Origin of the sequence: Parasphingorhabdus sp. (genome assembly GCF_036963805.1) — a bacterium.
GTDB lineage: Bacteria > Pseudomonadota > Alphaproteobacteria > Sphingomonadales > Sphingomonadaceae > Parasphingorhabdus.
Window position 1 is genome coordinate 228,956 of record NZ_JBALUN010000001.1, and the last position, 57,671, is coordinate 286,626.

The 57,671-nt window shown below is 53.3% G+C and carries 52 protein-coding genes and 1 riboswitch (2 of these 53 running past the window's edge); of the genes, 45 read left to right on the plus strand and 7 right to left on the minus strand.

Going from position 1 to position 57,671, the window contains the following annotated elements; translation table 11 throughout:
• The 5 genes from V7676_RS01135 to hflK all read right to left on the minus strand — a co-directional run.
• Positions 1–1,315, minus strand: partial view of a helicase HerA-like domain-containing protein gene (locus V7676_RS01135; RefSeq protein WP_335657821.1) — the 5' portion only. 266 nt of this gene lie to the left of the window's left edge; the window shows 1,315 of its 1,581 coding nt (coding positions 1–1,315); the start codon lies at positions 1,313–1,315; its stop codon lies off the left edge, out of view.
• 105 nt (positions 1,316–1,420) lie between these two features.
• Positions 1,421–2,953, minus strand: a complete 1,533-nt coding sequence (locus tag V7676_RS01140; protein WP_335657822.1) for a Do family serine endopeptidase — start codon at positions 2,951–2,953, stop codon at positions 1,421–1,423.
• Between the two features lie 300 nt (positions 2,954–3,253).
• Positions 3,254–3,394, minus strand: a complete 141-nt coding sequence (locus tag V7676_RS01145; protein WP_335657823.1) for a hypothetical protein — start codon at positions 3,392–3,394, stop codon at positions 3,254–3,256.
• 6 nt (positions 3,395–3,400) lie between these two features.
• The gene (gene hflC / locus V7676_RS01150; RefSeq protein ID WP_335657824.1) at positions 3,401–4,255 is read right to left on the minus strand and encodes a protease modulator HflC; all 855 of its coding nucleotides are present in this window, start codon (positions 4,253–4,255) and stop codon (positions 3,401–3,403) included.
• Positions 4,252–5,283 carry an FtsH protease activity modulator HflK gene (gene hflK / locus V7676_RS01155; RefSeq protein ID WP_335657825.1) on the minus strand — a complete coding sequence of 344 codons (1,032 nt, stop codon included), beginning with the start codon at positions 5,281–5,283 and terminating at the stop codon, positions 4,252–4,254. The genes hflC and hflK overlap by 4 nt, the downstream gene beginning before the upstream one ends.
• 131 nt (positions 5,284–5,414) lie before the next feature.
• On the opposite strand from hflK, the gene V7676_RS01160 reads away from it, so the two are divergent.
• The 12 genes from V7676_RS01160 to V7676_RS01215 all read left to right on the plus strand — a co-directional run bounded on the left by V7676_RS01160 (position 5,415) and on the right by V7676_RS01215 (position 16,517).
• Positions 5,415–6,377, plus strand: a complete 963-nt coding sequence (locus V7676_RS01160) for an Mrp/NBP35 family ATP-binding protein (RefSeq protein WP_335657826.1) — start codon at positions 5,415–5,417, stop codon at positions 6,375–6,377.
• Positions 6,378–6,406: 29 nt separating this feature from the next.
• Entirely contained in the window at positions 6,407–6,844 is a 438-nt protein-coding gene (locus V7676_RS01165) for a CoA-binding protein (protein ID WP_335657827.1), read from the plus strand.
• The gene (locus tag V7676_RS01170) at positions 6,834–9,134 is read left to right on the plus strand and encodes a xanthine dehydrogenase family protein molybdopterin-binding subunit (RefSeq protein ID WP_335657828.1); all 2,301 of its coding nucleotides are present in this window, start codon (positions 6,834–6,836) and stop codon (positions 9,132–9,134) included. Before V7676_RS01165 ends, V7676_RS01170 begins: the two co-directional genes overlap by 11 nt.
• 4 nt (positions 9,135–9,138) lie before the next feature.
• The gene (gene hemH, locus V7676_RS01175) at positions 9,139–10,170 is read left to right on the plus strand and encodes a ferrochelatase (protein ID WP_335657829.1); all 1,032 of its coding nucleotides are present in this window, start codon (positions 9,139–9,141) and stop codon (positions 10,168–10,170) included.
• Entirely contained in the window at positions 10,161–10,424 is a 264-nt protein-coding gene (locus tag V7676_RS01180; protein WP_335657830.1) for a ribbon-helix-helix domain-containing protein, read from the plus strand. The genes hemH and V7676_RS01180 overlap by 10 nt, the downstream gene beginning before the upstream one ends.
• Positions 10,425–10,433: 9 nt before the next feature.
• The gene (crcB, locus tag V7676_RS01185) at positions 10,434–10,811 is read left to right on the plus strand and encodes a fluoride efflux transporter CrcB (RefSeq protein WP_335657831.1); all 378 of its coding nucleotides are present in this window, start codon (positions 10,434–10,436) and stop codon (positions 10,809–10,811) included.
• Complete coding sequence (locus V7676_RS01190; protein WP_335657832.1) at positions 10,808–12,091, plus strand: RluA family pseudouridine synthase; 1,284 nt, start codon at positions 10,808–10,810, stop codon at positions 12,089–12,091. Before crcB ends, V7676_RS01190 begins: the two co-directional genes overlap by 4 nt.
• 139 nt (positions 12,092–12,230) lie before the next feature.
• Complete coding sequence (locus V7676_RS01195) at positions 12,231–12,884, plus strand: HAD-IA family hydrolase (protein WP_335657833.1); 654 nt, start codon at positions 12,231–12,233, stop codon at positions 12,882–12,884.
• Complete coding sequence (locus tag V7676_RS01200) at positions 12,881–13,186, plus strand: hypothetical protein (RefSeq protein ID WP_335657834.1); 306 nt, start codon at positions 12,881–12,883, stop codon at positions 13,184–13,186. Before V7676_RS01195 ends, V7676_RS01200 begins: the two co-directional genes overlap by 4 nt.
• On the plus strand, positions 13,170–13,868 hold the full coding sequence (locus V7676_RS01205; protein ID WP_335657835.1) for an ATP12 family chaperone protein: 699 nt from the start codon (positions 13,170–13,172) through the stop codon (positions 13,866–13,868). Before V7676_RS01200 ends, V7676_RS01205 begins: the two co-directional genes overlap by 17 nt.
• A 56-nt stretch (positions 13,869–13,924) precedes the next feature.
• Positions 13,925–15,394 carry an AMP nucleosidase gene (locus tag V7676_RS01210; protein WP_335657836.1) on the plus strand — a complete coding sequence of 490 codons (1,470 nt, stop codon included), beginning with the start codon at positions 13,925–13,927 and terminating at the stop codon, positions 15,392–15,394.
• Positions 15,395–15,857: 463 nt separating this feature from the next.
• Positions 15,858–16,517 carry an OmpW/AlkL family protein gene (locus V7676_RS01215; protein WP_442955402.1) on the plus strand — a complete coding sequence of 220 codons (660 nt, stop codon included), beginning with the start codon at positions 15,858–15,860 and terminating at the stop codon, positions 16,515–16,517.
• Positions 16,518–16,692: 175 nt separating this feature from the next.
• On the opposite strand, the gene V7676_RS01220 is transcribed toward V7676_RS01215, so the two are convergent.
• Positions 16,693–17,664, minus strand: coding sequence for a tetratricopeptide repeat protein (locus V7676_RS01220; RefSeq protein WP_335657838.1), 972 nt, complete (start codon positions 17,662–17,664; stop codon positions 16,693–16,695).
• Positions 17,665–18,020: 356 nt separating this feature from the next.
• On the opposite strand from V7676_RS01220, the gene V7676_RS01225 reads away from it, so the two are divergent.
• From V7676_RS01225 to V7676_RS01375, 31 genes are all read left to right on the plus strand, one after another.
• Positions 18,021–20,423 carry a cyclic nucleotide-binding domain-containing protein gene (locus V7676_RS01225; protein WP_442955403.1) on the plus strand — a complete coding sequence of 801 codons (2,403 nt, stop codon included), beginning with the start codon at positions 18,021–18,023 and terminating at the stop codon, positions 20,421–20,423.
• The gene (locus V7676_RS01230) at positions 20,423–21,304 is read left to right on the plus strand and encodes a hypothetical protein (protein ID WP_335657840.1); all 882 of its coding nucleotides are present in this window, start codon (positions 20,423–20,425) and stop codon (positions 21,302–21,304) included. The genes V7676_RS01225 and V7676_RS01230 overlap by 1 nt, the downstream gene beginning before the upstream one ends.
• Before the next feature lie 13 nt (positions 21,305–21,317).
• Positions 21,318–23,186 carry a cytochrome c3 family protein gene (locus tag V7676_RS01235; RefSeq protein WP_335657841.1) on the plus strand — a complete coding sequence of 623 codons (1,869 nt, stop codon included), beginning with the start codon at positions 21,318–21,320 and terminating at the stop codon, positions 23,184–23,186.
• Positions 23,187–23,213: 27 nt separating this feature from the next.
• Positions 23,214–24,062, plus strand: a complete 849-nt coding sequence (locus V7676_RS01240; protein WP_335657842.1) for a phosphodiesterase — start codon at positions 23,214–23,216, stop codon at positions 24,060–24,062.
• A gap of 123 nt (positions 24,063–24,185) precedes the next feature.
• Entirely contained in the window at positions 24,186–25,193 is a 1,008-nt protein-coding gene (locus tag V7676_RS01245) for a cysteine synthase A (protein WP_442955381.1), read from the plus strand.
• Positions 25,183–25,557, plus strand: a complete 375-nt coding sequence (locus V7676_RS01250) for a hypothetical protein (protein ID WP_335657843.1) — start codon at positions 25,183–25,185, stop codon at positions 25,555–25,557. Before V7676_RS01245 ends, V7676_RS01250 begins: the two co-directional genes overlap by 11 nt.
• A gap of 15 nt (positions 25,558–25,572) precedes the next feature.
• Positions 25,573–26,334: a DUF4350 domain-containing protein gene (locus tag V7676_RS01255; protein ID WP_335658877.1), complete on the plus strand. Its 762-nt coding sequence runs from the start codon at positions 25,573–25,575 to the stop codon at positions 26,332–26,334.
• Between the two features lie 316 nt (positions 26,335–26,650).
• Positions 26,651–27,139 carry a division/cell wall cluster transcriptional repressor MraZ gene (locus V7676_RS01260; protein ID WP_335657844.1) on the plus strand — a complete coding sequence of 163 codons (489 nt, stop codon included), beginning with the start codon at positions 26,651–26,653 and terminating at the stop codon, positions 27,137–27,139.
• Entirely contained in the window at positions 27,136–28,119 is a 984-nt protein-coding gene (rsmH, locus tag V7676_RS01265; protein ID WP_335657845.1) for a 16S rRNA (cytosine(1402)-N(4))-methyltransferase RsmH, read from the plus strand. The genes V7676_RS01260 and rsmH overlap by 4 nt, the downstream gene beginning before the upstream one ends.
• Positions 28,116–28,694, plus strand: a complete 579-nt coding sequence (locus V7676_RS01270) for a hypothetical protein (RefSeq protein ID WP_335657846.1) — start codon at positions 28,116–28,118, stop codon at positions 28,692–28,694. The genes rsmH and V7676_RS01270 overlap by 4 nt, the downstream gene beginning before the upstream one ends.
• Positions 28,691–30,379 (plus strand): peptidoglycan D,D-transpeptidase FtsI family protein, encoded by a 1,689-nt coding sequence (locus V7676_RS01275; RefSeq protein ID WP_335657847.1) that lies wholly within the window; start codon positions 28,691–28,693, stop codon positions 30,377–30,379. The genes V7676_RS01270 and V7676_RS01275 overlap by 4 nt, the downstream gene beginning before the upstream one ends.
• A gap of 3 nt (positions 30,380–30,382) precedes the next feature.
• Positions 30,383–31,858: a UDP-N-acetylmuramoyl-L-alanyl-D-glutamate--2,6-diaminopimelate ligase gene (locus tag V7676_RS01280; RefSeq protein WP_335657848.1), complete on the plus strand. Its 1,476-nt coding sequence runs from the start codon at positions 30,383–30,385 to the stop codon at positions 31,856–31,858.
• Positions 31,858–33,264 carry a UDP-N-acetylmuramoyl-tripeptide--D-alanyl-D-alanine ligase gene (locus tag V7676_RS01285; RefSeq protein ID WP_335657849.1) on the plus strand — a complete coding sequence of 469 codons (1,407 nt, stop codon included), beginning with the start codon at positions 31,858–31,860 and terminating at the stop codon, positions 33,262–33,264. Before V7676_RS01280 ends, V7676_RS01285 begins: the two co-directional genes overlap by 1 nt.
• Positions 33,264–34,334 carry a phospho-N-acetylmuramoyl-pentapeptide-transferase gene (mraY, locus tag V7676_RS01290; protein ID WP_335657850.1) on the plus strand — a complete coding sequence of 357 codons (1,071 nt, stop codon included), beginning with the start codon at positions 33,264–33,266 and terminating at the stop codon, positions 34,332–34,334. Before V7676_RS01285 ends, mraY begins: the two co-directional genes overlap by 1 nt.
• The gene (murD, locus tag V7676_RS01295; RefSeq protein WP_335657851.1) at positions 34,331–35,665 is read left to right on the plus strand and encodes a UDP-N-acetylmuramoyl-L-alanine--D-glutamate ligase; all 1,335 of its coding nucleotides are present in this window, start codon (positions 34,331–34,333) and stop codon (positions 35,663–35,665) included. The genes mraY and murD overlap by 4 nt, the downstream gene beginning before the upstream one ends.
• Positions 35,662–36,900, plus strand: coding sequence for an FtsW/RodA/SpoVE family cell cycle protein (locus V7676_RS01300; protein ID WP_335657852.1), 1,239 nt, complete (start codon positions 35,662–35,664; stop codon positions 36,898–36,900). The genes murD and V7676_RS01300 overlap by 4 nt, the downstream gene beginning before the upstream one ends.
• Positions 36,897–38,078, plus strand: a complete 1,182-nt coding sequence (murG, locus tag V7676_RS01305; RefSeq protein WP_335657853.1) for an undecaprenyldiphospho-muramoylpentapeptide beta-N-acetylglucosaminyltransferase — start codon at positions 36,897–36,899, stop codon at positions 38,076–38,078. The genes V7676_RS01300 and murG overlap by 4 nt, the downstream gene beginning before the upstream one ends.
• Positions 38,078–39,484 carry a UDP-N-acetylmuramate--L-alanine ligase gene (murC, locus tag V7676_RS01310; protein WP_335657854.1) on the plus strand — a complete coding sequence of 469 codons (1,407 nt, stop codon included), beginning with the start codon at positions 38,078–38,080 and terminating at the stop codon, positions 39,482–39,484. Before murG ends, murC begins: the two co-directional genes overlap by 1 nt.
• Positions 39,481–40,386 carry a UDP-N-acetylmuramate dehydrogenase gene (gene murB, locus V7676_RS01315; RefSeq protein WP_335658878.1) on the plus strand — a complete coding sequence of 302 codons (906 nt, stop codon included), beginning with the start codon at positions 39,481–39,483 and terminating at the stop codon, positions 40,384–40,386. Before murC ends, murB begins: the two co-directional genes overlap by 4 nt.
• Entirely contained in the window at positions 40,383–41,303 is a 921-nt protein-coding gene (locus V7676_RS01320; RefSeq protein ID WP_335657855.1) for a D-alanine--D-alanine ligase, read from the plus strand. Before murB ends, V7676_RS01320 begins: the two co-directional genes overlap by 4 nt.
• A gap of 13 nt (positions 41,304–41,316) precedes the next feature.
• Positions 41,317–42,198 carry a cell division protein FtsQ/DivIB gene (locus V7676_RS01325; protein WP_335657856.1) on the plus strand — a complete coding sequence of 294 codons (882 nt, stop codon included), beginning with the start codon at positions 41,317–41,319 and terminating at the stop codon, positions 42,196–42,198.
• Between the two features lie 58 nt (positions 42,199–42,256).
• On the plus strand, positions 42,257–43,516 hold the full coding sequence (ftsA, locus tag V7676_RS01330) for a cell division protein FtsA (RefSeq protein WP_335657857.1): 1,260 nt from the start codon (positions 42,257–42,259) through the stop codon (positions 43,514–43,516).
• Between the two features lie 104 nt (positions 43,517–43,620).
• The gene (gene ftsZ / locus V7676_RS01335) at positions 43,621–45,135 is read left to right on the plus strand and encodes a cell division protein FtsZ (RefSeq protein ID WP_335657858.1); all 1,515 of its coding nucleotides are present in this window, start codon (positions 43,621–43,623) and stop codon (positions 45,133–45,135) included.
• A 186-nt stretch (positions 45,136–45,321) separates the two neighbouring features.
• The gene (locus V7676_RS01340) at positions 45,322–47,127 is read left to right on the plus strand and encodes an SPOR domain-containing protein (protein WP_335657859.1); all 1,806 of its coding nucleotides are present in this window, start codon (positions 45,322–45,324) and stop codon (positions 47,125–47,127) included.
• Positions 47,127–48,293, plus strand: coding sequence for a deoxyguanosinetriphosphate triphosphohydrolase (locus V7676_RS01345; protein ID WP_335657860.1), 1,167 nt, complete (start codon positions 47,127–47,129; stop codon positions 48,291–48,293). Before V7676_RS01340 ends, V7676_RS01345 begins: the two co-directional genes overlap by 1 nt.
• Positions 48,286–48,960, plus strand: coding sequence for an NAD(P)H-binding protein (locus V7676_RS01350; protein WP_335657861.1), 675 nt, complete (start codon positions 48,286–48,288; stop codon positions 48,958–48,960). Before V7676_RS01345 ends, V7676_RS01350 begins: the two co-directional genes overlap by 8 nt.
• Before the next feature lie 99 nt (positions 48,961–49,059).
• Positions 49,060–49,160, plus strand: a riboswitch (glycine riboswitch).
• A gap of 167 nt (positions 49,161–49,327) precedes the next feature.
• A complete protein-coding gene (gcvT, locus tag V7676_RS01355; RefSeq protein ID WP_335657862.1) occupies positions 49,328–50,473 on the plus strand; it encodes a glycine cleavage system aminomethyltransferase GcvT in 1,146 nt (381 codons plus the stop codon).
• Between the two features lie 27 nt (positions 50,474–50,500).
• On the plus strand, positions 50,501–50,872 hold the full coding sequence (gene gcvH / locus V7676_RS01360) for a glycine cleavage system protein GcvH (protein WP_335657863.1): 372 nt from the start codon (positions 50,501–50,503) through the stop codon (positions 50,870–50,872).
• 54 nt (positions 50,873–50,926) lie between these two features.
• Positions 50,927–52,285: an aminomethyl-transferring glycine dehydrogenase subunit GcvPA gene (gene gcvPA / locus V7676_RS01365; protein ID WP_335658879.1), complete on the plus strand. Its 1,359-nt coding sequence runs from the start codon at positions 50,927–50,929 to the stop codon at positions 52,283–52,285.
• On the plus strand, positions 52,282–53,877 hold the full coding sequence (gene gcvPB, locus V7676_RS01370) for an aminomethyl-transferring glycine dehydrogenase subunit GcvPB (protein ID WP_335657864.1): 1,596 nt from the start codon (positions 52,282–52,284) through the stop codon (positions 53,875–53,877). Before gcvPA ends, gcvPB begins: the two co-directional genes overlap by 4 nt.
• Before the next feature lie 20 nt (positions 53,878–53,897).
• Complete coding sequence (locus tag V7676_RS01375; RefSeq protein WP_335657865.1) at positions 53,898–54,860, plus strand: bile acid:sodium symporter family protein; 963 nt, start codon at positions 53,898–53,900, stop codon at positions 54,858–54,860.
• Here the strand turns inward: V7676_RS01375 and V7676_RS01380 are convergent.
• Positions 54,857–55,345 carry a methyltransferase family protein gene (locus V7676_RS01380; protein WP_335657866.1) on the minus strand — a complete coding sequence of 163 codons (489 nt, stop codon included), beginning with the start codon at positions 55,343–55,345 and terminating at the stop codon, positions 54,857–54,859. The genes V7676_RS01375 and V7676_RS01380 overlap by 4 nt on opposite strands.
• A 54-nt stretch (positions 55,346–55,399) precedes the next feature.
• Between V7676_RS01380 and V7676_RS01385 the strand changes: the two genes are divergently transcribed.
• Positions 55,400–56,047, plus strand: a complete 648-nt coding sequence (locus V7676_RS01385; protein ID WP_335657867.1) for a DUF938 domain-containing protein — start codon at positions 55,400–55,402, stop codon at positions 56,045–56,047.
• Between the two features lie 79 nt (positions 56,048–56,126).
• Positions 56,127–57,671: the 5' portion of a long-chain-fatty-acid--CoA ligase gene (locus V7676_RS01390; protein ID WP_335657868.1), read on the plus strand. 42 nt of this gene lie beyond the right edge of the window; the window shows 1,545 of its 1,587 coding nt (coding positions 1–1,545); the start codon lies at positions 56,127–56,129; the stop codon falls past the right edge of the window.

Here is a 57,671-nt window from a genome sequence, read left to right on the forward strand (position 1 = left end):
GTGCGGTTTCAGTGGCATCAATGGCTTTCTGTGCCAATATTTCTTCGGCGCTATTCCGGTCTATCTCCTCATCATATTTACCATCATAGGGTGAGATGGATTGCATGATTGCCCGCTCTTTGGCGGTGACAGGCCCGAGCCGAGACCGGGGCGGCTTGATCAACGTCCGCTGGACGATCGAAGGCGCGCCATCTTCCATCAAGGTGGAGACCAATGCTTCTCCAACGCGAAGCTCTGTAATCGCTTCCTCTACATCTAGATCGGGATTGATCCGGAACGTATCGGCTGCGGCCTTGATCGCTTTTTTGTCGCGCGGCGTAAAGGCGCGGAGGGCATGCTGTACCCGGTTGCCAAGCTGACCTGCGACATCTTCGGGAATATCGACTGGATTTTGGGTCACAAAATAGACTCCGACACCTTTGGAACGGATCAGGCGTACGACCTGCTCAATCTTGTCTTCCAATGCTTTGGGCGCATCTTCAAACAGCAAATGCGCTTCGTCGAAGAAGAAGACGAGTTTCGGTTTCTCCGGATCGCCAATTTCGGGAAGTGTTTCAAATAATTCAGCGAGCAGCCAGAGGAGGAAGGTTGCATAGAGTTTTGGGCTGCGCATGAGCTGATCAGCGGCAAGCACATTAATATAGCCGCGGCCTTGGTCATCACATTTGATAAAGTCGTCAATTTCCAGCGCAGGCTCGCCGAAAAACTGGCCTGCGCCTTGGCTGTCGAGTTGCAGCAACTGACGCTGTATCGCGCCGACGCTGGTTTTGCTGACATTGCCATATTTGGCCGACAGTTCCTTGGCGTTTTCCGACGTGTAAGCCAGCATGGATTGAAGGTCATCAAGGTTCAGAAGCAGTAAACCTTCTTCGTCGGCAAAACGAAATACGATGTTGAGCACGCCTTCCTGTGTGTCATTCAGGTCCATCAGGCGGGCGAGCAAGAGCGGCCCCATTTCACTGATTGTGGTACGGATCGGATGGCCCTGTTTGCCATAGAGGTCCCAGAATATAGCTGGATTGTCGGAATAGGCATAATCACTCATGCCCAGTTCGGCTGCGCGTTCTTCCAGCTTGTCGGCATGTTTGAAGGTGGGTGACCCCGCCATCGAGATGCCTGCCAGATCGCCTTTAACATCTGCGACAAATACGGGAACTCCATTGGCAGAAAAGCTTTCAGCTAGGCCCTGCAATGTAACGGTTTTTCCGGTACCGGTTGCGCCGGCGATCAGGCCGTGACGATTAGCGCGCTTGAGGTTTAGGCTCTGGCGCTCATTGCCGCCTAGGCCCAAAAAAATCTCTGTTGCGTCCACCATTCCCGAATCCTCTCAATCTATTGAGAGTGAAGGGTATCTGTGCCTAATGCAAAAGGCCAGTGTGATGCACTGGCCTTTTGGTAATGTTACAATGTTTGACCTGCGTTAGTCATCCTTCAAACGTACGGCGATGAAACGAGCATCACGCGTTCCGCGTTTCACCTGCAGCAAGACTGCTTCGCGTTTGGCTTGTTTGGCGGAAGCGATGGCTTTGTCCAAATCGGCAGATGTTTTAATTGCACTACGATTGACGCTAGTAATCAGGAATCCGCGCCTGATGCCTTTTTGAGCAGCATCACCGTTTGGATTTACGGTAGAGACGACGACACCTTCTTGCGTGGCCGGTACGCCAATCTGGCGTGCTATGGTCGGCGTCAGGTCAACGACCGATAGTCCCAATGCCTGAGCTGTGGCATCTGCGCTGGCACCATTTTCATCTTCGCCCATTGCATCTTCGGCATCGGGGTCAAAACTGCTGGTAGCCAATTCTTCTTCAGAAGGGCGCGTTCCCAAGGTGGCGTTCAGTTTGACTGTCTTCCCATTACGTAGAATTTCAATGGGAACCTTCGTGCCCACCGGCAAGTTGGCTACCAAATAGGACAGCGTCTGATCTGGAGTTACCTCCCGGCCATTGACTTTTACCACGACATCGCCAGCCTGTATGCCCGCTTTGGCGGCACCTTCGCCGGGCACAACGCTCTGGATAAATTCTCCCCGGTTTTTCTCCAGACCAAGAGAATCTGCTAGATCTTCGGTTAGGGGGCTAATCTGCACGCCCAAATAGCCGCGTTCAATTTTTTCGCCTTTGCGCAAGATATCTACGATGGGTGCTGCTACTTCCGCTGGAATAGCAAAGCCGATGCCGACATTGCCGCCGGTGGGCGAAATAATCGCATTGTTGATACCGATAACATTCCCGTTCAGATCGAACATAGGGCCGCCACTATTGCCGCGGTTAATCGATGCATCGGTTTGCAAGAAGCGGTCATAAGCGCCGCCCTGTCCGGTATTGCGATGAATGGCCGACAATATACCGGTTGTCACTGTTCCGCCAAGGCCAAAGGGATTGCCAATGGCGATAACCCAGTCGCCAACCCGGGCGCCGGTGCTGTCACCAAATTTCACGAACGGTAGGTCTTTTTTTGCGTTGATTTTCAAAACAGCAATGTCAGATGCAGCATCGCGGCCTACCAACGTAGCGACATATTCTGTCCGGTCCGGCATGATTACGGTGATCGATTCAATTGTAGCATTCTGGTTTCCCGGTGCCACAACATGATTATTTGTAACGATATAGCCATCTGCGGAGATGATGAAGCCTGAACCTAAAGATTGTGCCTGACGGGTTTGTTCACCACCACCACCGCCGCGGTTACCGAACATGCCATCAAATGGAGTTCCTGCAAAAGGGTTGTTACTCACACGCACTTTTTGCGTCGTGGAGATGTTGACAACCGCTGGCTGCAATTGCTCAGTCAGGTCAGCAAAACTCATCGGTGCGCCGGCGGGAGGCACGGCGGCTTTTATGGCACGGCTGTCATTCGCAGCGACTTGCGCACCAGCGGAACCAACACCGGTCAGCGCCGAGACGCTACCTGCTAAAAGCAATGCTGCTGAAATTCCATAAGCGTATCGCACAATAATATTCCTCTCAATTTGCCAGCACCAATAATCAATATACGATGCCAAATTCATTCAAGTTACACAAATCATTGGGGTAGAATTTATGAACCGAATTTGAATGCTATCTTAGCCGATCTGCAAGATCAGCCATTAGATGACCGTTTTAAAGCTATCGTGGAGATATTTGGGTATGAAAAACTGCATTAGCAACCCAAAAATAGCTGATTTGTCGAAAAAATATGAACTCCCGCAGAAAAAACGACAAATGTAGTCGATAGCAGGCCGCCGCATGATTTTTTTGTCTGCCACATTCCGTTACAGCGGGAATTCGCTGTCGGTTTTGCCCTCGCATATATTATATACGACATCGGAATGATGAAGGGATCCAAATGCTTTGACGTCCAATCCGGCAAGGGCTTGATAATAGGCATCTACCAATGCACGATTGGACGTCATTGCTAATTAATTGCCCCGAAACTGGCGCAAATATTCGTTGTCCGGTGATAGGACGAATGAAGAGCTTGGATCGCCTTCCTGTCCTCTTCGGAATGTCGTTTCATAGCTTTTCATGGCGCGGTAGAAATCATAAAAATCCGCATCTTTGTTAAAGCTTTCGGCATAGGTTCTCGCTGCACTTGCATCCGCTTCGGCGCGGATAATCTGCGCTTGTTTGGCTCCTTGAGCCTTGATGGTACGGGCTTCCTGTTCACGCGCTGTCCGCATCCGTTGATAAGCGCTTTCCAATGGTGTGCCGTCGGGCAAGTCGGCGCGTTTAATACGCACATCGACGATTTCGGCACCATATTGGCGCGCCACCCGGTTCAGACCAGTGCGGATATTATCCATCACCTGACCGCGCTCAGGGCTAAGCAGGGCCGCAAAAGGCCGTTTGCCCAGTTCATTCCGCAGTGCGGATCCGAGGATTGGACGAAGCTCGTCAGCAACCCGGGCTTCATCGCCTGCTGCAATAAACATACGCAACGGATCGGTTATCCGAAAACGGGCAAACGCATCGACTTGTAGACGTAGCTGATCGGTAGATAATACCTGTTGCTGCTCCATCTCGACGTCGAGTATCCGCTTGTCGATCCAGATCAATTGCTCGAAAAATGGAATTTTGGAGATAAGACCAGCGCCTGTTTGACCAAAATTTTGTCCCGTTTGATAGCGGTTCACAATCCGTACCGGTTCACCAAAGCGTACAACAACGCCTTGTCTGGTTTCTGGGACGATGACCAAGGTGTTAGCAAGTACCATCAGCAACCCGATAACAATGATACTCAATGCAACGGGGTTTTGGAATAAGCGACCGATCATTTTGCTGCTCCCGCTTCAATAGTGGGCGTTTGCGGTTTCCGCTTATTGATTTCCGGCAGCGCCAGATAAGGCGTTACGCCTTTCGCTTCGATTATCGTTTTATCCACTTGTGACAATACCCGCTCCATTGTTTCATAATACATCCGTCGTTTGGTTACGCGAGGTGCCAGACGATATTCCTCATAGACTTTATCAAATGCAGCTGATTCGCCTTGCGCTTGGGCGGTCAGTTGCTGTGCATAGGCACGTGCTTCGTTCAAATAGGTTTGCGCCGTTTGTTGCGCAGCGGATACTTCCTTAAACGCATCATTGACGGAAGCTGGCGGATCGGCCTTTTTAATCGCCACGCCTTTGATGACGACGCCAGCACGATAACTATCGAGCAGGGATTGCATTTTTTGTTCAACCTGCTGTTCGATTTCGCTCCGCTCCGAACCGATTGTGTCGTCGAGCGTAAAGTTTGCCACAGCTGCACGCATGGCTGATTCTGCGACTTCTTTGATGGATTCTTCCGGTTCAGCGAGTTGGAACAGAAATAATTCTGGTGACTTGATATTCCAACGTACCGAGTAACCGAGGTCGACAATATTCTGGTCACCGGTCAGAATAAGTTTTTCGGCATCGCCAGCGGGAATGTCAACCGTACGAATTTCTTCGACGTCCAATTTTTGAACCTGTTGAAAGGGAGATGGCGCCGAAAAATGCAGGCCGGTTCCCATTGTGCGGGAATAAGCGCCCAATGTTGTAACAACACCGCGTTCTTGCGGACTGATACGATGGATGGAAGTTAATACTAGCCATAGGACTATGAAACCCAATAACAGGACGGGCCACCACGGGCGACCACCGGGCCGTTTTGGGATGCCACCTTTGAATCCGCCACCGGTGCCTTTTTTGAAAAGTTCTTCGAGTGAACTGGCACCGCCTTTACTGCCGCCCGAAGATCCACCAGAGGGACTGCCCCAAGGATTACGGGGGCCGCCGCCTTTTCCGCCATCTCCGCCGTCATTGCCCCAAGGGTTGCTCATATTCACTATCGATCCGAAGAAAGTTTTTTGGGGCGCTTGCCCATCAATTTTTTTATCCATATTTTCTTTATAGGTAGCGCGCGTTCAGAAAAACAGTGTCAATCCGAGAAAAGTGTAACTATGCGAGGCAAATGACCGATATTTCTATGATTGAGGCGGCTCTTGAAGAAGTCGCAGCCGGAAAATTTAGCACTGTTCGTTTTGATGAAGCACGTGTTTCCTTGGTATTAAATGTAAGTGGACTTGATGTCCGCGATCGCGGACAGATCGAAATTGCTGTGAAAGGCAAGCTGCTCGAACTTGATGGCGTTGAAAAAGTCGATGTCGCAATGACAGCGGAAAAAATCGAACGCCGCCTGATCGCCGTGGGCAGTGGTAAAGGCGGGGTCGGCAAATCCACCTTGTCGGCGAACCTTGCAATCGCGCTGAAAACATTAGGCTATAAAGTCGGAATGGTTGATGCCGATATTTACGGTCCGTCACAGCCGCGCCTGTTAAACTGTGAAGGCCGCCGGCCGGAAGCGGAAGGCAAGCAGCTTATACCGGTCCCCAATGAATATGATATTCCTGTGCTGTCTATGGGGCATCTTGCAAAACCCGGTCAGGCCATTGCATGGCGTGGGCCCATGGCGGGTAAAGCGCTGGAGCAGCTTATTGATGCCCATTGGGGTGATACCGAAATTTTAATCGTCGACATGCCTCCCGGCACAGGTGACGTGCAATTGTCGATGATGCAGAATCACAAACCTGTCGGAGCGTTGATCGTTTCTACGCCGCAGGATCTTGCTCTGATGGATGCGGTAAGGGCTGTCGATTTATTTGAACAGGCGAAAATTCCGATTATTGGTATGGTCGAGAATATGGCGGGTTATATCTGTCCACATTGCGGCGAAGTTAGCGATCCTTTTGGCGCGGGCGGTGCAGAAGCGGCAGCCAAGACTATGAATATGCCTTTTCTGGGACGTATCCCTCTCGACATTGAAATTCGCAAGTCCAGCGATGGCGGAACGCCGTCGGCTTGTTCTGATAGCCTGCAAGGCCAAGCATTTCATGATATTGCCAAAAAGCTCGCGACGTGGTTGGATAACCAATAAGCGGTACACGCGGAAGGGAACGACCAACTATGCCTTTGGAAACCGATCAGGATATTAGCCGTTTGTTGACGAAAACCAAACGCATCGCCCTCGTCGGCGCGTCTGCGAAACCCGAACGCGATAGCAATCGCGTAATGAAGTTCTTGCTGGATCAGGGCTATGAGGTGATTCCAGTCAATCCCGTGTTGGCCGGGCAGCAATTACACGGCGTCGAAGTTGTTGATTCTCTCGAAGCAATTTCTGGTCCGATTGATATGGTCGATATATTCCGCAACTCAAAAGATGCGGGTGATGCCGTCGATGAGGCTATTGCCGTTGGCGCCAAATCCGTTTGGATGCAGCTGGATGTGATTAATCAACCGGCTGCGGACCGCGCGGAGGAGGCGGGTTTGGACGTTGTAATGGATAGATGTCCAAAAATCGAAATTCCGCGTCTCGGCTTTATGAAGATCCATAATGCCGATTGAACCAGAGAATTTATCCGTTCAGAGTGAGGAAGACGCGGGATCCACGCTTTTAACACGCCGGAATTTCCTTATCGGTGGAAGCGCGGCTACGGGATTGGTGCTGGCCTGGGCGATATGGCCGCGTGCCTATGAGCCGAATATTAGCGCAACCGAGAATGAAGAAATTTTTGGCGCTTATCTCAAAATTTCCAAAGATGGGCAGGTCACGGTAGTGGTGCCCCAAAGCGAAATGGGGCAGGGCGTCTATACGGTTCTCCCTCAAATATTAGCTGACGAATTGGGGGCAGACTGGCGCACGGTTGCTGTGGAGCCCGCCCCCCTTAATCCGCTTTTCGCTAATGATTTATTGGCAGAGCAATGGGCGGAGACACTGCTGCCTTCCGGTGCACCGAAACTAACAGAAGACGAGGCGGCAAATTGGGTGACCAAGAATATTGCTACCCGCAATGAATTTATTGTCACCGCCGATTCTTCGTCCGTCCCGGCTTATTCTAGCAGCTTTCGCGTGGCTGGCGCGGCTGCGCGGGTTTTGTTGAGCATGGCCGCGGCTGCAAAATGGGACGTCGAGTGGGAAGCCTGTACGGTTGAAAATGGCTTTGTTATCAATGGACAGGAAAAGCTCCGCTTTGGTGATTTGGTCGAAGACGCGCTGAAACAGGATTTGCCCGACCCGGTTCCGCTTCGATCCAGTCCCGAAAATAATCTGGTGGGGCAAGACGTGCCGCGGCTGGATATGCCGTCAAAACTGGATGGCACTGCTAATTTTGCAGGTGATATTCGTTTGCCCGACATGGTCTTTGCTTCGATTCGACAGGGGCCAATCGGCTTGACGCGCCTCAAATCTTTTAACCGTGATGGCGCCAGCAAGATTATCGGTCTGGTTGATGTTGTGGACCATGAACAGTGGATCGCGGCAGTTGCTACAAATTGGTGGGCCGCGAATGATGCGCTCGACAAAATGAGCCCGATGTTTGAAACCAACGGCTTGCTGCCGGATAGTGACAAAATTTATGACGCGCTGGAAAAGGCGTTGGACGAGGGCCCCGGTATCAGGTTTGCGAGCCGCGGTGAAACCAAACCGGTTTTCGACGAACACACCAATATTCGCGCACGCTATCAAGCAGATGCCGCGGTCCACGCGCCGATAGAAACCCGCACAGCGGCGGCAAATTATAAAGAAGGCCAGTTGGAATTGTGGATCGCAACGCAGGCTCCTGCGGCGGCTGCGCAAGCGGCGGCTGAGGCCATAGGAATCAGCGCCGATAATGTGACGCTTTATTCCATGTTAGCGGGCGGGTCTTTTGGCCGTAATCTGGATAGTAAGATCGCTGCTCAAGTTGCTGTGATAGCCAAAAAAATTGGGCGTCCGGTACAACTGATGTGGTCGCGAGCAGAAGAGATGATGCACGACCATTATCGTGCCCCGGCTTTCGCGCGGCTTGATGCCGCGACTGACAAGGCTGGTCGGATACAGGCTTTGCAGATCAAGGTGGCGGCTCCAGCATCGGCGCGGGAGCAAAGTAAACGCGTGGTGCACGGAATGGATGAAATATCCGCGATGCGCGCATCTATTGACGAGGCAGATGCCAAAGCCGTTGAAGGCGCGGATGTGCACTATAATATTCCGAATTTTTCATTGGACCATCATCCTGCCTATATTGGTGCGCCAACCGGCAACTGGCGCAGCAATGCGCATAGTTATAATGCATTTTTCGTTGAATCCTTCATCGACGAACTGGCCGCCAAGGCAAAAATCGAACCGTTGACCTATCGGATGCAAATGATGTCGGGTCAGCCCCGTCTCGCCCGTTGTTTGACCGCTGTGGCGGCAATGGCTGGGTGGGATGGTGGACTGGATGGCAGCGGGCAGGGGATTGCCTGCCACTCCATGCGCGGCGGCCATATTGCCGTTATTGTTAGCGCCAATCGGGGCGATACCGGATTAAAAGTGCACCGAATCTCCGCAACCGTGGATGTCGGACGGATAATTCACCCTGATATCGCGCGGCAACAGATTGAAGGCGGGATAGTGTACGGGCTTGCCATGGCGTTGGGATCTTCAACACGGTTTAAAGGCGGTGTCGCCACCGCGCATCGCCTGAGTGATTTGGCTTTGCCCCGGCTGGCAGAAATTCCTGCCATTCAGGTCGAGTTTGTTAAGAGTGAAGAAGAGCCTGTTGGTGTGGAGGAAATCGGCGTGCCAGCTGTCGCACCGGCGATTGCAAATGCTCTTTTTTCCGCAACCGGCACCCGTTTTCGTCAGTTGCCGTTATTTGCCGAGGCATCGTGAAATCATGAATCTGCAATCTCAAGATAAGCTGACTCAAAATCAACTGCCTGATGGCCATCCATCGGTTGCCACCGGAAAGATCGGCCTGTTGCTCGTCAATCTGGGTACACCCGACGCACCGGACAAGAAGGCGGTGAAACGCTATTTGAAGGAATTCCTCTCCGACAAGCGTGTCGTCGAAATACCTGATATTATCTGGCAACCAATATTACGCGGAATCATCCTGAATACGCGGCCCAAAAAATCTGCCCATGCCTATGGATTGGTATGGACGGACGAAGGATCTCCACTGGCCGTCTATACACGGCGTCAAGCCGAGGCTTTGGCGAAGAATCTGGGCGACGATGTACAGGTTGATTGGGCCATGCGTTATGGCAATCCCAGTATTCCGAGCCGTTTGCAGGCCATGAAAGATGCTGGCTGCGAACGTATTTTAGTTGCTCCGCTTTATCCGCAATATAGCGGGGCGACGACGGCCAGCGTGCATGACGCGGTTTTTGACGCGATAAAGGCGATGCGCTGGCAACCGGCTATTCGCATGTTGCCGCCTTATCATGATGACAGTGACTATATCGCGGCGCTGAAGTCCAGTGTGGAAACCGGCCTTGCCTCTCTCGATTTTGAACCTGATGCGGTGATTGCGAGCTTTCATGGTATGCCGAAACGGACCTTGGAACTGGGTGACCCCTATCATTGCCACTGTCAGAAAACGGCGCGTTTGCTTTCCGAAGCAATGGGACGGGAACTGACGATAACCTTTCAATCCCGCTTCGGTCCGGCAAAATGGCTGGAACCTGCAACTGACTTAACGCTTGAAAAGCTAGCGCAGGACGGCAAGTCAAAGGTCGTGATTTTCGCGCCCGGTTTTTCCAGCGATTGCCTGGAAACTTATGAAGAGCTAGCGATACGGGGCAAAGAAGGTTTTGAGGCAGCGGGCGGAGAGCGTTTCGCTTATATACCGTGTTTGAATGATAGCGATGTTGGTATCGACTTGCTCGACAAGCTGGTCCGCCGGGAATTGGCCGGATGGATATAGAGGGAACAGATGCTTTCCATCCGCCAGTAAAACGCAGTATTACAATTGCGGGGCACCAGACGTCCATAACGCTGGAACCTTTATTCTGGAAAATGCTCAAGAGTGCAGCGGAAAAAAAGGGTTTGCCTATCAATGCCTTGGTCGCCCAAATTGACGTCCAGCGGCTGGATGCTGACGAACCACCGGGACTGGCGACTGCGATCCGCCTGTGGTTGACTCATGATATGCTTGGAAAATCCGCCCAAGCCGACTAAGGCAGGCCGATGAACGCAACCCTTCTTGTCATGGCTGGCGGCGCGGTTGGCGCAGCAGCGCGTTATAATCTTGGGCGGCTGGTTTTTCATTTAGGCGGAACGGGCCTTCCTTTTGGTACGTTGATCGCCAATTTACTGGGCGGGTTGTTAATGGGCGTGTTGGCTGGTGTGCTGGCACGTAGTGATTTTGTCGATGAGCCGTGGCGGTTGCTGCTGGGCGTCGGTTTGCTGGGCGGGTTTACAACCTTTTCAGCTTTTAGTTTGGAAGTATTGAATATGATTGAGCGTGGAAATTGGGGCATTGCCTTAGGCTACATAACATTGTCCGTCGGTGGTTCTGTGCTCGCGTTATTTGCGGGCTTAATGGTTGTAAGGGCAATAGCATGACAACATTTGATCCCACCGCTGAGGCCGGTTCTGAAGATGAACAGCCGAAGGGTCAGGGTACTCTGAAGGATCAGAAACAGGCATTGAAAGTGCTGGATGTCCGGCAGTTTACGGTGTCGGCTGACGATGATGATATCCGGCTCGATCGCTGGTTCAAACGCCATATGGAAGATGTGCCGTTTAACGTTGTGTCGCGCTGGTCACGGACCGGGCAATTGCGGCTGGATGGTAAGCGTGTGAACCCCGGTGATCGGATCAATGCCGGTCAGATTATTCGGGTACCGCCTGCTGAGATCGAACGGCCCGGCCGGGTCGCCAAGGCCCGTTCGGACTTGACGCAGGATCAAATAAATTTCGCACAAGAACTGGTCATTCACAAAGACAAGTCGGCGATTATAGTCAATAAACCACCGGGACTGGCGACGCAGGGCGGCAGCAAGACTACGACCCACCTTGATGGCTTGCTCGACGCGCTGACCTATGATGCGAAAGGTCGGCCCAAGCTGGTTCACCGGCTAGACAAAGATACAAGCGGTGTCATCCTTTTGGCGCGTTCGCCCGGAGCTGCTTCCTTCTTCTCCAAGCGGTTTTCAGGCCGTACGGTGCGCAAAGTCTATTGGGCCCTTGTCATGGGCGTGCCGGAAATTGCCGATGGTGTGATTGACCTGCCTCTGTCCAAGCAACCGGGCTCGGGCGGCGAGAAAATGCATGTCGATGAGGAAAATGGCCAGTCGGCAAAATCGCGCTACCGGATTATCGAACGAGCTGGCAATCGCGCCTGCTGGGTGGAATTGCAACCTTATACCGGACGCACCCACCAGTTGCGCGTGCATATGGCCGCCATCGGCCATCCCATTTTGGGAGACGGAAAATATGGTGGAAAAGAAGCCTTTTTGACCGGATCGATCAGCCGTAAAATGCATCTGCATGCCCGCCGCTTAAAGATTGAGCATCCGGATGGTCATAATCTGGATGTAAAGGCTGAGCTTCCTAAGCATTTTGCCGAAACGATCGAAAATCTGGGCCTTGATCTCGACTTGGGCGATCTGCCGCTGGATGAGAAGAAGCCCGCCGGTAAAGCGGTTCGTAAACAGCAGGGCCGTGCGCATGCCAAGCAGATCCGCAAAGACAAACGCGGCGAACGGCGCGGGCGCGGGGAGAATGAAGGCAAGCCAACAAAAGCGGGCAAGCCGACAAAACGCGAACGCCCCAATGCTGGCAAGGCAACGCATAAGAAAAACATGCCGCATAAAGTCAAAGTCAAACAAAAGAGCCGTTAATGCATCCAAGTCCCGCATTTCGATGGTCCCAGTCTCGGTGGCCCAAGTCTGGCAATGACCATGTTGATGCGCTTGATGCTATAGTCCGCCGCGCGATTGCCCATATGATGCGGGAGTTTAGCCCAAAATGAGCGGCGGCATGAACAAGCTCGCCCTGTTCGATTGCGATGGCACGATGGTCGATAGTCAGGCCAATATCTGCGCGTCGATGGATCAAGCCTTTAAGGCCAATGGTTTGATGCCCCCTGACCATCACCATACCCGGCGAATTGTCGGTCTCAGCCTCAAAGAAGCGATCCGGCAGTTATTGCCGGATCAGGACGATGCATTGGTTACAGCGGTGACGCAATCTTACAAGGACGGCTTTTTCGAATTGCGGCAGCAAGGCGGCGTGCAGGAGCCTCTCTATGATGGGCTACTCGGCCTGATTGATCGGCTCGAAGGAGACGGTTGGATGCTTGGCGTCGCCACGGGAAAGTCGGATCGGGGTCTTAATCACTGCCTTGAAGTGCATGGGCTTTCAAAGCGTTTTATAACCCTGCAGACCGCCGACCGGCATCCGTCCAAACCCCATCCGGCTATGGTCGAACTTGCTATCTTAGAAGCCGGTGCAGCGGTCGAAACAACAGCGATGATCGGTGATACCAGCTTCGACATGGCAATGGGCGTCAATGCTGGCGTCCGGCCAATTGGTGTCGATTGGGGTTATCATGACAGTGATGAATTGCTCTCTGCCGGAGCGCATATAGTCGCCGCGACGATGGATGAATTATACGAGACCCTAAATCAATGACACAACAGTCGGAACCATCAGACGATCCCATTTATATTGCTGATCCTGAAAAGGAAAAGCAGGCCAAAGCGCTGCATTTCATGGTCAGTATCATTCGCCTTTTAGGCATTGCTATTTTGATGCTCGGTATTGCGATCTCGCTTGGCCGGATTGCCAATATTCCGGCTGCGGTCGGCTATGTTCTGGTGTTCATCGGTCTTGCACAAACCTGGGTTATACCGATCACGATGGTGCGATCATTCGTTAAGCGCCAAGTCGAAGAAGAAGCTGGTAAAGAGACCGCAGATGAAAAGATTTTATAAGGATGCTGCTTGCATCACGGTTGATGCAGGTTTCGCGATCCAGCTGGATGGCCGACCGGTAAAAACTCCGGCTCGCAACGCGCTCCTTCTGCCGACTGAACAATTGGCCGAAGCGATAGCGGCCGAATGGGCGGCGCAGGGCGGCGATATTGATCCCGCCACCATGCCGCTCACCGCATTGGCACAGGGAACGCTCGATCAGGTGATCCATGAGCGGGACCGTATTGTCAGCCGCATTGCGGCATTTTCCAATAGCGATATGCTCTATTATCGCGGGGATGAAAATCAGCAGGCACTGGCCGACCATCAAGCTGAAAAATGGGACCCTTTGCTCGATTGGGCACGCCAGCGCTATGATGTCAGCTTCACATTGACCCGCGGGATCATCCATCAGGAGCAGTCAAAAGAGACGATATCGCGGCTCAGCGAAGCGGTTGAAGGGCAGGATGACTTTACCGTGGCTGCAATGCTGTCACTGGTCGGGCTCGCCGGATCGCTTGTCGCTGTTCTGGCGCTGGTTGAGGGGGCATTTGATGCAGATAGTCTCTGGCCGCTGGTCAATTTGGAAGAGCTTTGGCAGGAACAGCAATGGGGCAGGGATGATCTTGCGGTTGAAACCCGCGAGATTAAGTGGGCCGAGTTTCTCGCGGCTGAGCGATTTCTTACATTGTCCCGTACTTAGATTTTCCCTTTGATTTGGTTTTCCGCTAAGGACATGTAACTATAAACGGAGAATGCATGACAACGGATCCTCAGGACATGTCCTCATACCAGTCCTTGACGCTATGCGATGGCCCTGCAGAGGCCGTTGCTCTTCTCGAAAAACTCTACCAAGAACAAATTGATCTGATTACAGCGCGTTTTGCCCGTTATGCAAAGGGTGATTTGGCTGTTGGCGACCGCGAACAGGGCGCCTATCCGATGATTTTAGTAGAAATTCCGGCAATGCAGGCGACCGAAACCAGCAATCTCGCATCGGGCCGTATTTCAGACATAAATCGCTATAGCACAACGATCACCCAGCCGACGCTTTATCGTGGATATCTGCTCGACCAACTAGAGCGGATCAATCGGACATTCACGGCGAAAATCCATATCGGCCTGTCTGACACACCCATCCCGCTCGCCTTTGCGATTGAAAATGCCGCTGGCGGGCTGGACCGGGAGCGCAAGGACGCGCTGCCCAACCATTTCCACACACCCAATCTGGTGAGAACCAATGACGAGATTGTCGATGGCGGCCAGATTTTTCAGGATGATGTCAATAGCGCATTGTCGCTATTTACGGCCGAACGCGTCGATTATTCGCTGCACCGTATCCGCCATTATTGCGCGACCGATCCAGAGCATTTTCAGCCGTTCATTCTCTTTACCAATTACCAACGCTATGTAGACGAATTTATTGAAACTGGGTTGGAAGAAGTCAAATCCGGCAATGCAGAAATGCTGGTCGAACCCGGTAACCGGATTACCCGTCTTGATGGTGAACCATCCTGTCCGCCTATTGCAAAGCCGCCGCAAATGCCCGCTTATCATCTCGTTCGTAAGGGTGGTCTTCCGGGGGTAACGCTTGTCAATATGGGTGTCGGGCCGTCCAATGCGAAGACTATTACCGATCATCTTGCCGTCCTGCGCCCGCATGTCTGGCTGATGATTGGTCATTGCGGCGCATTACGCCGGACGCAGCGGTTGGGAGATTATGTGCTCGCCCATGCGTATCTGCGTGACGACAATGTCCTCGATGATGTTCTGCCGCCCAGTATTCCACTGCCGACCATTGCCGAAGTGCAATTGGCGCTGACCAAGGCGGTGCAGGAAGTAACCGGTATTGACCAGTCACAGCTGAAACAGCATTTGCGTACCGGTACGGTCGTCACGACTGGCGACCGCAATTGGGAGCTGCGTTTTGAGCAGATTGCCAAGCGCCTGAATCAGTCCCGCGCTATCGCCATTGATATGGAATCTGCGACGGTGGCCGCCAACGGCTATCGCTACCGTGTGCCTTACGGGACATTGCTATGCGCGTCGGACAAGCCGCTTCATGGCGAGATTAAATTGCCGGGCATGGCGGATGCATTTTATCAGGAACGGGTCGGCCAACATCTCGCCATTGGCCTCAGGACGATTGATCTGCTGGCAAAAGAAGCGGATGCCGGGACGTTGCACTCGAGAAAGCTGCGGAGTTTTGGCGAGCCATTGTTCCGGTAGCTGACCCCGATGTTGGCTAGTCCCAATATGGTCTGACTGTCCCATGTCTATCATCCAACTATCGTCATCCTGAACTTGATTCAGGATGCAGAGTGATTGTGACTTGCCCCATTAGATCCTGAAACAAGTTCAGGATGACGGAGCCCTCGGCTGGGTCCAAAAAACCTACGAAGTTTACAAAGCTAACAATGTCCTTTTACGCCGTTTTACCGCGCAACATTATTCCAAAGTTCACACAAATCTCACCCCCCTCGCGCGGGTGCATTATCATCTATTCAATTGTCAGAGAACCAGCGGTGACTCTGTCACAAAGCGGGTATTGTAGGACAGCGAAAACCGACTGAAAAACAGGATTCTATTGACCCAGATCAAGCTGAATGTTGCGCTGAATCAATGCGGGAGCTTCTTACTCTTCCTAATCATCATGGGGTATTAAGTAAGAAGGATTTTCCCAATGTGCAAAATGACAAAGTTTCTCGCCTTCGCTGCGGTGTCGGGCATAGCAATTACCTCTGCGCCAGCCTTTGCTGAACAGGGTGACATATTGCTGCGTGTGCGGGCGATTAATGTGATGCCGAACGAAGACAGTGGTTCGGTCTTGCCCGGTTTCCCCGGCGAAGAAGTTAGCGTCGACAATAGTCCGGCGCCGGAACTTGATATCACCTATATGGCGACCAATAATATCGGGTTTGAACTAATTGCCGCCACTACCAAACATAGTGCGAGCGGTAAGACGGGGACGACCAGTTCTATCGGACGCTTGGCGTCAACTTGGGTATTGCCACCAACCCTGACGGCGCAATATCATTTCGCACCGGACGCCGCGATCCGTCCTTATGTTGGTGCGGGTATCAACTATACAATTTTCTATAATGAAAAGGCCACAAATGCCCTTGAAGCCGCGGTTGGTGATACGAATGTGAACATGAAAGACAGCTTCGGCTGGGCATTGCAGGCAGGTATGGATATTCCCATTAATGACCGGATATCCCTGAACGTCGATGTGAAATATATCGATATTGATACCACTGCGACCTTGCGGACGACCGCTGCGGGAACTCAGCGAGTGAAGATCAACCTTGATCCGCTCGTGGTCGGTGTTGGTCTGGGCATCAAGCTGTAACGGCTAGCCATAATAAACCTGCGGGGGAGTGATCACGCGAAGAGGCCGAGGCCGCCAAAGACGAATAATTTGGCGGCTTGGTATCTTTGCGTGATTATTTTTATGGGATAATTGCTCTGCCATTCCTGCGAAAGCTGGAATTTCCTAAAGTTAACCACTCCGCGAATCATAAAACTTATCCACCAACACCCAGTGCCATGGCTGCTTCTCTGATCCGTTTGGCCGTTTCGCCGTCATTCTTAAACGCGGCCAGCCCATCGGCCAGTGCCTTCTTGGCCTGTACCGTCTGACCCAATTGCATGCGGCTGCGCATCAGCATGATCCAGCCATTGGCATCTTTGGGGTTGGACTGAAGCCGTTTGTCGAGACCATCGACCATATTAGAGATCATTGCTTCTTGTTGACCAGGGGGCAGGGCGGCGGCGTCCTGCATTTGTTTGCGGTTGGGGCCGGGAATGGCGGCGGTGGCGACTTGCGGACCATCTGTGGAGATGCCGCCGGTTGGTGCTGCCGGGGTGACCTTGGCTAGCCGCGCGCTGACATCGATCTTTTCCTTCTCCGCGACCTGTCCGATGACGCGGCGGATATCGGCGGCATAGGGTGCGTCGGCTGGTGTATCTTCGAGCAGCGCGAACCAGTCGTTTATCGCGCCTTTATGATCGCCGGAAATATCTTTCTGTACCGCCAAAAAATAGCGTGCGCGCGGATCTTTTTTGTCGAGCGCTAATGCCTTTTTAAACGCGTCAGAAGCATCGGCTGGCACTTGCTGGCCGTCACTGGCCATCACCAAGGCTTCACCCAACATCGACCAATATTCCGGATTTTTGGGGTCTAGCGTCGTCGCACGTTTCATCGCAGTGGCGGATTCGGCAAATTTTTGCGTCTCAAAATAACTCCAGCCGAGCATCCGCCAGCTTTCGGCATCTTTGGGATCGTCCTGCAGTTTTTTCTCAAGCCCGGCTATGACTTCATCTACGCTGGGTGGTTGTTTTCCTTCGTCCGCAGCAAACGCTGCGCTTGTTTCGGTGTCGCTGCCCATTGTGCGATAAACCTGCACGCCAACCGCGGCTACAGCCAAAATAGCAGCCAGAATCAGCGCGATACGGCTGATGTTAGGCGATTTCTTTGTCGCGGTTTCTTCGGTCATCCGTATTCTCTCAATCTATAAAGTTACAGGCTAAATCCCTGTGCGGGTAGAAGTCGATCCCCGATTCCACGCAAAGCGGTAGCAGCAGGAGATCGGATAGTGTCTGCGCAGGACTAATGAGCCATTCATAATCTTACAAGTGTCCAAAACTGTGATATTTTCCACTGGCATCTCAAAGACATTTTGTTAAGGTGCTGGTAAGTTAAGTCTTTTGGGGTCGCGCTTAAGCCAAGATAAATTGCTGTTTACGTTCGTTAAAACGCGTGAGGGTGCGTTCGAGCGGAATAGCATAAGGGGGAAGTTAGCGCGTGGCGGATAAGTTTCGAGTAGTAATCGTGGGATCTGGTCCGGCAGGTATGAGTGCCGCTGGCCGTGCTGCGCAGTTGAAGTTAAAACATGTACTACTCGAAAAAACCGATCATCTTTCTGATACGATCTACAAATATCAAAAGGGCAAGCATGTCATGGCAACGCCGAGCCAGCTCGTGCTGCGCTCCGATATGGAATTTGACGCGGGCAAGCGGGAAGCGATCCTGGAAACATGGGACAAGCAAACCGACGTTTGCGGCGTCAATGTCCAGTATAATGCCGAACCTATAAAGATCGAAGGGGAAGAAGGAAGCTTCACTATCACCTTGAAAAATGGTGATAAAATACTCACGGAAACCATCGTCATAGCGATCGGGACGCAGGGCAATCCTAACCTCATGCGCTGTCCGGGCGGCGACAATAAATTGGTCCAATATCAGCTCGATGACCCCGGCGAATATTATGACGAGCATATCACCGTTATCGGTTCCGGTGATGCGGGAATCGAGAACGCATTGGGCCTTGCGGCGGATGCGGCGCAGAATAATATTGTGACGATCCTCAACCGCTCGGCCGAATTTGCCCGGGCGAAAAAAGCCAATGTGAAGCTGCTGATGGAAGCAGGCGAGCAGGGCAAGGTGATGATCCGTAACGAGACGACGCCATCGGAAGTCAAGGATGGCGAGCTGGTTCTCGAAACCCGTGATGGACAGGAAACCATAAAGTGCGACCGCATCATTGCGCGCATGGGTTCTGCGCCGCCGCGTAAATTTGTTGAAGAATGCGGCATTGAATTTACCAGCGAAGACCGCGAAGCCTATCCGAAGCTGAGCCCTGCGTTCGAAAGTACCAAGAATGGCATATATGTCATTGGTGCGTTGGCTGGTTATCCGTTGATCAAGCATTGTATGAACCAAGGCTATGATGTCATCGAATTTATCAATGGCAATGAAGAACTGAAGCCGGCTGATGAGCCGATATTGGAAAAGAAATTTGCTGCTCTACCTGGCGGCAAGACTGTCGAAGAGTGGCTTGAATTTTTCCGTGAGAAGGTCACAATTCTCAACGATCTATCACCGCTGCAGATGCGCGAGTTCATGCTCGATAGCGAGCCATTGGCCTATCGCAAAGACGATATTATTTTTGAACGGAATGATCCGGGATCATCGCTGTTCACCATTGCCCAAGGATCGGTTCTGGTCGAGATAGACTCGAATGACAGCTCGAAAGTCATTCCGATTGAGGAAGGCTCCATCTTTGGTGAAGTTGGCCTGATCTCCGGCCGTCGTCGCGGCGCCACTATTCGCGCAGCCGAAGATGTGATCGCGATAGAAGTATCGCGGACGGCGGCGCTGAAATTGCAGGCCTCTGTCCCGGCGGCCAAGCGCGCGATTACGCGTATATCGACCGAACGGCAATTGCTGCAAATGTTCGGCTCTGGCCTGACCAAGGAAGATATAGCCGAAGCCGTCGAGACCAGCGAGATTGTCAATGTCCGTGCGGGTGAAACGATCATCAATGAGGGCGATGATGGTAATGACATTTATGTGATCCGCGTCGGATCTATGGTGGTCGAGAAGGAAATTGGCGGAAAGCCGGTGTTTCTATCCTATTTGCCAGCCGGTTCCTATGTCGGCGAAATGACATTGATTGCGGGCGGCATGCGCACAGCAACGGTGAAAGCGGCGATTAAATCTGAAGTGATCAAGATACAGGGTGATGCGTTCAAGAAGGTACTTGATGCGCATCCCGACCTCCTCCGCCGGGCCAAGAAAGACATGGCCGCGCGGCAAGACATCAATGCTTTTGTCGAAGCCAAGAAAGACAGTTTTTCTGGCGTGGTGGATTATTATTCCGGCGTTGCCAATTTCCTTGTCGATAACGGCATTGGTGAAGCTACTGACGTTTTGCTGATTGACGAAAACCTCTGCGTAGGCTGCGACAATTGCGAGAAGGCCTGTGCCGATAGCCATGAAGGCTTGTCCCGTCTTGATCGTGAAGCAGGGCGGACTTATGCGCATCTTCATGTACCGACCAGTTGCCGCCACTGTGAGCACCCGCATTGCATGTCCGATTGCCCGCCTGACGCGATCCACCGTGGTCCCGACGGCGAAGTGTTTATCGACGATAGCTGCATCGGCTGCGGCAATTGCCAGCGCTATTGCCCCTATGGTGTGATCCGCATGGACAAAGTCCCGCCGAAAAAGCCGAGCGTCCTAAATTGGTTGCTGTTTGGTTTCGGCCCTGGCCCCGGCGAGCCCGACAAGAAATGGGTTGCTGACCACAGCGATCCGGCGGTCGAGAAACCAAAAAAAGCGATTAAATGCGACATGTGCGCAGGGATTAAAGGTGGCCCCGCTTGTGTGCGGGCTTGTCCAACCGGTGCGGCCATTCGCGTGGCACCAGAGGAATTCCTTACCGTCTCCAAGCTTGAGCAGGAGGGCGTATAATGGCTTCTGTTCCTATTCCCGGCGGCGCTGCGAAAAAGAAGGTCGCCATGCATGATGGCTTTTTGAAGCATGCGGGTTACCGCTGGTTGAAAATCGCGTCTTTCATTATGTTGATATCTATTGTCAGCTACCTCTTCATCGACGTTTCGCCGCGCCATAATGGCGGTAGTTGGTATGGCTATACGCTGGGCACGATCGGCGCTGGTCTGATTCTGTGGCTGACCATGTTGGGTGTGCGAAAACGGGCAATGACACCGGGAAGCTGGTCTCTCAAAGCATGGACCTCGGCGCATATATATCTAGGTCTCAGCCTGATCGTTATCGGGACATTGCACACCGGTTTCCAGTTTGGATGGAATATTCATACGGCCGCTTATGCCTTTATGATGCTAGTCATTATCTCCGGCATAGTCGGGATCTATTTCTATGTGACCATTCCGCAAGCGCTGTCCAATAATCGCGACGAAATGACCGAGACGCAAATGCTCGAAAGCCTGCGCTCGCTTGACCGGCAACTGCATGAAGCGGCGCAGCCCCTGTCGGCGGAACATGCGGCCCTCGTCCTGCAATCACTGGAACAAGATCCATTCGGTGGCGGTATCCTGAAACGGATTTCGGGAAATTATCCCAATTGCGCTACCCGCGGTGCACAGGCTGATTTGCGACGGGAGCGCGCTTATCAGCCTCGCATGGGCGGTGACGATCCGCTCGACAAAATCGATGCACTGCTTGAAAAAAAGGAAGCGACGCTTGCCCGCGTTCGTCGCCATCTTAGGCTGAAAGCGCTGTTACAGGTTTGGCTCTTTGTCCATGTACCAATGACCTTTGCCCTGATCGCATCGCTAACGGCGCACATCATCAGCGTTTTCTTTTACTGGTAGGCGGGAGATAGCTATGACCTTTATCGTTCGCCAAATCGCTGTCACCGCCGATGGCCGTGAGATTATCCGCTCCAATCCTTTTTCGGAAATGCAGATCGGGGTGGGCCGTAACGCTGCAAACGCCATTCACTTGCCTGATCTGGCCGTTAATCCTGATCATGCTGTCATCCGTAAATTGAAGGATGGACGGATAGAGGTCGAGAGTATTTCGAACCAGAAATTCTCGGTCGACGGCCGAGAACTACTGTCCGCGACGATTGATCCTGCCAAGAGCTCGGAACTGGGCTTTGGCGGTCACGTAATATTGGTCAGCGAAGATGCTGAAGGCGTTATTCTGACTGTTAAGCGGGTTGAAGCCTTATCCGATTCTGCGGAAGACCGCGAAGAGGGCGCGCTATACACGTTGAAAGGCTTGCTGCCCGGTAAACGGATCAGCGCATGGGGCTTTATCGGTCTGGTGCTCGCGGCTTTCCTTATCTGGCCTATTTATACTTGGGCGACCTATCGCGGCGTGGATGAACGGCCCGATGGCTTTCATGCCGATACGATGTGGACTTCCGGCAAGCTGAGCGAGGCGCATCATAGCCTTGAAGGCGATTGTCAGGCCTGTCATGTCGATGCCTTTGTCACTGTGCAGGACAACACCTGCCTCACCTGCCACGAAGATGACGCGCATGATCATGCTGATAAGAAACGGCTCTTGACTGCTATGGGTGAACCAGAAGGCTTGGAAGTGGTTAGCGCTGCATTCGCTTCTGCATTTAACAAGCCGCCTGGCAGGTGTGTCGAATGTCACACCGAGCATGAAGGCGAGGGTGCTATGCAACCGACGGCGCAGAAATTCTGCGCGGATTGCCATGAAGGAATGGACGGGCGTTTGACGGATACCAAGCTTGAAAATGCATCTGATTTTGGGATTTCTCATCCCCAATTCCGTCCTGCCTTGCTGATTCAGCCCGGTGGTAAAAATCCTGCTCGCAAACGGGTTTCACTCGATAAAAAACCGACCGAATATAATGGTTTGAAATTTCCGCATGATATCCATCTGTCAAAAACCGGCGGGGTCGCGCAAATGGGGCGGCGGCTGTCAGCTAAGTTCGATTTTGGCGATTCTCTAGCTTGCAAAGATTGCCACACGCCCGATTCCAATGGCGTGCGGTTTGAGCCGGTCGATATGAAAGAAGACTGCAGCATGTGCCACAGTCTGGCCTTTGAAGAAATTGGCAGCACGGTGCGTACTTTACGTCACGGCGAACCGGATATGGTGCGCGCTGACTTGCAGGCTTATTATCGCTCCACAGGTCCATCACGGCCGATTAATCTTGGCGGTATGAAGCGGCGGCGGCCGGGTGCGCAGAATGAAACCCGGGTGGCTAGCGATTATGCCCGCGCCGTTCAGTTCCGTCCCAGCCGCGCCAATCTTGCTATCCAGCAAGTATTCTCACGCGGCGGGGCCTGTTTCGATTGTCACGGTGTCACACCGCCGACTGCCAGAGGTCGTATGGACTATGGTATTAAGCCGGTTACCCAAACGGATCGCTATCTGCACAAGGGCTGGTTCAGCCATGAGGCACATACGCAAGAGGATTGTACGAGCTGTCACGCAGCTACCAAGTCTGACGACGCGCGTGACCTGTTGATTCCCGGAATCAAGACTTGCCGTGAATGCCATGGCGGCGAATTCCAGAAGACAGCCGATGTGCCATCGACATGTGCTATGTGCCATGATTATCATGCGGACGATGGTGCGCCTTGGTTGATCAAGGAACAGCAAAAAGATAAACGTAAAAAGCCGGATAAGACGGCAAATGATAATGACGCACTCCGACCAACGGATAAGTTGACGGTCAAGATTCGAAAGCAGAAAATTGCCAGTCGCTAGAAGCGATGTAAAAGAGGGGACGCGTCTATGCTATTGGCGCAAGTAACGGATATTCACCTGGGCTTTGACCCGGATGATCCGTCTGAATTTAACCGCAAGCGCCTTGATCAGGCGCTCAAGGTGCTGTGCGAGATGGAGCCGCGACCGGATGCGTTGCTTGCTACGGGCGATCTTGTTGATCGCGGGGATCAGGACAGTTACAGGCGGTTGGAAGATGCCCTTTCGGTCGTGCCGTTTCCGGTCTATATGTGCCTTGGCAATCATGATTTGCGCGCTCCGTTTCAGAAGCAATTTCCTGACGTGCCAACGGCGGACGGCTTCGTCCAATATGAAATTGATGACGGCCCGCTGCGCTTATTGATATTGGATACATTGGAAGAAGGCCGTCACGGCGGTGCTTTTTGCGAAGTCCGTGCGCAATGGCTGGCCGACCGTCTAGCGGAAAAACCGGACAAACCCACCTTATTGATATTGCATCACCCGCCGGTTGAATCCGGTATCGCTTGGATGAATACCGATCCGCGCGAACCATGGGTGACCACATTGGCTGATGTCATTGAGGGCCATGACCAGATTGAAGGTATGATCACCGGTCATTTGCACCGTAATATTTCGACCTCTTTCGAAGGTAAAAATCTGTCAGTTTGTGCATCCACAGCACCTCAAATAGCGTTTAACCTAGCGCCGATTGACCCCGAAAAGCCTGATGGGCGGAATATGATCGTGGCCGATCCGCCGGCCATCGCACTGCATTGGTGGAACGGTAGGCAGTTGGTCACTCATTTTGAAACGGCAGAAGAGCACGTTATGCTCGCCCGCTATGATCATAATTTTCAGCCATTGGTACGGGCCTTGTTGGCAGAGCGACCTGATTAAGCCCTATATCTCTGCGGATAACAGCGATATGGTGGTCGCTTTGGCCACTTACAGCGGGGACACTAAAGCTGCTCTATTGCCCTTACAAATTGTACCCGCTTGTCGGCATTGGCAAGGCAGACTATGTTAGCTGATATGACCATAGCAACTGACACGCTCGACCTGATCGGCAATACCCCACTCGTTCGTCTCACCGGCCCCAGCGCGGAGGCAGGTTGTGACATTTACGGCAAATGCGAATTTGCCAATCCCGGCGCTTCGGTAAAGGATCGCGCAGCGTTATTCATTGTGCAGGATGCCGAGGAACGCGGCCTGTTAAAGCCCGGGGGGATGATTGTCGAAGGGACGGCGGGCAATACCGGAATCGGTATTGCGCTCGTCGCCAATGCCAAAGGCTATAAAACAACCATCGTCATGCCCGAAACCCAAAGCCGCGAGAAAATGGATACGCTGCGTGCGCTGGGCGCAAAGCTGGTTCTGGTTCCTGCGGCTCCATATGCCAATCCTGGGCATTTTGTGCACACCAGTCGCCGGATCGCAGAAGAAACAGAAGGCGCGGTTTGGGCGAACCAGTTTGATAATGTCGCCAATCGCCGGGCTCATATTGAAACTACAGCCGAAGAAATCTGGGCGCAGATGGACGGAAAAGTGGACGGTTTTGTCTGTGCTGCAGGGACCGGCGGCACGATTGCCGGTGTGGGCATGGGTTTGAAAGCCAAGAACGAAAACGTGACAATCGCATTGGCTGACCCGCATGGAGCGGCTTTGTATAACTATTATGCCCATGGCGAATTGAAAGCCGAAGGCAGCAGTGTGGCCGAAGGGATCGGGCAGGGCAGGATTACCGGAAATCTTGAAGATGCGCCGATTGATACCCAATATCGAATCAGTGATGAAGAAGGTTTGAAATGGGTTGAGCGATTGCTGCATGAAGAAGGGCTATGTCTTGGTCTGTCATCCGGCATTAATGTCGCCGGCGCTATCGCACTGGGCAAAGAGCTGGGGCCGGGCAGCAGGGTGGCGACGATCCTGTGTGATACGGGCTTTCGCTATTTGTCGTCGCTTTACAACGCGGCTTGGTTGAGAGAGAAAGGTTTGCCAGTTTTTCCATGGCTTGAAGATGATGATTGAAGCTCCACAAGAAACAAGTAATCGTCAGGATACGGTGCAACGCATCCAGGTCGGCCTCGTCGGGTTGGTGGCCGTGTTGCTGCTTGTCAGCACAGCCAATTTTGTATTGCAGCGGGCCAGCGACGAACAATCGGCAATTGAGGAAATTCAGGCGCAAGCGTCTGGCAGTGCGCGGGAACTGGTCAAGGATGTCTTGCCCGCAGCCGCACCGGCAGAACCTTTGGCGGAATTAGGGATAACACCGGCCCCGGTCTCTTCAGACAGTGCGCTGAAACCAACTCAAAAAAAACCGGGCTCCCGCGCGCAAGTGGTTCCCGATCTTGAACCTGACCCCAAACTGGAAGCACCCATGGATCAGGAGTAAAATCTGTTGCTGCGCATGGCTGCATTTGGTTTTGCCCTCTTGGCGGTCATGGGGCTGTTGCTTCAATGTAGTCCGGCAGCAACGAATGCGCCGGACAATGCTTCCGCCCCTATCCAAGTCCAGTTGATGACCAGCCTGCCAATTATCTGGGGCGACGGCGCGTCGATGGAGAGTATCCTTTCGGGAAAAACTTCGCCAGCGCCTATCTACAGTCACTGGCAGAAAAATTATAACATAACAGCGGTCGACAGTTTCGAAGGCCTGGAAAATAGCGGAACCGATATTGTTCTGCTGGCTCAGCCGCCCGCAATGGACCCGGCTGATATCGCAGCAATTGATGCATGGGTGCGCGCGGGTGGCAAGGTAATCATCCTGACCGATCCCATGCTGGTTTGGCCAACCGCATTGCCATTGGGCGATAAGCGCAGACCGCTTGCATCAGGGCTGTTGTCGCCTTTGCTAAGCCATTGGGGGTTGGCATTGCAAATGCCGGACGCAACGGGATCAGGCCGGGTAGAACTGGAATTTCCGCAAGCAACCGTTTCAACAGTGGGTATCGGAACCTTCAAACCAATAGCTGAGCCGGATGAAAGCCATGCAGAGTGTGCGCTAAGCATCGCTCATGTTATGGTACGGTGTAAAGTGGGGCAGGGGGCTGCGATCATATTGGCCGATGCCGATTTTCTGAACGATAATTTATGGGCTGATAAAGTGCGGCCATCTGATAGCGGCGCAAGCCAGTTGATCGACTTGTTTGTCGCTGATTTACGAAAATAAAGCCGATTCTCGACCTGAGGGCCGTATGATCAGTCCAAAATTTGCTAAGTTTCCAACAACTAATCTGATTTATGTCAGTATCCGTCTATGGAGGTTGAAAATAAAACATAATTAAATCAAATAGATAATCTATTTTGTCCGTAATATCCCGTAAATTCCCGCAAAATCCCCTTTCATCCCTGCCGCTCCCCTGTTAATCATAATTTGTTATCGGGGTGATTTTCCTGTTCGGGATTCTGATGTTTCAGGAGCGGTGTTTTGCGCACTTCTTCAAGCGGGAGAGCCTTGCCTCCGATATTGTTGAGGGGTTTGGGCTGTGTCTGGTCATTACGCATATTCAGGGTCGGGAATTTCCGCGATAGACGACAAAGGTCGTTTGTCCGTACCCGCATTTCTGCGTAAAGATTTGATCGCCAGCAGTGACGGCCGCGTTCTGTGCCTTGGTAAGCATGAAAAGTGGGATTGCCTCGTCGGTTTCGGCCTCAGCCGTAAGATTGATATGCTCGCAGAAATCGACAAAGAAGAAGAAATCGCCATCGCCCGGTCAGAACCTTATGACCGGGACGCAGCTGGCGCCCGTAAATTCTCCTCCCTGCAGGATCTGAGCTTTGACGCCAGCGGGCGTTTTGTTTTACCTCCGATGTTGCAAGCCATTGGTGGTCTGAAAGATAACGTAATTTTCCACGGCATTGGTAAGACATTCTGCCTTTGGGCGCCGCAAACATTGCTTGATACGACCGACGATGTTCCGGTCGATAAGCGGCTGGTGGAATTTCATCTCAGCGAAGTGGGGAAAAAGAAATGACCCCCAATGAGACCGCCCCTAAAGAATCTATAGCAGCATCGGCTCGTCCGCATGTTCCCGTCTTACTGAACGAAGTCATAGATGCGCTCGCCATTACCCCGGGTGAAACGCATGTTGACGGTACATTTGGTGCAGGCGGATACAGCATGGCGATGATCGCTGCCGGTGCAAAGGTTTATGCCTTTGATCAAGACCCAGACGCGATTGCGAGCGGCGCGGATATGGTTGCGGCTTCCGATGGCCAGTTGGTTCTGCACCATGATTTCTATTCGCAAATGGCAGATGTGCTCGACGGCGAAGATATTGATGGCATCACGCTCGATATCGGCGTTTCATCCATGCAGCTGGATCAAGCTGGGCGCGGTTTTTCTTTCCAGAAAGATGGTCCCCTCGACATGCGCATGTCGCAAGATGGTCCGAGTGCAGCTGATTTCCTGAACGAGGCAGATGAAGAAGATATTGCAAACGTCATCTATCGCTATGGGGAAGAGCGGCGTTCGCGCAAAATTGCCAAAGCCATTGTAGATGCGCGCCCACTCACCCGTACGTCTGAGCTGGCCAATATCGTTCGCAAATCTTTGGGACATAAACCGGGCGACAAAAAAGACCCCGCAACTCGCACCTTTCAGGCGATCCGTATCCACATCAACCGCGAACTGGGCGAGTTGGAAGATGGATTGATCGCCGCAGAGCGCTTGTTGAAACCCGGTGGCCGTCTCGCGGTTGTCACGTTTCACAGTCTTGAAGATCGTATCGTCAAAAATTTCCTGCGTGACCGCAGCGGCCAAAAGTCCGCTGGTTCGCGCCACATACCCCAAGTTTCCGAAAAACGGCCGGCACCCACCTTTCATAAACCAGCCAAAATGGTGCGTCCGGCCGGGGCGGAGCAGGTCTCTAATCCCCGAGCCCGCTCCGCCACCCTCAGATTAGCGGTGCGATCCGATGCGCCCGCAGTTCCGGCGACAGGAGGCATGCAATGAAGCTAGCAGTTAAACGGCTTGAAGGTATTGGATGGCTCGCACTGGTGTTTCTGGTGGCGATCCTACTTTATCCGTTATCCCTAAGTGTCGCGACTTTGCGCAGCGATTTGGCGCGGACGGATAGCAAAATCATATCGGTGAAAAAAGACATCCGCTATCTGGAGACAGAATTTAGTGCGCGCGCCAATTTGCGGCAGCTGGAGGACTGGAACAAGCTTGAATATGGATATGTTTCGCCCACCGCTGCTCAATATCTTGATGGGGAGCGGGCACTTGCCAATCTTGGTGGTAAGGATTTGCGAAAGCCGGTTAGGGTTGCAGTTATCAGTACGATGGATCATGTCCAGCCAGCAGGAATAATCGGCTCGGTATTTCCGACGGCATCGGCACAGGAACGAAATGCGAATAGCAGCGACGATAACGCAAAATCCGGGGTCGAGCCCACAGCGGCGCAACTGCGGCAAACCAAAACCACTCGCGTGGCCAATATGGAAAACAAGCTTCTCGACGACGGGCTGATGAAGCGGCTCGTCGCACGAGCGGATAGTGAGCAGGCGCGGAGCAGTGCCCAATGACCACTCTTCTGGCGAACAGCAGAAAGGTGCAGTTTTCCGGTAAGCATAAGGAACTAGCAGCCAGCGCCCATTTTCGCTTGATGGTGTTGCTGATGCTGTTTCTAGCCATCTTCACAATCATTATCGGGCGGCTGATCAGTTTCAGCATAATGGAGGATGCCAAGCCGACGCGTATGTCGAGCTCCATCTTTGTTCCCGCGCGCGGCGATATTGTGGACCGCAATGGTGTCCCGTTGGCGCGGACCATGCAGGGCTATGCCGTTCGCGTGGTGCCTGACCAGGTTCTGGGTGATAAAGACTTGCTGGCGCGGCAGCTTGCAGAAATATTCCCCGATACAACGGCCACTGAATTTCTGGAGAAGCTTAAAGGGCCGAGGCCTACTTATTTACGCCGCCGCGCGTTGCCCAATGAGGTTAAGAGTGTCCATGCTCTGGGAGAAATCGGCATTGGTTTCCCGCGCGAAGATGAACGGCTTTATCCCCAGCGTGATCTGGCCGCCCATGTTCTGGGTTACGTCAATGCGGATAACGAAGGTGTCATGGGCATGGAGCGTGCCCTGAATGACCGGTTAAAAGATAAAAGCTTGCGCGGGGCGCCGGTCGCATTGTCCATAGATAGCCGGGTGCAGGCAGCGCTGGAAAGCGAATTGATGGTGGCTATGACCAGCAATGATGCACGCGGTGCGGCAGGCATCATATTGGATGTGCGCAGCGGTGAAGTCATGGCGCTGGCGTCTTTACCGGTATTTGACCCCAACAAGATCCGCCGGGCGACGATGAAATATCAAAATAATGAAGTGACCCAAAGCGTGTTTGAACTGGGTTCGACATTTAAGCCGCTGACGGTTGCGGCAGCTCTCGACGCGGGAACCGTGACCGATCTTGCGGTTCGCTATAATGCAACGGAACCGATTAAGGTCGCAGGCTTTACGATCCGGGACGAGCATGGTCAGAACCGTTATCTCAATGTGCCGGAAACATTGGTGCACAGCTCCAATATCGTGACAGCGCGGATAGCGGACAATCTTGGTATCGATAAGATGAAAGCGATGATTCGCCGGCTTGGTTTCGACGAACGACCGCATATCGAACTCGCAGAACGCGGGAAGCCGCTTTGGCCACAAAGCTGGGGTCGGGTCACAAACATGACTGTCGCTTATGGTCACGGCATTGCCGTGACACCTCTCCATTTGGCCAGCGCCTATGCCGCTTTGGTCAATGGCGGTATCTGGCGTCCGGCCACTTTGCTCAAGGTTAAGCCCGGTGAGGAAGCGGAAGGCCGCCGCGTGTTCAAGGCGGCAACCAGCGCGCGTATGCGCCAATTGCTGCGGATGATCGTATCCAACGGTACGGGCCGGAAGGCCGATGCGCCCGGTTACCGGATCGGCGGCAAAACCGGATCTGCCGAAAAACCATCTAATGGCGGCTACAACAAAACTTCGCTTGTCTCGACATTTGCCGCTGCTTTCCCGATGGATAATCCGCGTTATGTAGTGATTACAATGCTTGATGAGCCAAAAGGCAATGCCGAAAACGGGTTTCAGCGGACCGCTGGCTGGACCGCAGCGCCGGTTGTGCGTAAAGTTGTCCCCCGGATCGGCCCGATGTTGGGCGTTGTTCCGGATGAGCACCGTGATGTTGATGTATCGGAGCTGACACCATTACTCTGGTCGCCGAAAGGATAGGCGATGAAATTAAGCGCCCTTATTGCCGGATTAAGCGATGCGGTTCTGGAAAGCGAAGCAGGCGAAAGCTACGTCACCGGCTTTGCTATTGATAATCGGAAAATTGCACCCGGTAATATATTCGGCGCATTTCAGGGCGCGAATGTAAATGGTGAGGATTTTATCGAAGATGCCATAGCTGCCGGAGCGATAGCGGTTGTCGCGCGGCCCGAGGCAGAGGTCGATGGAGTTGTCCATATAGCGGATAAAGAACCGCGGCGTTTATTTGCGATAATGGCCGCGCGCTATTTCACCCCCACACCGCCCTATGTCGCCGCGGTCACCGGCACGAATGGCAAGACATCCACTGCTGAACTGACCCGCCAATTATGGCGGATGGCGGGCCTGAACAGTGCGTCTATCGGGACATTGGGCGTCACTACGGCGAGCGAGCAGATCAAAACCGGTTTGACGACGCCCGATATTGTGACCTTCCTGTCCAACATGTCTGGCCTTGCCCGTGAAGGGGTCACTCACGCGATATTTGAAGCATCCAGCCACGGACTTTCCCAATACCGCACAGAGGGATTGCCGGTTCAGGTGGGTGTGTTTACTAATCTCAGCCGCGACCATCTTGATTATCATGGTGATATGGACAGCTATTTCGAATCTAAGATGCGGCTATTTGATGAAGTTGTCGATCCATCGGGTACAGCGGTTATCTGGGCTGATGATATATGGTCTGATGCGGTCATCAAACGCGCCACGGATCGCGGGTTAAATATTTTTACCGTTGGCGAAAAGGGAACATCCTTGCGCCTGTTATCACGCACGCCGACCCAATTGGGTCAGGTGTTGATGGTTGAGGCGCAGGGCAATACGCACCGCATTTCCTTGCCGTTAATCGGGGCCTATCAGGCCGCTAACGTCCTTTGTGCCGCTGGAGTGATATTGGCAACCGGCGGCGTGATTGGCGATGTGTTCGATCATCTGCAACGTTTGCAACCGGTTCGTGGCCGTCTGGAACGTGCGGTCATCACCAAAGCGGGCGCGCCGGTCTATGTTGACTATGCTCACACGCCCGACGGCTTGCGCGCGGCCATTGATGCGCTGCGCCCGCATGTCAAAGGCAAGCTGATTACCATTTTTGGTGCAGGCGGGGACCGGGACAAAGGCAAACGCCCCGAGATGGGAAAAGTAGCCGTGGAACTATCCGATATTGCGATTGTAACGGATGATAATCCGCGCAGCGAAGATGCTGCCGCCATTCGCGCCGATATATTGGCAGGAGGGCAGGGCGCGGAAGAAGTTGGCGACCGCCGCGCAGCCATCGCTTATGGCATCAAATTGGCGGGTACGGATGACATCATCCTGCTGGCGGGCAAGGGCCACGAGCAAGGCCAGATTGTCGGCGACCGGATTATTCCATTTGATGACGTTGAAGTCGCAAGGGAATGTACACGCGAAGCCAGCGCCATGCCGGATGGGGAGGCCGTTTAATGACCGCTTTATGGACATCGCCCGCCATTGCGCAAGCCGTACAGGGCAAGGCCAGTGCAGAGTTTGAAGTAAACGGCGTCGCATTTGATTCGCGTGAGATCGGCCCGGGCGACCTTTTCTTTGCCATGAAAGGCGAACAGAGTGACGGGCATCTTTATGTCGATACCATCTATGCCGCTGGCGCAGCTGGCGCGATTGTCAGTCAGCCGGTCGATGGCCCGCATATATTGGTATCCGATACGACCAAAGCATTGAACCAACTCGCCATTGCATCGCGGGCACGCAGCAGTGCGAAAATTATTGGTGTCACAGGATCGGTTGGAAAAACCGGCACAAAGGAAGCGCTTTTTGCAGCTTTAAACCGGTCTTCCATGGGCAAAGCGCATCGCTCGGTGAAAAGCTATAATAACCATGTCGGTGTCCCATTGAGCCTGTCGCGTATGCCAGCCGATTGCCAATATGGCATCTTTGAAATGGGCATGAACCACCCCGGCGAACTGGCCCAGCTCACCCACTTGGTCCGTCCCGATGTAGCGATTGTCACCGCCATTGCCCCCGCGCATGTCGGGCATTTTTCCGGAGAGGAAGAAATAGCGGACGCCAAGGCAGAGATTTTTCGGGGGCTGACAAAAGACGGCACTGCGATCATCCCGATTGATAGCCCGCACTATGACCGGCTGCGCAAGGCGGCGTCGCGCTACACAAAAAATATTATCAGCTTCGGCTTTAACGAGGCAGCGGATGTGCGGACAATGGATGTTGTTCCCGCGCAAGGCGGTGGATCATTGGTAACGGCCAAGCTTGGCGACCGCAGTCTGTGTTTCACGATTTCCACGCCCGGACAGCATTGGGTGTCTAACGCCTTGGCAATTTTGGCCGCTGTCCGTGCGGTCGATGGCGATCTGGCCTCGGCCGGATTGGCGCTCGCTGAACTCGAAGGGTTGGATGGTCGCGGAAAACGGCATCAAATCGGATTGAAGCAGGGCGGTCAGGCGCTGCTGATTGACGAGAGTTACAACGCCAATCCGGTCTCGATGAAAGCAACGTTGAGCCAGTTGGCCAGCGAGAATACTAGCGGTAAGAAAATGCTTCTGCTGGGCGCGATGGGTGAACTGGGTGACAAGGCGCAATATTATCATGAAGCATTGGCGGCCGACATAATTGCTTCTGGCGCCCAGATTGTCATATTGATTGGCGGTGAAATTGCTTATACATCGGCCCAATTGGCAAAAATGCTTTCGGAAAAACTTGAACACACTCCCGAAATATCACATGTCGCGGGCTCTTTGGAAGCGCTGGCCGAAGTCGCAAGGAAAATCAGTAACGAAGACATCCTTCTGATTAAGGGATCCAATTATCTGGGGCTTGCCAAGGTCGTTTCGGCATTGGTGAGTGGGGAGTATTAATGTTTTACCTATTAGCGCAATGGCTTGAATTTGAAGGCGTGTTTAACGTTTTTCGTTATTTGAGTTTCCGTTCGGGGGCAGCAATTGCAACCGCTTTGTTTATCGGCATGATGATCGGACCAAGGTTCATCAACATGCTGCGCATGCGTCAAGGCAAAGGGCAGCCCATTCGTGAAGATGGTCCGATTACCCATTTGAAAAAAGCAGGAACGCCGACAATGGGCGGCTTGATGATATTGATATCACTCGTTATTTCGGTGCTTCTATGGATGGACTTGTCCAATATTTTCGTATGGGCCTGTATCTTTGTGACACTTGGTTTCGGTGCGATTGGCTTTATGGATGACTATGATAAAGTCAGCAAAGCGAGCCATAAAGGTATTCCGGGGCGGGTCAGATTGTTAATGGAATTTGCGATTGCCGGCTTTGCTACATGGGTCATTGTTCAACAGGTCGGTACGAGCCTTTATGTCCCGTTTTTCAATAATGTGCAGATTAATCTGGGTATATTATACTTCCCGTTTGCTATGTTCGTCATTGTCGGTTCTGGGAATGCGGTCAATTTAACCGACGGCCTGGACGGTCTTGCGACTATGCCCGTGGTTATCGCCAGCGCGACCTTCCTGATCCTCGTCTATCTTTCCGGCAACGCGGTATTCTCGGGATATCTGGGCATACCATTCGTACCGGGTGCAGGCGAATTGGCAATTTTCTGCGCCGGTATCATAGGGGCCTGTCTGGCATTCCTCTGGTTTAACTCGCCCCCCGCCGCTGTGTTCATGGGCGATACGGGTAGTCTTGCACTGGGCGGTGCATTGGGCGCTATCGCCGTTTCGATTCACCATGAAATCGTTCTCGCCATTGTCGGCGGACTATTTGTGTTGGAGGCGGTATCTGTGATCGTGCAGGTCTTCTTTTTTAAACGCACCGGCAAGCGGGTTTTCCGTATGGCTCCGATCCATCACCATTTTGAACAGCTCGGCTGGTCTGAATCAACGGTTGTGATCCGCTTCTGGATTATCAGTCTGGTTCTGGCCTTGGCTGGTCTGGCGACGCTCAAGCTGAGATGATCCGATCTTCCGCCTTTGCCAATAAAAGCTATGCCATATTGGGCTTGGCGCGGTCTGGCATGGCGACGCTGGACGCATTGCACGCAAGCGGCGCAAAAATATTAGCGTGGGATTCGCGAGAAGATTTGCGCAAGGAAGCCGATGCAAAGGCGATTATCGCTGACCCGCTGGAAACCGACCTCAGCGATTATGACGCGATCATCGTATCACCGGGCGTCCCGCTCAACACCCATCCCATTCGGGACAAAGCCTCGGATGACGGCGTGCCGATAATCGGTGATATAGAACTCTTCTCACAAGCGCGGCGGTCTTTGCCGCCGCATCGTGTGGTGGGAATTACCGGAACCAATGGCAAATCCACGACGACTGCGTTGGTTCACCACATCATCCAAAGTTCAGGCCTGCCAACCCATATGGGCGGTAATATCGGCGTGCCGATACTGTCGCAAAAGCCATTGGCGGCTGGCGGCGTCTATGTGCTGGAGCTTTCGAGCTATCAGATCGACCTTACCACCAGTTTGGATTGCGATGTCGCGATGCTGCTCAATATCAGTCCGGACCATCTGGATCGCTATGACGGTTTTGATGCTTATGCCGCATCCAAAGTGCGCCTGTTCGACATGATGGGTTCTGATCATGTCGCGATTTTTGGCAGCGATGATGAAAAGACTCAACTCGCCTTGCAGTTAATTCGCGCAGAAGGCCGGGTAGAAAATTTCGTGGATACGAGCGGGATGATCCTGGACGGGCAGGCCGACTGGCCATCGCTTCAGGGGCCGCATAATATGCAAAATGCGATCGCCGCCGTGGCCGCTGCCGAGGCCTTGGGCCTGCGCGAGCGACAATGGCGTCCCGCGCTTAAAAGCTTCAAAGGCCTGCCGCACCGGATGGAACGTGTAGCCGAATCCGCTGGTGTGCTGTTTGTAAATGACAGCAAGGCCACCAACTCCGCGTCAACCGGTCCGGCGCTCGGCGCCTATCCCAAGATCCACTGGATTGTAGGCGGGTTGCCCAAAAGCAATGAACTGACCGAATGTGAACCCTATTATGGCAATGTCGTAAAGGCTTATACAATTGGTGATGCCGGTCCGTTATTTGGCAAATTGCTGGCACCCCATATGCCTGTGGATCCCTGCGAGATGATGTTGACGGCCGTGCAACATGCCGCCGCAAATGCCAAACCGGGCGAGGTGGTCTTATTGTCGCCTGCCTGTGCGTCGTTCGATCAGTTCAAGGATTTTGAAGCACGGGGCGATTGTTTTCGCTGTGCGGTCGATAGTGTCATCGAAAATAAGCTGATCGGGGCCGCATCAGGGGGGCGGTTAATATGACCGATGGTACGCCTTCGCAGAGCGCACTGCCTGAAATTGCGGCGGGTTTAAAGAAAAAGCGTTTTCAACTGGAATCGCGTTTGGGGCGCAGTGACCGGTCACCGCTGGCAATTTGGTTCTGGGAATTGGATCGGGTGCTGTTAGCATTGATGCTCACCCTGATTGCGATCGGTCTAATCGCTGTCGCTGCCGCTTCACCGGTTACAGCATTGAAACATAGCACGGCGGCTGTAACGGTTGACCCGCTATATTATTTCTATCGGCAGCTCGGATGGGTTATTGCCGGTATTCCGATCATGCTGGTGGTGTCGATGCTGCCTAAGGAACAGGCCCGGCGTTTTGCGCTCATCGCGGCGGTTGTGGCTTTTTCACTGCTCTTTTTGGTCCCGATTTTGGGCAAGTCGGTCAACGGCGCCCAGCGTTGGATAGGCTATGGGTTTGCGACAATCCAGCCGGGGGAGTTTTTGAAACCCTTTTACGCCGTCGCGCTAGCGTGGTTGTTGTCGCTGCGGGTTAAGGATCCCTCTTTGCCTGTGGTGTCGGTATCCTTCTTGCTCACCGGAATTATTGCACTGTTGCTCATGATGCAGCCAAATTTGGGCGAGACCATCATGTTTTGCGGCATCTGGTTTGTGCTGATGATGATTTCCGGCCTGTCGGCCCGATTGATTGCTGCCATGATCATTCTGGGCGTCGGCGGTCTGGTCGCTGCCTATTTCTTTTATCCTGTGGCGACGCAACGGATTAACGAGTGGTTGTTTGGCGGGGAAGAATTTGACCAGGTGATGTTGGCCTATAAGGCGCTAACCGGCGGCGGTTTGCTGGGCACTGGTCCCGGGCTGGGCGTTGAAAAGTTCAAACTGCCTGAGGCCCATACCGATTATATATTTTCAGTCATTGGGGAGGAATTCGGTTTGCTTGCCTGCGCCGCGATTGCTCTAGTCTATCTCGCTATCATAGTGCGTGTGTTTTTGCGCCTGCTAGATGAGGAAGATAATTTCATCATTCTCGCTGTTGCGGGGCTGGCCGCGCAATTTGGTGGGCAGGCGCTGATCAACATGGCGGTGAACCTGCAGCTTTTTCCATCCAAGGGCATGACGCTGCCATTTATCAGCTATGGTGGGTCGTCCATATTGGCTTTATCGATTGGCGTCGGACTCTTGCTAGCCTTTACGCGCAGAAACCCCTATTTAGATGGCTCACTTTATGTCACAAACGGGATGGTGACCACATGAGCTTTACAAAACATTATGTCTTGGCCGCCGGCGGTACCGGCGGTCATATGATCCCGGCCTATGCGTTGGCGCAGGAATTGGTCCAGCGCGGCCACCGTGTAGCCCTGATCACCGATGCACGCGGGGAGAAAATTCCCGGCATGGTCGACGATGCTCAGGTGCATGTTCTACCTGCGGGTCGGATTACAAAAGATCCGCGCGGATGGCTCTCTGGCGCGCGCGCGATTATGAAGGGCCGCAATATGGCGATGCAGCTCTATGATACGTTTCAGCCATCGGCGGTTATTGGCTTTGGTGGTTATCCTGCTTTTCCAGCCTTGCTGGCCGCGAGCCGGAAAAATATCCCGTCCATTATTCACGAACAAAATGCCGTGCTGGGCCGGGTCAACAGGCTGGCCGCACGTTCGGTCAATGCGATTGCGACATCCTATCCCGACATACTGAAGCTGAAACCGAAATATCTCGAAAAAGTGCATCTGGTTGGCAACCCTGTGCGCGAAGAAGTTATTGCGTTGCGGGACGAACCCTATCCGCCGCTGACCGAAGAAGGTATTTTCCGCGTATTGGTGACGGGCGGTAGTCAGGGCGCAACGATTCTGTCTGATGTAGTTCCTGATGGTCTTGCGATGCTCCCCATGCATTTGCGCCGCCGGATGCAAGTGACCCAGCAATGCCGCGAACAGGATATCGAGCGGGTACGGGAAAAATATGCCGAACATGATATTCCGGCCGAACTAGCCACTTATTTGCCAGATCTGCCGCAGCGGCTAGGCTGGGCTCATTTGGTGATCGGGCGGGCAGGGGCCTCGACGATTGCAGAGCTAACCACGGCGGGGCGTCCCGCAATACTCATTCCGCTGCCTATCGCGACAGATGATCATCAGACACAGAATGTCCGCGAAATGGTTGCTACCGGTGGAGCGCGCGCCATTGCGCAGCCGCAATTCACCCCCAAGGAACTGGCTAAACAAATACAGAAAATAGCGCTTGGCCCTGATGCGCTGCAAAATGCAGCCCGTTTTGCCCGCAAATGCGGACGTCCCGATGCGGTTATTGATCTGGCAGATCTAGTCGAAAGTATAGGAACTTCGCCTTTGTCCAAGACACTGAAAGTGAAATCCGAAAAACCCCAGCAGGCGACAAATCAACGTCCAGCGCTGGCGAAAGAAAGCATATAATGAAGGGCGTAGGCACAGATATTGGCACGATCCATTTTGTTGGCATAGGCGGGATCGGAATGTCCGGCATTGCCGAAGTCATGCATAATATGGGCTATAAGGTGCAAGGCTCTGACTTGGCGGAAAGTTATATTGTCGACGGCCTGCGTGCCAGGGGCATAGAAGTGATGATCGGCCAAAAGGCTGAAAATGTTATCGGCACTGCCGTGGTCGTTACATCAACCGCAGTGAAGCGCGGTAACCCTGAAGTTGAAAAAGCCTTGGAAGACCGCATCCCCCTGGTCCGGCGCGCTGAAATGCTGGCGGAACTGATGCGGCTGAAAAGCACCATCGCGATTGCCGGTACGCACGGCAAGACGACCACTACATCCATGGTTGCGGCGATGCTGGATGCAGGCGGTATTGATCCGACCGTTATCAATGGCGGTATCATCAATAATTACGGGTCCAATGCACGGCTGGGTGACAGCGAATGGATGGTCGTAGAGGCTGACGAAAGCGACGGCAGCTTCTTACGGCTAGATGGTACGATTGCGGTCGTTACCAATATCGATCCGGAACATCTTGATCATTATGGCAGCTTTGACAAAATCAAAGATAGCTTTGTCGAATTTATCGAAAACGTGCCCTTTTATGGCGCTGCGATATTGTGTCTCGATCATCCTGAAGTGCAAGCCATATTACCGCGCATCCGTGACCGGCGCTTGATCACCTATGGTTTTTCAGCGCAAGCTGATGTGAAAGGTATCAATGTGACGCCGATCGCGGGCGGCAACCGTTTTGATGTGGTGGTCCGTGACCGCGACGGGGAAACGCACACTATTGAAGGTATCGAGCTGCCGATGCCCGGAAGGCATAATGTCCAGAACGCTATTGCCGCTATTGCGGTTGGTCTGGAAATGGGCATGACGGATGAACAAATTGCCAATGGTTTTGACCATTTTGGCGGTGTCAAACGACGCTTTACCAAAGTGGGTGAGGTAGATGGGGCGATTGTCATCGATGATTACGGCCATCATCCCGTTGAAATTCGTGCGGTATTATCTGCCGCGCGTGAAGGTGCCGGGGGACGGGTGATTGCAGTGGTCCAACCCCATCGCTTCACACGTTTGCGCGACCATATGGAAGAATTTCAGCAAGCATTTAATGACGCCGACATTGTCTATGTCACGCCTGTCTATGTGGCGGGCGAAGACCCGATCGAGGGTGTGGATAGCGAAGCGCTGGCTACCGGTTTGAAAAACCGTGGCCACCGGCTCGCCGAAACCGTCGCCGACGAAGCGGATTTGATCCAGCGGCTTGCCAAAGAAGTGCAAGATAAAGATATGATCGTCTGTCTGGGCGCAGGCGATATAACCAAATGGGCCGCTGGTTTGGCGGATGGTATAAAGGCTGCGCGGGCATGACTGCGGCGGTGACTCTTCCTGAAACGCGGGGCAAGCTGACCGCTGATGCGCCGCTAGCTCCTTTGGTCTGGTTCAAAACTGGCGGTTCGGCGCAATGGCTGTTTGAACCCAAAGATATTAGCGATCTTCAGAATTTTCTACGCAGCCTGTCGGCGGATATGATTGTCTGGCCCTTGGGTCTGGGTTCTAACCTGATTATCCGTGATGGCGGCAAGGAGGGTGTAATCATTCGTTTGGGCAAGGCTTTTGCCGGTATTGAATTGCATAGTGATGATCCGGAAATGATCGTCTGCGGCGCGGGCGCCCCCGGCATTTCGGCGGCCAGCTTCGCGCGCGACAATGCGCTTGCGGGAACTGAGTTTTTACGCGGCATCCCCGGTACAGTGGGCGGCGCGGTCAGAATGAATGCGGGGGCCTATGGCCGCGAGATGTGCGACATATTGGTAAGCGCGGACGTCGTGATGCGCGACGGCAGCCTCCAGACTATTTCTCTTGACGATATGGGCTATAGCTATCGCCATTCAGACCTGCCCGAAGATGCCATAGTTATCGGCGCGACCCTGCGCGGAACGCCCGGTGATAAAGAGACGATCACGGCAGAAATGAAGCGCATCGCGGACGAGCGCGAAGCTTCCCAGCCATTGCGGACAAAAACCGGCGGATCGACTTTCAAAAACCCCGATGGGCACAAGGCATGGCAGTTGGTCGATGAAGCTGGTTGCCGCGGCTTGACAATGGGGCAGGCACAGGTTTCGGAGAAGCATTGCAATTTTCTGCTCAATCTCGGAGGTGCGACGTCGGCTGATATTGAAGCCTTGGGCGACGAAGTGCGTCGGCGGGTCAAAGAACATAGCGGTGTAGAGCTACACTGGGAAATACAGCGCGTGGGAGATGAAATATGACGGACAAGCTTCACGTAGCGGTATTGATGGGCGGATGGTCCGCCGAGCGCGAAGTGTCGCTCATGAGCGGCAATGGTGTGGCCGATGCGCTGGAAAAAAATGGCAATAAGGTGACCCGTATCGATATGGATCGCAATTTGGCGATGGTGCTGGATGGTGTCAGACCGGATGTCGTGTTCAACGCGCTGCACGGCTGCCCAGGCGAAGACGGCACGGTGCAGGGCATGCTCGACCTGATGCAAATTCCTTATACCCATAGTGGGTTGGTCACCTCGGTCATTGCGATCGACAAACAGCTAACCAAGCAGCAACTGGTCCCCGCCGGTATTCCGATGCCCGTGGGCAAAATGGTCAGAAGCTCCGATATTTTTGAAGCCGATCCATTGCCGCGTCCTTATGTTTTGAAACCGGTAAACGAGGGATCTTCTGTCGGCGTGGCTATTGTCACGGATCAGGGCAATTATGGCAATCCAATTGGCCGGGATGTAACCGGCCCTTGGCAGGAATTTGACGAACTGCTAGCTGAGCCTTTCATCAAAGGCCGGGAGTTGACCACCGCTGTTGTCGGCGGCAAGGCTTTGTGCGTGACTGAGCTAAAAACCAAAGCTGGTTTCTATGATTATGAAGCGAAATATACAGAAGGTCTGACCGAACATATTTGCCCTGCGCAAATTCCGGCGGATATTGAAAAGCTCTGTCTCGACTATGCGTTGCGGGCGCATCAGATATTGGGATGTAAAGGCACCTCGCGCACCGATTTTCGCTGGGATGATGAATTGGGGGCGGACGGGATATTCGTTCTTGAAACCAATACCCAGCCCGGCATGACACCGCTCAGCCTTGTGCCGGAACAAGCCAAGCAGATGGGCATTAGCTACGAAGAATTGGTCGAGTTGATCGTGAGGGAAGCCCTATGAAGAGGACAATGCGATGACAACAGCATCGATCAGACGGACAAATAAAAAGCCGAAGAGCAAGCCGCGTATTGTCGGCCGGGCCAAAGTGCGTGAAATTTCGATATTTGACAAAATATTGCGGGCCATGCCGATTAACGAAGAACAAATCCAAAAAGGCCTGACATGGGGTTTGGTTGGCGTATTTGTGCTGGGTGCCTACAGCGTCGCGCATTATACGGGCATTACCGAACGGGTGAGCAGCCAGTTTGCGACATTGGTCGGCAATGCTGGGTTTGAAGTGAAGCGGGTGGAAGTAACGGGCGTGAACCGGATTGACGAACTGAAAGTCTATGAAATCACGCTGGCGCAAAAAGATCGCTCGATGATGCTGGTCGATATTGATCAGGTCCGTGACGATTTAATGGGCAATGGCTGGATCAAAGATGCTCGTATTTCGCGGCGCTTGCCCGATACTTTGGTGGTCGAGATTATTGAACGCGAACCCGCAGCCGTCTGGCAACAGGATGGTAAATTATCACTCATCGACAATACCGGATATCCTCTGGAGCAAATCCAGAAAGAAGAAATTCCCGATCTACCCGTCATCGTAGGCGCGAAGGCCAATGAACGAGTACCGCAGTTGACCAAATTGTTAAACGTCGCTCCCGCGCTTAGTCCGATGGTGACGGGTGCGACCTGGATCGGTAACCGGCGCTGGGATTTGGAGTTTGACAGCGGTGAAACGCTGGCGCTGCCTGAAGGCGAAGATACTGCGGCGGCGGCCTTGCTGAACTTTGCACGGATGGACGGTGTTAACCGGTTGCTCGGACGCGGTGTGGTCCATTTTGATCTGCGCGATTCAGAGCGAGCTTATTTGCGGATGCCGCCAAAACCGGCAACAGAACCAGAAGGCTGAAGTAACATTGTCAAATGGGGGTCATGAGACAAGAAGACGGAAATAGGGGAACAGGCAAATGGTAGCACGGGTAGAAAAGATTTTTACCGCTTTGGATATCGGGTCATCCAAGATCACGGCGATGATCGCTGGCCGGATGGATAACGGCGATATCACTGTGCTGGGTACGGGGCAGCGCGCGAGCAAGGGAGTGAAGCGCGGCTATATTGCAGATACCGAACGTACGGAACTGGACGTCCGTGACGCCGTGGAGCAGGCAGAGCGTATCGCTGGCATCAATATTGACGATGTATGGGTCAGTTTTTCTGCCGGCGGCCTGACCAGTATTTTGACGGCGGTGGAAACCGAATTGGGCGGCCACCGGATCGAACAGGACGATATTGACCACCTGCTGAAGGCCGGACGCAATAGCATCGACCCGCAGGGCAAGATGGTGCTTCATGCCCAGCCTGCCCTCTATACGCTGGACGGCTTGAACGGTGTGAAAAAGCCCAAGGGCCTGCATGCCGACCGGCTCGGTGTGGATATCCATGTGATCCTTGCCGACGCATCGCCCGTGCGGAATATCGACATGAGCGTGCGGGGCGCGCATCTCAATGTCAAATCGATTATTGCTTCACCTATTGCGGCTGGCACAGCCTGTCTTTCCAAGGAAGAGCGCGAACTGGGCGTTGCGCTTGTGGAGATGGGGGCGGAAGTAACCAATGTTTCGCTATTCGCTGGCGGGATGTTGGTGGGGCTGCATACGCTACCTTATGGCGCGGCTGATATTACTGACGATATCGCATCATCATTCGGATTGCGGCGGGCGCAGGCGGAACGAATTAAATGTTTCTATGGCTCGGCTACAACCAGCCCGCGCGATAACCATGAGGCTATCGATTTGCAGCTGGAGGAGACTGGACCGGAATCCGAAGAGGAAGGCCGGATCACCAAAGCGCAGCTTATCGGCGTCATACGTCAACGATTGGATCATCTCATGGGTGAGATTGGCCAATCGCTCAAAGCGCTGGGCTTTACCGGCCCTGTAGGACGACAGGTCGTCCTTACCGGTGGCGGTGCGGAACTCAAAGGCATAGCGGATTATGCGCAGTCGGCACTGGGTCAGACCGTAAGGATTGGACGGCCAATGGGTCTGGCCGCCTTGCCAGAAGCGCATAGCGGTCCGGCCTTTGCGGGGCTGGCTGGGCTTGTGCTTTATGCTGCGCAGGAACCCGTCGATCTCAGATCGCTTTCCACGAGTGGACAAAAGGTTCACAGATACGCTGGGTCCGCTGTAATTGGGCGACTGATGTCGGCCATTAAGGGCAATTTTTAAAAATTTACGAAATAAATTAACTTTTCGGGTGATTCCCGCTTCAAATTTGTGCAAAGCGTTACCCAAATATTACACACCGAGTTTTTGTCTGGGGAGACAGTAAAATGAGCATCAATATTGGCCCACCTGAAGTGGAAGAGTTGAAACCACGTATCGCCGTCATTGGCGTAGGCGGAGCCGGCGGAAACGCGATCGCAAATATGATCGCGGCAAAGGTTGAAGGCGTTGATTTCATCGTTAGCAATACCGACGCCCAATCGCTCAACAGTTCTCCCGCAGAACGCCGGATTCAGCTTGGACCTGAAATTACACAGGGCCTCGGCGCTGGCTCTCGTCCAGAAGTTGGACGCGCAGCGGCTGAAGAAACACTGGAACTTGTCGAACAAGCGCTCGAAGGCGCGCATATGTGCTTTATCGCAGCAGGCATGGGCGGCGGCACTGGTACCGGTGCAGCACCTGTTATCGCCAAGGCGGCGCGCGACAGAGGTATTCTGACCGTTGGTGTTGTAACCAAACCCTTCACCTTTGAAGGTACGCGGCGGATGAAAGCGGCCAATGCTGGTATCGAAGAGCTTCAGAAAAATGTCGATACTCTAATCATCATCCCCAATCAGAATCTGTTCCTCGTCGCCAATCCGAATACGACCTTCAAAGAAGCGTTTTTGCTGGCTGACGAAGTGCTGCAACAGGGTGTGCGCGGTATTACCGATTTGATGGTGATGCCGGGTTTGATTAACCTCGATTTTGCTGATGTCCGTTCCGTGATGCACGAAATGGGCCAAGCGATGATGGGTACAGGCGAAGCCGAAGGTGACGGACGTGCTCTTGAAGCGGCGGAAAAAGCTATTGCTAACCCATTGCTCGACGGCGTGTCTATGAAAGGTGCGAAAGGCGTGATTGTCTCTATTACGGGCGGTGAAGATATGCGCCTGATGGAAGTCGATGAAGCGGCTAATCACATCCGCGAACTGGTCGATCCTGATGCCAACATCATCTGGGGTAGTGCTTTTAACGAAAATCTAGAAGGTCGTATCCGTGTGTCGGTTGTCGCCACCGGCATCGACAGTGATGGTCCTAGGACTACATCTACGCCGAGTTCATCTTTTGCGATGAGCAGCCCGCCCCCGGCGGCGGCGTCATTCGCTTCCAGTATTCCAGCAGAGCCCAAGGTGGAAGAGCCGCAGGCAGAAGCCGAGCTTGATATGGCGGACAGCTTTGATACATCGGAAGCAGACATGGTTGTCGAACCCGAACAGGCTCCTGAACCACAATCGGCGGCAATTTCTTCCCCGACAGCAACCTATTCCGATGATGATGATCTGGAAGATAACACGGTGGTCGCTCCTTCATTTGCGTCCTTGACGCCCGGTATGGTCAGTGATGACGAACCGGAAGAAGATGAGCTAGTGCTGGGCGGTGACGCGATGCAACCTGTTGAAGAAGCTTCACCCAAAATGGCAGATCGCGCCCCGCGCGTTGCCAGTGGCGGCGGCACCTTGTTCGAGCGTATGTCCAACTTGACGCGCGGAAACAAAGCCGACGATGAAAACGATGATGACGAAAAATCGCGGGATCCACTGGAAATTCCGCGCTTCCTTAATCGTCAGAATAACCAATAAAAAAGCTATTATCGACCAATTGTTCATCATAGATATTGTGGGGCCGATTGATCCTTGTCTTTTGGCAGGGGCGGCTGGCCTTGCAATTCATGATGGACGCTTGATTTCGGTAGAATCTAGTCGTTTAATAAACGGGTGAACACAATCTCAAAATATCTGATTCTGGCGAGCTTACCTTTCATAGGGGTGAGCCTGACTGCTGCCCCTGTTTTGGCGCAAAGCGGCGACCAGTCTAACAGTATAAATTTGCAGGATGCGCTGCGCCGTATCGCTAGCAATTCGGCTGATTCTTCGGCCCTTGCCGATGCAGGGCTAGCGGCTCTGGACTTAGGCGATACGCGGGCAGCCATTGGCTTTCTTGCCAGAGCGGACGAAATTTTTCCGCGTAGCGGCCGTGTCAAAGCTGGGCTGGCGCGGGCATTATTGCTCGAACAAAATCCTTTTGGCGCTATTCGCTATTTTGATGAAGCGATAGCCAATGGCATATCGGTGAAGGAGATCGCTTTGGATCGCGGCCTCGCTTATGATCTTATTGGTCGTAATGCCGATGCGCAAAAGGATTATGCGCTGGCGATGCGCTATGAGCAGAGCGATCTATTGCTTGGACGTTATGCAGTGTCTTTGGGGATCAGCGGGGATGTCGCAGGCGCAGAAGCGAAACTAAACCCGCTATTACAAAAAAGTGACCGAGACGCTTGGCGCAATCGCGCGTTTATCTTTGCAATGAATGGGGATGAGAAAGAGGCGAATAAAATTGCCCGTCAAACCATGACCAAGCAAATGGCCAAGGCGATTAAACCTTTTTTTGATGGTATGCCGAAACTAACGGCGGCGCAAAAAGCCGCTGCGGTGCATTTCGGTCATTTTCCGGCGAGTGAAAATATCGGAGTTGATGTCGCGTCTGTTCGTTTCGCGTCGCAAAGCGCCATGCGCGGCGGTGACGGGGCTGATGCAGGATTAATCCCAATCGGTGAGCCTTTGGGACAGGACGCCAAAAAGCCAAAGGTTCTGGCAATGCCCGATACGTCATCGCGCCGCCGTCCCGGGGCAACACGAAAAGAAAAGAAAAAACAGCAAAATGCATCGCTGGCTAAATCCGATACTGCGGTCCGGTTGGCGCAAAACACGCTGCCTGTTCCGGCAATCGCAAGGCCATTGGTGAAGCCAAACGTCAATCGACCAAGTGATCCGATAGCGACGAAGGCCGCCGTAATTGAAAAACCGGCATTGGTGCCGGCACCGGTATCTTCACCGGGTTTTGAAACCGCCATTGGCGGCGCTACCGAACAAGCCGAACGGCAGATCGCTATGTCCCCGCCCGAAATCGGTGCGCCGGCCCCATCTTTGGTGTCGGAAAGCGTGAGCAGAAAAGTCAATATTGGCGACGTGAAAGCGGTGGGGCAATCCACTGACGAAGAATTAAACGCTCCCGTGCAACTGGTTGATTTTGATCTTGCCAAAGCGGGAGGTTCCGGCCCGTCACCGATAATATCCGGGAATGTTGAGGGATCGGGGGGTGGCGCACCGCCTCCCCGGGCCTTGTCTGAAATTATCGGATCAATTTCTATTCCTGATTCAGAGAAAAGGACGGGGGTTGTTCCTGTCGATTTAGCATCGATAACTCCGGCCAAACCAAAACCGCCCGTTGAAAAACCAGTGGAAGAAAAAGCGGAACCCAAAAAGGTGGAAGCCAAGGCCAAACCAAAACCCAAGCCACCGGAATTTCCCAAACGCTATTGGGTGCAGATTGCCACTGGTTCGGATATCAAAGCCCTGAAATATGATTATCGCAGGCTTGCCAAGAAAAACGCAGAACTATTCGCTGGCATCAGCGGTTGGACTTCACCTTGGGGACAAACAAGGCGGCTTGTCATCGGGCCTTTTGACGATTTTAAAACCGCAAAGAAAATCGAAGCCGAATATCGCAAAAATGGTGGCGACGCTTTCGCTTGGGTCAGCGATGACGGTACGGAAGTGAATAAACTAAACTAATGGATAGTCTTGCCCGCTATGCTAGCGACCCGCATCAGAGTCGCGGCAGGCGCTATGACGAAGGGCGCGCCGGTTCCAATGGGAGTGTGCGGGGCCCGCGCGATGATTTCCAACGCGATCGCGATCGGATCATCCACTCGATATCCTTTCGTCGTTTGCGCCATAAGACGCAGGTTTTTGTTGCGCCCGATGGTGATCATTTTCGCGTCCGCCTAACCCATAGTCTAGAAGTAGCGCAAATTGGACGGACGATTGCCCGCGCGCTGGGCTTGAATGAAGATCTGACCGAGGCGTTATGTCTGGCTCATGATATCGGTCACCCGCCCTTTGGCCATGCAGGCGAAGATGCGCTGGAAGAGGCGATGGCTGATTATGGCGGTTTCGATCATAATGCGCAAACGATCCGCACATTGACCAAATTGGAACGGCCTTATCCCCGCTGGGATGGCCTGAACCTGACGTGGGAAATGCTGGAGGGTTTGGCGAAGCATAACGGGCCAGTGCTTGACCCAACATGGGCTTTGCAAGAAGCCAATGCACCAATGCCTCTTGATCTAAATAGCTGGCCCTCTTTGGAGGCGCAGATCGCAGCGGTAGCCGACGATATTGCTTATGATAATCACGACATTGATGACGGGATCCGGGCAGGATTGCTGAGTATTGACCAGCTTTTGACGATGCCTTTTATCGCCGCGCAGTGGTCCGATATCTGCACGCGTTATCCTGATATTGACCGGGACCGGTTGGTACCGGAATTGATCCGGGATCAAATCGGAATGATGGTCAATGATGTCATTGAAACCACCATGAGCCGGATCAACGAATTTGGAATTTCGTCGGTCGATGATGTTCGTCAGGCTGACCGGATGATCGGCGGTTTTTCTCACGATATGGCGGCGAAAGAACGTACGCTAAAAAAATTCATGTATGCCAATCTCTATTATCATTCCGAGCAGATGGAGGCAGCTGAAAAAGCGCATGTTATCGTTGCTGAACTGGTCGCCGCTTATCGCGACAAACCAAGCCTATTGCCTGAAAGCTGGGCCGTAACTCTGCCTGACGGGGAGCCTGATCGTATGCGGCATATTGCCGATTTTATGGCGGGGATGACGGATCGCTATGCCAGCAACCGGCATGCCGAAATTTTTGGAAAAGCAAATGACTGAACCGGTACTTGTTGTTGGCGCGACGGGTTTGGTTGGCAACTTGCTGGCGCGAAAGCTCGTTGCAGATGGGCGGGATGATCATCTTCATTTGTTGATGAGAAAGCCGGTAGAAACCGCCTATGGCGCCGCGACGATGCATATCGCCCCGACCAAGAAATGGCCCGATATTATAGCATCTATCAAGGCACAGCGCGTGGTATCATGTCTTGGCTCGACCATGAAAAAGGCGGGATCGAAAGAGGCTTTTGCCGCGATAGATCGCGATCTGGTTGGCGTCGTTGGCAAAGCGGCCAAGGCCGCAGGTGCACGGCAGTTTATCACTATTTCCTCGACAATGGCCAATGCAGAGGCTTCGGGGTTTTACCTGAAGGTCAAGGGGCAGGCGGAACAGCTTTTGCGCGAACTGGCCTTTGACCGGCTCGATATCATCCGTCCGGGATTACTACGCGGCGAGCGGCCCGGCGAAGCGCGCCTTGGCGAAAGTCTCGCCATTATCGCCAGCCCATTGCTCGACCGGCTGCTGCACGGGGGCTTGCGACGCTTTCGCTCGATTGATGCGAGAGAAGTGGCTGCAGCCATCGCAGTTTTATTGGTTGAGGAAAATTCAGGCGCTCATATTTTTGAAAATGAAGCGATATGGAAATTGGCCGAACGGGAAACGCTCTGAACTTTTTCGAGTGGGGCCAACCATAGAATCATTGACTCCCGCCCCCCGGACGGTAACGCTGCCATTTGCTTTTGATTGCCGCCTTACAGGCATAAATCACGATGCTGTGCGGGAGAGCGTTTGCGATCCTATCAGGATTTCAGACCGCCGAAGGAGCAACCGCCCCGGAAACTCTCAGGCAGATGGACCGCACAGGATCACAAGCACTCTGGAAAGAGAGCGAGCCTTCTGATTGAAGGTATCGCTCCACCGAAGGGGTAAATGGCCGTAAATAAAGCGCCATGAAACTCTCAGGTTCCGTGACAGAGGGGGCAGTTTTGCAGGCTTTTGCTGTGATCTGTACCCTTTTTGCACAACGGAATCTTTGATGAGTAATGACAAAAACGAAATATTGAAAACACTACCGCTGGATAGCTGGCACCGCGGCCTTGGCGCGCGCATGGTGCCGTTTGCGGGCTATGAAATGCCGGTTCAATATGAAGGCGTTATGGCCGAGCATTTGTGGACTCGCGAACATGCCGGTCTGTTTGATGTTAGCCATATGGGGCAAGTGCAGCTGGTCGGTGATAGCGCAGCCGAAGCGCTGGAAGGGATTGTTCCCGGGAATATTTCAGCGCTGGGCGCAGGCAAAATCCGCTACACTTTGTTGCTGGCTCAAGATGGCGGGATATTGGATGACCTGATGGTTACCAATATGGGCGATCATCTCTATCTGGTGGTGAACGGCGCGACCAAGCACGGCGATATTTCCTATTTAGAGGCGCAATTGCCTTCGGATATCACGCTTCATCACATGGAAAACCACGCGCTGCTCGCCTTGCAGGGGCCCAAAGCCGCTGCCGCTTTGGCGCAGATTGCCATCAGCACGGTGCAAGCGGACGGGACAGCGCCGACGAACTTATATTTCATGGAGGGCGGCGCGTTCCAATGGGGAGAGGTACCGCTAGGGATCAGTCGTTCCGGCTATACCGGCGAAGACGGGTTCGAGATTAGCGTACCGGCGGACCATGCCGAGGCGTTGGCAGTGGCTCTATGCGCGCTGGACGACGTGAAGCCCATTGGTCTGGGCGCACGCGATAGTTTGCGGTTGGAAGCAGGATTGCCGCTCTATGGCCATGACATGGACGCAGACACGCTGCCTGTAGAAGCCAATTTAAACTTTGCCCTATCCAAAGCGCGGCGTGAAGAAGCCAATTTTACCGGAGCGCAGCCGGTGCTCGCACAATATCCTGACAAGGCGGCGAAAAAACGCGTCGGGCTGCTCGTTAATGGTCGCCAACCGATTCGCGAGGGCGCGCATGTCGTCGATGCGGATGGAAAGACTATCGGCGCTGTGACAAGCGGCGGTTTTTCGCCGACGCTGCAAAAGCCTATTGCCATGGCCTATGTCCCGATGGCACTGGCCAATACCGGTACCGAAATTATCGTAGAACAACGCGGAAAACCCATCGCCTGCACTGTAGCAGACATGCCGTTTGTACCACATAATTATCACCGCAAACTGAAATTATAGTCTGGAATAACGGAAGAGGACGACAAGATGAGCCGATATTATACTGATGAACATGAGTGGGTTGATGTCGAAGGCGACACTGCAACGGTTGGCATTACCGACTATGCGCAGGAACAGCTGGGTGACATTGTTTTTGTGGAAACACCAGAGGTCGGCTCCGAACTGGAGCAGGGCGATGATGCCGCTGTCGTGGAATCAGTAAAAGCTGCATCCGATGTTTATGCCGCTGTGTCAGGCACAGTGATTGAAATCAACGAAGCGCTCGAAGACGAACCGGCGCTGGTTAATAGCTCGGCCGAAGAAGATGGCTGGTTTTTCCGGCTTACACTCTCCGATCCGTCGGAGCTCGATGATCTGATGAATGAAAAAGCCTATAAGGCCTTTGTAGACGGTCTTTAAAAATATTCACTGTCCCCCGCTGATCGGTGGGGGCGGTGACAAAAGGAATATATGATGCGCTATCTACCGCTAACCCCGCAGGACCGGCAGGATATGCTGGCCACCATTGGTGCCGATAGCATTGACGACCTTTTCGTCGATGTGCCTAATGATGTGCAACTCGACGGACCGATCCGCGATTTGCCGATGCATGCCGGGGAAATGGCGGTTGAAGCGCATATGAAGAAGCTGGCCCGCAATAACTCGGCTGCTGGTGATATGCCGTTTTTCTTGGGGGCAGGCGCTTATCGCCACCACGTGCCGGCCAGTGTTGATCACATCATTCAACGCGGGGAATTCCTGACTGCTTATACGCCTTATCAGCCAGAAATTGCCCAGGGAACGTTGCAGACCCTCTTTGAATTCCAGACACAGGTCGCGCGCTTGTTCGGTGTCGATGTGGCAAATGCCTCTATGTATGATGGCTCCACGGCTTGCTGGGAAGCGATCACCATGGCGAGGCGGATCACCAAGCGGGGTAAGGCTATCCTGTCTTCCGGTCTGCATCCGCATTATGTTTCAGTGGCCAAGACGATGGCCCGTTTCACCAAGGATCAGCTGGTTAGCGAAGCGCCAACACTGGAGCCGATAACCGATAGCGAAGATTTGCTAGCGCAGATAGATGATGAAACAAGCTGTGTCGTGGTGCAATATCCCGATATTTTGGGACGCATTACCGATATGTCTGCGCTTGCGGAAAAAGCCCATAGTCACAAGGCATTATTAATCGCTGTTGTGACCGAACCTGTGTCTTTGGGAGCGATTAAATCTCCCGGTCAAATGGGAGCGGACATTGTTGTTGGTGAGGGGCAGTCGCTAGGCGTCGGCCTACAATTTGGCGGGCCTTATGTCGGTCTGTTCGGTTGTAAGCAGAAATATGTCCGGCAGATGCCGGGGCGGTTGTGTGGGGAAACGGTTGATGCCGAGGGCAAGCGCGGTTTCGTACTGACCCTGTCCACCCGTGAACAACATATCCGGCGGGAAAAAGCGACATCGAATATCTGCACCAATAGCGGACTTTGCGCGCTGGCCTTTACTGCCCATATGACATTGCTAGGCGAAAAAGGTTTGCGGGAACTAGCGATGCTGAACCATAAAAAGGCAGTTGTTGCTGCCGACCGTTTGGCAAAAATCAACGGCGTTTCCTTATTGAATAGTAGCTTTTTCAACGAATTTACGCTGATTCTTGATAAAGATACTCGGCCCATTGTTCGCAAGCTGGCGGATCAGAAAATCCTCGCCGGTGTATCATTGGGGCGGCTCTATCCTGATACCGATGAATTGGCTCGCGGCCTGATTGTCGCGGTAACGGAAACGACCAGCGATGAAGACGTCGAAATGCTGGCCAGGGCTTTGGAAGGAGAATTGGCATGAGCATGTTGAACGAAGGTCGCCCGACCAAGCAGGATGATAATATTGTCGTGCCAGATCAAAATGCGCTGAAAACCCATACGGGAAATCGCGCGCTAATGGTCGACGAGCCCTTGATTTTCGAAATCGGATCACCGGATCGCAGCGGCGTCGATTTGCCCGAAGCACCGGCGGTGGCAAGCCGTCTTGGCGGTCTTGAACGCGGCGAAGCGATTGGCATTCCGGGCCTGTCCGAATCCGAAACCGTTCGCCATTATACCCGGCTGAGCCGTCAAAATTATGCGATTGATGTCGGCCTGTTTCCGCTGGGTAGCTGCACCATGAAACATAATCCCCGGCTCAATGAAAAAATTGCGCGTCTGAAGGGTTTCTCCGACATTCATCCATTGCAGCCGGTAGATAGTGTGCAGGGCGCGTTGGAACTGATTTACCAGTTGGCCGAATGGCTCAAGGCGCTGACTGGCATGCCCGCTGTGGCGATGAGCCCGAAAGCCGGTGCTCATGGAGAGCTTTGCGGCATATTGGCTATTCGTTCCGCCTTGGAAGCGCGCGGCGATGCTCGTGAAGTCATATTGGTGCCGGAAAGCGCCCATGGTACTAACCCAGCGACCGCGGCGTTCGCAGGTTATAAGGTGGAGGATATTCCCGCCAATGCAGCCGGACGGGTCGATCTGGATGCCCTGAAAGCGCGGCTGGGCCCTGATGTTGCTGGCGTGATGATCACCAATCCCAATACTTGCGGATTGTTCGAGCCGGATATGAAAGCCATTTCAGAAGCCGTGCATGCAGCAGGCGGTCTGGTCTATTGTGACGGCGCGAATTTCAACGCGATTGTCGGGAGAGTGCGTCCCGGTGATCTGGGCATTGATGCAATGCATATTAATTTGCACAAAACATTCTCTACCCCCCATGGCGGTGGCGGTCCGGGTTCCGGTCCAGTTGTTTTTTCCGAAGCGCTGGCACCCTTTGCACCATTACCATTCGTAGAGAAAACACAGGAAAACGGCCCGAACCCGCATTTCCATTTGGTGGAAGAGGAAACCGCCGAAGAGCATCATGGAAACAGCTTTGGCCGGATGGTCGCTTTTCATGGGCAGATGGGCATGTTTACCCGCGCTTTGACCTACATACTCAGCCATGGCGCTGATGGTCTGAAACAGGTGGCGGAGGATGCTGTGTTGAATGCCAATTATGTCCTGCGCAGCTTGGAAGACGTGCTGGATGCGCCTTTTGCGAAGTCCGGTCCTTGTATGCATGAAGCTCTGTTTTCTGATAGTCGTTTCACCAATGGCCTGACCACGCTTGATCTTGCCAAGGGGCTGATCGACGAAGGTTATCATCCAATGACCATGTATTTTCCGTTGGTGGTGCATGGCGCGATGCTGGTCGAGCCGACCGAAACCGAAAGCAAGGCAGCGATCGATCAGTTTATCGGCGCGATGCGTTCGGTTGCGGAGCGGGCCAATGCAGGCGACGAGTTGCTGAAAACCGCGCCGCATTTCGCGCCGCGCAGGCGGCTGGATGAAACGCAGGCGGCGCGTAAGCCGATTTTAGTCTGGCAAGAACCGGAGGAATATGCTGAAGCAGCCGAGTAAAGGCTGATTGAGGGGGCAAAATGATCCAGCGCTTAACGAACCTGTTTGCGCTGTGGACCGTGCTAGGCACAGCCTGGGCGTGGATTTTGCCAGAGCATTTCCTGTGGGTTGTGGATGGGCGCTTCAAGCCAATGGGCCAACCGTTGATCAGTGTCATGTTGGGCCTGATCATGCTTGGCATGGGCGTTACGCTGTCATTTGATGATTTTAAACGGATTGCCCGCATTCCCAAATGCGTGGCTGCTGGCGTCATATTGCAATTCACCGTGATGCCGCTGGCCGGAATTGCCATTGCGATTGGGACTAATTTGGAAACCGGACTGGCGGTCGGCTTGATCCTTGTGTCCTGTTGCCCCGGCGGCACAGCATCCAATGTTGTGGCCTATCTGGCCAACGCCAATGTTGCGCTGTCGGTGATGATGACTATGGCATCGACGCTGGTCGCTGTCATTGCGACACCCTTGCTTACGGGCCTTCTTGCCGGAAAATATGTCGAGATTGACCAGTGGAATCTTTTCATAAACATGGTCTCCATTGTACTCATTCCTGTTGTTGCGGGCATTTTGCTCAACCGCTATTTTCCCAAGACCACAGAAAAAATCGCAATTGTCTCTCCATTGGCATCGGTGATTGTCGTTGTCTTGATCGTTGGGGCGATTATCGCCAATTCCAAAGCTCTGATCGAAGAGCATTTTGGTATATTAATGCTGGCGGTCCTGCTGCTTCATCTAATCGGTTTCGGTCTGGGCTATGTGCTGACCAAGTCATTGGGCTTTGGTGTGGCGGAGCGCCGGACGATCAGTATTGAGGTGGGTATGCAAAATAGCGGTTTGGGTTCCAGTCTTGCCTCCACGCCCGGTTTTGCTGCCCAATTTGCTACCCCGATGCAGGCGGCTCTCGCGCCGGTACCCAGCGCAATTTCTGCCGTCTATCATGTCGTCATCGGTAGTTTCCTGGCCGCAATCTGGCGGCGCATGCCTTAGACCCAGCGCCGCACGCTCTTTTTATAGTCCAGATATTCGCTGCCGAATTTCGTTTCCAGATAGTGTTCCTCACGGGCGATGACCTGCGTGCGAATGACGATGATGACCACGGGTAGCAATATCAGTGCCCATGGGCTGTGAAAAACAAGCGTCAGACCCAAATAGGTCAACGCCATGCCTAGATACATCGGGTTGCGTGTATATCGATATATTCCGGAACGTACGATCTGGTTGGTAGGTTTCCACGGCTCTAGATTATTGCCCAGTTGTCGAAAGCGGCTAGTGCCCGCGATCATGAAAAACAGGCCAGCTAAAATTACGGCTATGCCAATAAATGGAAGATAGCCTGCCGCAGACATAAATTCGCATATCGGACCGGTCCATCTGTCGATCACTAGACCGGTCAGCAAGAAGCCGATATATACGAATGGCGGAGGAAATTTGACCTGCGCGCTATCTTCTTCAAGGTGAAATAATTTCCTCATGATCCGCAATAATAACCTAGATATAGCCAATGCGCAATTCCGGTGGGGGCGATAATGGCTGATTCGACCCCTTGGCTGCGGGAGGAGGCTGGTCCCGAGGATCAAAAACACGCACCTGCAACGCTGCGCAACCGTGATGCGATTGTGGAGGTGTTGCGCGATATCTTGCCAGACAGCGGTACAATATTGGAAATAGCCAGCGGTACGGGTGAGCATGCTGTCTATTTTGGACAGAAATTTCCTGACCTGATATGGCAGCCCAGTGATCCTGATCCTGAATGTTGCCGCTCTATTCAGGCATGGACCGAACGGGCAGAGGCGAAAAACTTGTTGCCCCCGATACAACTCGACGCGCTGGCCCCGACATGGGAAGCAGAGCTGACGGAAAAGCCCGCTGCGATCCTGTGTATTAACATGGTCCATATCGCGCCGTGGGAAGCCTCCATCGGCTTGTTTGCAAAGGCAGCGGCTTTGTTGGAACAGGGCAGTCACTTCTATCTCTACGGTCCTTATTTTCGCGGCGATGCGCCGGTTTCCCCGGGCAATCTCGAATTTGACCGCAGCCTTAAAAGCCGCAATTTGCGTTGGGGCATTCGCGAAGTGGCGGACATGGATGCGCTGGCGGATAAAAACGGCTTTACTCGCACGGATATTGTCGAAATGCCGGCCAATAATCTGTCGCTGCTCTATCGGCGCAACTGATACGCCGGTGGCCTGTGCAATCCGCTTGCCTTGGTTTAAGTGACCGCTTAACATCAGCCCGAGTATAAGAGGAGCGCGCATGTCGACTGAAGTACCAGAAATACGCAGATGCTTAGGATCGTCGATCGCCTTTTGGGCAGAGCGCAGTCCCGATAATATCGTAATAGATGACCGGGCGGGACTCGTTACCTATGCCGAACTCGACCGCATAGTAAATGATTATGCGCGCGCCTTTACCGGCGCCGGCCTGAAAAAAGGCGATCGGATATGTTGGCTGGGTAAGAATAGCGGACTGTATTTCACGTTGTTCGCTGCGGCCAGCCGCGCAGGCGCGGTGATTGCTCCTATCGGCTGGCGTTTGACTGTGCCCGAAGTGGCTTATGTGCTGAAAGATACACAGGCGCCTTTGCTTATTTGCGAACCCGAATTTGCTGAAACCGCCAAACAGGCGGCGGCAGAAGCCGGAACAGTGCAGACTATCCTTGTCGCCGGAGAGGCTGATGGCCTGCAATCGCTGGACGAATGGATGGTCAAGACGCAGCCTGGCGATTTGCCGCAGACCGATCCTGCGGAAGGCGTGCTGCAACTTTATACCTCCGGTACTACAGGCAATCCAAAGGGCGCGGTGCTAACCAATGATAATTTATTCAAAATGCGGTCGTTGGTAGAAAATAATCCCGATCATGCGTGGATTGATATCGGCACAGAAGACAGCACATTGGCGGTCATGCCCTGTGCCCATATCGCCGGTTCTGGTATTGCTCCGATAGCTTTTTACAACGGCGCGACGATGATGGTCATTCCTGAATTCCATCCCGACAGTGTTCTGGATTGCGTGGACAAGGGACTGAACCAATTTTTCCTTGTGCCGACCGCGCTGCAAATGCTGGTCAATTGGCCGCGGGCGAAAGAGACGGATTTTTCCAGTGTCCGGTCCGTCACCTATGGCGCCGCGCCCATTCCGCTGGAACTGCTGCGTCTATGTATCCAGACAATGCCAAAGGCTTTATTCTGTCAGCAATATGGTATGACCGAAACCACCGGCACTATTTGCATCCTGCCACCAGAGGACCATGATCCGGCGGGTAATGAACGGATGCGCGGCATTGGTGTACCACTGCCCGGTGTCGAGATGAAAATTGTCGATGAGAACCGGCAAGAAGTCCCGCCCGGCACAATCGGAGAAATTGCCACACGATCCGATCTTAACATGCTGCATTATTTTGCTAATCCGGAAAAAACCGCAGAGACTGTGGATGCTGATGGATGGCTCTATACCGGCGATGCCGCGATCATGGATCAGGACGGCTATTTCTACATCAAGGACCGCGTGAAAGACATGATCATCACCGGCGGTGAAAATGTTTATCCGGCAGAAGTTGAGAACGCGATATTCGGCCACCCACAGGTCAATGAAGTCGCGGTTATCGGCGTCCCTGATGACAAATGGGGAGAAGCAGTCAAAGCGGTTGTCTCGCCCAAACCGGACGCGGGCGAGGTAGACACCGACAGCATCATCGTCTGGGCCAAAGAACGCATCGCCGGATTTAAGGTGCCGAAGACGGTCGACGTAATCCCGGAATTGCCGAGAAACGCCAGCGGCAAGATTTTGCGGCGGGAATTA

Excerpts from the sequence above, each read along its gene's own strand:
- V7676_RS01145 (WP_335657823.1), bottom strand. The coding sequence starts at position 3,394 with ATGACGTCCAATCGTGCATTGGTAGATGCCTATTATCAAGCCCTTGCC.
- hflC (WP_335657824.1), bottom strand. The coding sequence starts at position 4,255 with ATGATCGGTCGCTTATTCCAAAACCCCGTTGCATTGAGTATCATTGTT.
- hflK (WP_335657825.1), bottom strand. The coding sequence starts at position 5,283 with ATGAGCAACCCTTGGGGCAATGACGGCGGAGATGGCGGAAAAGGCGGC.
- V7676_RS01160 (WP_335657826.1), top strand. The coding sequence starts at position 5,415 with ATGACCGATATTTCTATGATTGAGGCGGCTCTTGAAGAAGTCGCAGCC.
- V7676_RS01165 (WP_335657827.1), top strand. The coding sequence starts at position 6,407 with ATGCCTTTGGAAACCGATCAGGATATTAGCCGTTTGTTGACGAAAACC.
- V7676_RS01170 (WP_335657828.1), top strand. The coding sequence starts at position 6,834 with ATGCCGATTGAACCAGAGAATTTATCCGTTCAGAGTGAGGAAGACGCG.
- hemH (WP_335657829.1), top strand. The coding sequence starts at position 9,139 with ATGAATCTGCAATCTCAAGATAAGCTGACTCAAAATCAACTGCCTGAT.
- V7676_RS01180 (WP_335657830.1), top strand. The coding sequence starts at position 10,161 with ATGGATATAGAGGGAACAGATGCTTTCCATCCGCCAGTAAAACGCAGT.
- crcB (WP_335657831.1), top strand. The coding sequence starts at position 10,434 with ATGAACGCAACCCTTCTTGTCATGGCTGGCGGCGCGGTTGGCGCAGCA.
- V7676_RS01190 (WP_335657832.1), top strand. The coding sequence starts at position 10,808 with ATGACAACATTTGATCCCACCGCTGAGGCCGGTTCTGAAGATGAACAG.
- V7676_RS01195 (WP_335657833.1), top strand. The coding sequence starts at position 12,231 with ATGAACAAGCTCGCCCTGTTCGATTGCGATGGCACGATGGTCGATAGT.
- V7676_RS01200 (WP_335657834.1), top strand. The coding sequence starts at position 12,881 with ATGACACAACAGTCGGAACCATCAGACGATCCCATTTATATTGCTGAT.
- V7676_RS01205 (WP_335657835.1), top strand. The coding sequence starts at position 13,170 with ATGAAAAGATTTTATAAGGATGCTGCTTGCATCACGGTTGATGCAGGT.
- V7676_RS01210 (WP_335657836.1), top strand. The coding sequence starts at position 13,925 with ATGACAACGGATCCTCAGGACATGTCCTCATACCAGTCCTTGACGCTA.
- V7676_RS01215 (WP_442955402.1), top strand. The coding sequence starts at position 15,858 with ATGACAAAGTTTCTCGCCTTCGCTGCGGTGTCGGGCATAGCAATTACC.
- V7676_RS01220 (WP_335657838.1), bottom strand. The coding sequence starts at position 17,664 with ATGACCGAAGAAACCGCGACAAAGAAATCGCCTAACATCAGCCGTATC.
- V7676_RS01225 (WP_442955403.1), top strand. The coding sequence starts at position 18,021 with ATGAGTGCCGCTGGCCGTGCTGCGCAGTTGAAGTTAAAACATGTACTA.
- V7676_RS01230 (WP_335657840.1), top strand. The coding sequence starts at position 20,423 with ATGGCTTCTGTTCCTATTCCCGGCGGCGCTGCGAAAAAGAAGGTCGCC.
- V7676_RS01235 (WP_335657841.1), top strand. The coding sequence starts at position 21,318 with ATGACCTTTATCGTTCGCCAAATCGCTGTCACCGCCGATGGCCGTGAG.
- V7676_RS01240 (WP_335657842.1), top strand. The coding sequence starts at position 23,214 with ATGCTATTGGCGCAAGTAACGGATATTCACCTGGGCTTTGACCCGGAT.
- V7676_RS01245 (WP_442955381.1), top strand. The coding sequence starts at position 24,186 with ATGTTAGCTGATATGACCATAGCAACTGACACGCTCGACCTGATCGGC.
- V7676_RS01250 (WP_335657843.1), top strand. The coding sequence starts at position 25,183 with ATGATGATTGAAGCTCCACAAGAAACAAGTAATCGTCAGGATACGGTG.
- V7676_RS01255 (WP_335658877.1), top strand. The coding sequence starts at position 25,573 with ATGGCTGCATTTGGTTTTGCCCTCTTGGCGGTCATGGGGCTGTTGCTT.
- rsmH (WP_335657845.1), top strand. The coding sequence starts at position 27,136 with ATGACCCCCAATGAGACCGCCCCTAAAGAATCTATAGCAGCATCGGCT.
- V7676_RS01270 (WP_335657846.1), top strand. The coding sequence starts at position 28,116 with ATGAAGCTAGCAGTTAAACGGCTTGAAGGTATTGGATGGCTCGCACTG.
- V7676_RS01275 (WP_335657847.1), top strand. The coding sequence starts at position 28,691 with ATGACCACTCTTCTGGCGAACAGCAGAAAGGTGCAGTTTTCCGGTAAG.
- V7676_RS01280 (WP_335657848.1), top strand. The coding sequence starts at position 30,383 with ATGAAATTAAGCGCCCTTATTGCCGGATTAAGCGATGCGGTTCTGGAA.
- V7676_RS01285 (WP_335657849.1), top strand. The coding sequence starts at position 31,858 with ATGACCGCTTTATGGACATCGCCCGCCATTGCGCAAGCCGTACAGGGC.
- mraY (WP_335657850.1), top strand. The coding sequence starts at position 33,264 with ATGTTTTACCTATTAGCGCAATGGCTTGAATTTGAAGGCGTGTTTAAC.
- murD (WP_335657851.1), top strand. The coding sequence starts at position 34,331 with ATGATCCGATCTTCCGCCTTTGCCAATAAAAGCTATGCCATATTGGGC.
- V7676_RS01300 (WP_335657852.1), top strand. The coding sequence starts at position 35,662 with ATGACCGATGGTACGCCTTCGCAGAGCGCACTGCCTGAAATTGCGGCG.
- murG (WP_335657853.1), top strand. The coding sequence starts at position 36,897 with ATGAGCTTTACAAAACATTATGTCTTGGCCGCCGGCGGTACCGGCGGT.
- murC (WP_335657854.1), top strand. The coding sequence starts at position 38,078 with ATGAAGGGCGTAGGCACAGATATTGGCACGATCCATTTTGTTGGCATA.
- murB (WP_335658878.1), top strand. The coding sequence starts at position 39,481 with ATGACTGCGGCGGTGACTCTTCCTGAAACGCGGGGCAAGCTGACCGCT.
- V7676_RS01320 (WP_335657855.1), top strand. The coding sequence starts at position 40,383 with ATGACGGACAAGCTTCACGTAGCGGTATTGATGGGCGGATGGTCCGCC.
- V7676_RS01325 (WP_335657856.1), top strand. The coding sequence starts at position 41,317 with ATGACAACAGCATCGATCAGACGGACAAATAAAAAGCCGAAGAGCAAG.
- ftsA (WP_335657857.1), top strand. The coding sequence starts at position 42,257 with ATGGTAGCACGGGTAGAAAAGATTTTTACCGCTTTGGATATCGGGTCA.
- ftsZ (WP_335657858.1), top strand. The coding sequence starts at position 43,621 with ATGAGCATCAATATTGGCCCACCTGAAGTGGAAGAGTTGAAACCACGT.
- V7676_RS01345 (WP_335657860.1), top strand. The coding sequence starts at position 47,127 with ATGGATAGTCTTGCCCGCTATGCTAGCGACCCGCATCAGAGTCGCGGC.
- V7676_RS01350 (WP_335657861.1), top strand. The coding sequence starts at position 48,286 with ATGACTGAACCGGTACTTGTTGTTGGCGCGACGGGTTTGGTTGGCAAC.
- gcvT (WP_335657862.1), top strand. The coding sequence starts at position 49,328 with ATGAGTAATGACAAAAACGAAATATTGAAAACACTACCGCTGGATAGC.
- gcvH (WP_335657863.1), top strand. The coding sequence starts at position 50,501 with ATGAGCCGATATTATACTGATGAACATGAGTGGGTTGATGTCGAAGGC.
- gcvPA (WP_335658879.1), top strand. The coding sequence starts at position 50,927 with ATGCGCTATCTACCGCTAACCCCGCAGGACCGGCAGGATATGCTGGCC.
- gcvPB (WP_335657864.1), top strand. The coding sequence starts at position 52,282 with ATGAGCATGTTGAACGAAGGTCGCCCGACCAAGCAGGATGATAATATT.
- V7676_RS01375 (WP_335657865.1), top strand. The coding sequence starts at position 53,898 with ATGATCCAGCGCTTAACGAACCTGTTTGCGCTGTGGACCGTGCTAGGC.
- V7676_RS01380 (WP_335657866.1), bottom strand. The coding sequence starts at position 55,345 with ATGAGGAAATTATTTCACCTTGAAGAAGATAGCGCGCAGGTCAAATTT.
- V7676_RS01385 (WP_335657867.1), top strand. The coding sequence starts at position 55,400 with ATGGCTGATTCGACCCCTTGGCTGCGGGAGGAGGCTGGTCCCGAGGAT.